The following is a 57671-nucleotide window of genomic DNA, read 5'->3' as shown; positions in this document are numbered from 1 at the left end:
AGCGCCACGTCCGGGGTGTTCAGTTCCTGGATGCGCCGCAGCAGCGGGTCCATCGACAGCCGCATCGCCCCGGCGGCGGCCCGCGCGACGACCACGTGCAGGCCGATGTCGCCGCCCTGGGGCAGCAACGGGATCAGGTTGGCCAACGGGTTCTCGTGCCCGGCGAGCAGTTCGTAGTCGTCGACCAGGACGTACAGCGCGGGGCCGGACCACCAGTCGCGGGCGCGGAGCTGCTCCGGGGTGATGTCGGGGCCGGGAACCCGTGGCCGGAGGCCGGCCAGCGCCTCGGCGGCGGTGTCCCTGGTGCTGTCCGGCGAGACCGAGTAGCCGAGCCGGTATTCGGCCGGTACGTCGTCGAAGAGCTGCCGCCGGTAGTCGACGGCCATGATGCGCGCCTGGGCCGGGGTGTGGCTGGCGACGATCGCGTGGACGATCAGACGCAGCAGGTTCGTCTTGCCGCTCTCGGTGTCGCCCAGCACGGTCAGGTGCGGCATCGCCCGGAAGTCGTGCCACACCGGCGCGAGCTGGTCCTCGTCCACGCCGAGCGCGATGCGGGCGCCCTGCGGCGCCGGCAGCTCGGCCATCGGCAGCGAGGCCGGCAGGGTGCGTACCGCGGCGGCGCGTTCCCCGGCCCAGTTGTCCGCCACCGCGGACACCAGGTGCTCGGTGGCCGCGGCGAGCCCCTCGGCCGACTGGACGCCGTCGATGCGCGGCAGCGCGCCGAGGAAGTGCAGCTTCGCCTCGGTCAGCCCGTGCCCGGGGCGGCGGGGCACCTGGGCCGCCGCACGCAGGTCGATCCCGGACTCCACCGGGTCGCCCAGGCGCAGCTCCAGTCGGGTCCCGATCTTGTCCCGCATCGACATGTGCAGCTCCGACCAGCGCCCCATGGTGATCATCACGTGCACCCCGTAGTTCAGGCCACGGGCCGCGATGTCCCGGGCCATCTCCTCGGCCGGCTCGAACTCCTGACGCAGCACGAACCACCCGTCCACGACCAGGAACACGTCGCCGAAGCGGTCCTCCGGGATGCGCCCGTCGGCCTGCGCCTGCCGGTAGGCGTCCCGGCCGTGGATGCCCAGCTCCGCACAGCGCCGTTCCCGCTCGACGAGGATCGAGCGGACCTCGGCCACCGTCCGGCCCACCCGCTCCGGCTCGTGCCGACCGGCGACCCCGCCGATGTGCGGCAGGCCGGTCAGCCCGGCCAGCGACCCGCCGCCGAAGTCGAGGCAGTAGAACTGCACCTGTCGCGGCGAGTGGGTCAGGGCCAGCCCGCACACCAGCGACCGCAGCAGGGTGCTCTTGCCGCTCTGCGGTCCCCCGGCCACACCCACGTGCCCGCCGACCCCGGCCAGGTCCACCACGAGCAGGTCACGCATCTGCTCGAACGGCTTGTCGATCAGCCCGACCGGCACCCGCAGGTACCCCTGCTGGCCGGCGTCGATCGGACGCAGCCCGTGCTCGGGGTCGGGCAGCAGCGGCGGCAGCACGTCGTCCAGGGTCGGCGCGTCCTCCAGCGGCGACATCCACACCTGGTGTGCCGGCGGACCCTGGTCGACCAGCCGGTCCACCAGCGCGTGCAGCACGGTGGTGCCGGTGTCGGTCGGCTCGTCCGGCGCCGGGTCCGAGGACGGGCGCGGCACCGGGACGGCGGGCGCGGCGGCCCCGGCGGTGAACGCGACCACCTGGCTGGCGATCACCTCGCGGTGCAGCCCGGTGCTGCGCACCCGGTGCGGGCCGGACACGTACGCGGCCCGGAACCGGGTGATGCTGGTGACGCTGGAGCGCAGGTATCCGTTGCCCGGATCACCCGGCAGCTCGTACGCGTCGGGTACGCCGATGACGGCCCGCGACTCCATCGCGGAGAAGGTCCGCAGCCCGATGCGGTACGACAGGTGGCCCTCCAACTGGTGGATTCGCCCGTCCTCCAGGCGCTGCGAGGCCAGCAGCAGGTGCACCGCGAGCGAGCGCCCGAGCCGACCGATCATCACGAACAGTTGGATGAACTCGGGGTTGGCCGCGATCAGCTCGCTGAACTCGTCCACCACCACGAAGAGCGTGGGCAGCGGGTCGAGTTCGGCACCCTGGGCGCGGGCCTTCTCGTAGTCGCGCGCCGAGGTGAAGTTGCCGGCGCTGCGCAGCAGTTCCTGCCGGCGTACCAGTTCCCCCTGGAGGGTGGTCTGCATCCGGTCGACCAGCGCGGCCTCGTCGGCCAGGTTGGTGATGAGCGCGGAGACGTGCGGCAGCCGGTCCAGCCCGACGAAGGTGGCCCCGCCCTTGAAGTCCACCAGCACGAAGTTGAGCGTCTCCGAGGAGTGGGTGGCGGCCAGGGCCAGCACCAGGGTGCGCAGCAGTTCGCTCTTGCCCGACCCGGTGGCGCCGATGAGCATGCCGTGCGGCCCCATCCCGCCCTCGGCGGACTCCTTGATGTCCAGCTCGATCGGGGACCCGTCGGCGGCCACCCCGATGGGCACCCGCAGCCGGTCGGCGGGCGAGCGGGACTCCCACCGCGCGCGCGGGTCGAAGGTGTCCAGGTCGGGGATGTCCAGCAGGTCGGGCAGGTCGAGGACGGCGCTGAGCCCGCTGGCCGGCTGCTCGCCGGTGACCTTGGTGGCGTGCCGGGCCATGATCCGGGCCAGCGTCCGCAGCCGGGGCAGGTCCAGGTGGTCGGGTGCGGCGAGCCGGGTGCGCACCTCCCGGCCCACGTGGTCCTTCTCGATCATGTCCACGTCGGTGCCGGACACCTCCAGGTTGAGCACGTTGTCCCCGTCGGCGAGGCCACTGCCGTCGAAGTCGACGAGGACGGCGTTGCGGTACCCGGAGACGGTCAGCCGGGCGCCCGGCGGGATGACGCCGCCGTCGCAGACCACCACGACGAACGGTTCCTCGCGGGAGGGCTGGGCGTCGTCGTCGTACCGGGAGCGGCCGGCGAACTCCGCGCCCAGCAGCCGCTCCACCTCTTCCAGGGTGGTGCCGAAGAGACGTACCGGCCCGGCCACGTCGACATCGGTGGCGTGCTTGGCGTGCGGCAGCCATTTGGCCCACTCCCACTGCTCGGCCTGCTCGACGCCGACGCACAGGGCCAGCCGCAGCTCGTCCGGGGCGTGGAAGGTGGCCAACTGGGCGAGCATGGCGCGCACCATGCCCCGCGCCACGTCCCGGTCGCCACTGATCCGCACGTGTGCGAAGCCGGGCAGACACAACGCGACGGGCTGGTCGGGCACGGTCGTGTAGGCCTTGATGAACCGCCGCAACGCCTTGGCGCACACCGGTTCCAGGTCCTCCACCGGCTTGGTGTCCAGCGGGGTCATCCGCACCGCGAGCCGCTGGGCGCCGGTGCCGACCCGGATCTCGCCGAAGTCCGGATGCGTCGGCCGGCGCTCCCACAGCCGGCTGGTCATCGCCAGCGACCACAGCGACTCCGGGTCGGGGTGCCGCCAGGCCAGCGCGTCCCGCTGCTCCGCCGCGTACTGGCGGACCTGCCCCCGGGTCTGGGACAGGTAGCGGAAGTAGTCACGCCGGTCGCCGTTGATCTGCTGCTTGCGGTTGCCGCCGTTCATCGTCATCTGGAACACGGCCATGGCCAGCATGCCGCCGCCCATCATGACCAGCATGACCATGCCCATCGGGCCTCTGAGCGAGTTGCTCATCATCATGAACATGAACCCGCCGGTCATCAGCAGGCTCGGCAGGATCATCCCGAGCGAGCGGAACCCGGCGGGCTGGACCTCCGGGACGACCGGGGGCTCCTGCAGGGTGATCTCGCCGTGCGGTAGCTCGGGTCCGTTGCGGCGGGCCGGCCGCCGGAAAGGTCGGGTGCTCACATCCGTTACACGGCTGCGAGCCGGAAAGAGTTGACCGGTACCGGGATCGATACTTTTCGCACCGCGAGAGCCAGGGGACCCCGTCCGCCGGGTGGGGCGGGCCGGGGTCGGCGGCGGTCAGAACGACCGTCTCCGCAGGGGCGTTCCCGCCGGCCCCGGTCGGCGGTACGACCGCAGCCTCTCCTGCGTCGCCTCCGAGCTGTCCATCGCCGGGAGCACCGGCATGTCCGGCAGCTCGTACAGGTCGACGTCGACGGCGTAGGGCACCCCGCCCACGCCCTCCTCCGGGGCACCCGCCGACGCCGGCCGGGTGAGCAGCAGCTTCAGGTCGTCGTGTGCACGGTCACCGGTCCAGAACACGTCCTTCGTCGCGATCAACCGCTGGAACTGGTTGCCGCACCGGACGATGGCACCCGCCTCCACCGAGACGTTCGGCCGCCACACGCCGTCCCCCCGGTGGTGTTCGAACCGCAGCCGCCAGCGCCGCCCACTCGCGGACGCCGACGTCCCGACCTCCAGTTCGAGCATCTTCTGGACGTCGCCGGAGAAGACCAGCCGCTGCGCGAAGAGGGACTCCTTCCCCACCACCGTGACCTGCCACGTACCGCTCATACTCACTGCCGGCATCTCTCGGACTCCTCCTTCTGTGACCGGGGCGGCGGGTCAGGCCCCGACGGCTGCCCGCACGTCGGCGGCGAACAACTGGCGCATGTCGTCGACGGTCGGCGCGGTCGTGCCGCGCAACCGGTTGGCCTGCTTGGTGATGGTGCGTTCGAGCAGCTGACGGGCGTACCGGCCGTTGCCGAAGCTCTCGTCCCGGGTCAGGCTGTCGAAGTGCTGCGACAGCACCGGGAGGCAGTCGTTGCTGAAGTCGAAGCCGCTGTCCCGGGCCAGCGTCTGCACGATGGACACCAGTTCCGAGGCGGTGTACGACTCGAACGGGACCTGCCGGCTGAACCGGGAGGCCAGCCCCACGTTGTTGGCCAGGAACCGCTGCATGTCCCCGGTGTATCCGGCGGCGATCACCACGATGTCGTCCCGGTGGTCCTCCATCAGCTTCACCAGCGTGTCGATGGCCTCCCGACCGAAGTCGTTGCCCTGGCCGGCCAGCGCGTACGCCTCGTCGATGAAGAGCACCCCGCCGCGCGCCCGGTTGAACACGTCGGTGGTCTTGACGGCGGTGTGCCCGACGTACTCGCCGACCAGGTCGGCTCGGGAGACCTCGACGAGCTGCCCGGTGCGCAGCACGCCCATCGCGTTGAGCAGCTGCCCGTACAGCCGGGCCACGCTGGTCTTGCCGGTGCCGGGCGCCCCGGCGAAGACCAGGTGCCGGGAGATCGTCGGAGCGGGCAGGCCGGCCCGGGTCCGGGCCTCGGTGGAGGCGATCAGGTCGATCACGTCGGTCACCTCACGCTTGACCGCGTCCAGGCCGATCATCGCGTTCAGCTTGCCGAGCAGGTCCTGGACGGCCTGCGCCACCCCGGCCGCCGCCGACGGCGCGGCCGCCTGCTCGCCCAGGTCCTCCGGCAGCAGCCGGGCCAGTTCGAGGTCCGAGGCCTGCGGGTTGTTCGACAGCCGGTACGCCTGACGGCCCAGCATGTCCTCGAAGACCTGCCGCGCCACCCGGGCGTTGCCGAAGGTCTCGTTGCGGGGCATGTCGCCGAAGTGGCGCACCAGGGCCTGCCGGGTCTCGTACTCCAGCGCGTAGTGGTGGGCGCGGCAGAGCCGCTCGACGATCTCGGCCAGTTCGTCGTCGGAGTAGCTGTCGAACTGGATGGTGCGGGCGAAGCGGGACTCCAGGCCCGGGTTGGCGGCCAGGAAGGTGCGCATGTTCGGGGTGTAGCCGGCGACCACCACGACCACCTCGTCCCGGTGGTCCTCCATCAGCTTGACCAGCGTGTCGATGGCCTCCCGGCCGAAGTCGTGGCCGCTGCCCCCGCCGGTCGAGAGCGTGTACGCCTCGTCGATGAACAGCACCCCGCCCAGGGCCTCCTCGAACCGGGCCGTGGTCTTCACCGCGGTGCCGCCGACGTGCTCGGCGACCAGGTCGCTGCGGGACACCTCGACCAGTTGCCCGCTGGAGAGCACCCCGAGGGTGGCCAGGATCCGGGCGAAGATGCGGGCCACGGTGGTTTTGCCGGTGCCGGGCGGCCCGGCGAAGACCAGGTGCCGGGACATGGGCGGTACGTGCAGTCCGGCCTCCCGGCGACGCTTGGCGATCTGGTTGAGCCCGACCAGGGTGGCCACCTCGTGCTTGACGCCGGCCAGGCCGACCAGTCCGTCCAGTTCGCGCAGCAGCGCGGCCACCGGCCCGTCCGCCTCCCCGCCGCCCGGCGCGCTGCCCGGCGTGCCGGCACCGGGGCCGCCGGCACCGGGACCACCGCCGACGGGTGCCGCCGGAGCGGGTGACCCGACGTCGGACGGCGCGGGGCCCGGCGGGCGGGCACCGGAGGGCGTCCCGGGCGGGACGCCCGCCCCGGTGCCCCCGGTCGGGGCGGGAGCGGACGTCGGGGCGTCGTCGACGGTCGGTGCTTCCGGCCGCCCGGCCCCCGGCGGCGGAAGGGAGATCGGACGTCCGTTGTGGCCGGTGTCCACCCCGGACAGCTCGACGGCGGCGGTCGGGCTCGGCGCGTCCACGGCGACACCGCCGTTGCCGCGCACCACCCCGCCGTGGAGCCGCACCGGCGCGTCGGTCTCGACCACGACACCCGGGCCCTGGTTGCCCACGATCTCGCAGTCCGTCGCGGTGACGGTGCTGCCGGCACCGGCCCGGATCCCCGGGCCGCGACTGGCGCTGATCCGGCTGCGGGACAGGGTGGCCGCGCTGGGGCCGCCGGTCAGCACGCCCGCCCCGCCCGACTCCTCCACAGCCATCGAGGACAGTGTGGGCCGGGCGTTCCCGGCCACCTCCACACCGACCCGGCAGCCGGTGATCCGGGAGTTGGACAGCACGGTGGTCGCGCTGTCGGCGAGCTTCGCCCCGGCGGTCCGCGCCCCGGTGACCTGGCCGTTGGAGAACCGGCCGGCTCCCCCGGTCGCGTGCAGGCCGTACCGGACGCCCTCGATGGTCAGGCTGTGCAGTTGCGGTTCGGCTTCCTGCTCGATCGCCACGCCGATGGGGACGTCGCGTACCGCGACCCCGTCCAGCCGCGCCCTCGACCGGCCGGTCAGGAACACGCCCGCGTCGGCGCAGTCCGCCACGGCACCGCCGGTGAGGTGCGGCGTCGCCGTGCCGTTGACCACCACCCCGGCCGCGCCGCAGTCGCGCACCTCGCAGTTGGTGAACGTCGGCGCGGAGGTGTCCCGGCAGTCGAGGCCGTGGCCCCGGGCCCGGGTGACGCGCGTGTCGGAGAGCGCGGGCGCCGCCTGCCCCATGGTCACCACGGCGTGCACCCGGGCGTCCAGGATCTCGCAGCGCTCCAGCACCGGGGTCGCCCGGTCGCTGGCGAGCAGCCCGACCTCGCCACCGGACACCGTGGTCCCGACCAGGTACGGACGGGCGGCCTGCTGCGCGACGACGGCGTACTGGCCGACGTCGTCGATGCGGCAGTCCTCCAGGCGCGGGGCGCTGGCGCCCACGGCCAGGAGCGCCGCCTCCGCGACCCCGGTGAACGTGCAGTCCCGGAACACCGGGGCGCTCGACCCGGCCGTCATGATCGCGCACTTGGCGATGCCGTTCATCCGTACGCGGGTGTACTCGCCCGCGCCGGCCTCGTGGACGACACCCGCCCCGCCGGAGTTGCCGATCGCGCCGCCCCGCATCTCCACGGTGCCCCCGCGCACGTGGATCGCGGCGGCCCCCGTGGCGTCGACGGTGCACGCCTCCAGGCGGACCCGGCCGGCCGCCACCTGGAGCAGCGGCATCCGCTCGTCGCCGCCCCGGATGGCGATGTCCTGGATCAGGATCTCGCCCCCGGCGGCCAGGATGGCCCCGCCCGTGGGCACCTCGATGGTGACGGTGCCCGGTCCGTCCTCGGCGACCAGGACGACGTTCCGGCGGAACAGCGGCGCCTCGCGGTACACGCCGGGGCGTACCGCGACGGTGTCGCCGGGCGCCGCCGACTCCAGCGCCCGGGAGATGTCGGTGAGGCATCCGGTGTCCCTGGCCGACACCGACAGCACGCTGGTGGTCACGGGTTCGCTCCTTGCTGACTGTCGCCGCCGGGGGTGTTACCGCCGGGAATGGTGCCGGCGTGGGGCGGGCCGGGCCGAGCCGGGCCGCCGGGGTCGGACCGGAGGAGGCCGGGGACCGTCTCCTCGTACATCACGCGCCGCCCGGTCCGGGTTCGAGCGCGAACGGGCGGTCGCCGGCCGCGAAGCCCAACGGCCAGGGCAGCGGCGCGGGCGCCGCGCGGTGCGGCTGGGCGGCGAGCGCGTCGCGCAGCTTGTCGGCCACCCGCTCGTCGAGCCCGACGTCGCGGTGCCCGGAGACGACCTCCCGCAGCAGTACGTACGGCACGCCGTCCGGCCCCTCGTCGACGCCGAGCACCGCGAACCGGGAGCCGGCGGCGAACATGGCCCGCCCGGCCCGGACACCCGCCCCGTCCGCGATACCCAGTTGGTCCAGCCGGCGCGCGGTGGCCGACCAGATCGCGTACCGGCCCGCATCGCCCTCGGTGCCGCCGTGGCACGACACGGTGGTGAACGCCGGCTCCACCAGCAGTTCCCCGGGGCGGTACCGGGCGACGTCCAGGCCGGCGGGCAGCACGGCGAAGACGGGTCCCCCGACGGCCGGCAGTTGCTCCAGCCCGGCGCAGGCACACCGGGCCAGCAACCGGACGTCCTCGTCGGGCGTGCCCCCATCGCGCAGCGCGCCGTTGACCCGCTCGCCCACCCCGTCGAGCAGAGCCAGCACGGTGACCAGCCCGGCCATCACGTCGTGCGCGCCGACCGCGCTGCGCAGCCCCGGGTGCAGCGACAACGCCCGGGCCACCGTCCGGGAGTGGGCCTGGAACTTCCAGCCCAGCACGGTACGGAGCCGTTCCCGGTCCGCCTCGTCGGTGCGGGCCCGCACCCCGAACCACGCCGCCCCCCGGTTCGCAGGTGGCACCGGCGGTGGACCGACGCCCACGCCGTTCGCCGGAGCGTCGATGGTCACCGGACCGGTCGCCGGAGCCTCCGTGGTCACCGGGCCGACCGTCGGAGCCTCCGTGGTGTCCGGACCTGTCAGAGTGGCCGCAGCCGGGACGGACGCGGTCAGGGTGACCGCAGCCAGGGCGGACGTCGCCGGCTCGGCGGCATCCGGGTCGGCGATCAGCGGCCGGCAGGTGTCCAGCTCCAGCCGGGGCACGTCGAACTCGGTCAACGCCATGCGCTGGACGCTGAGGTCGGGCCGGGGCAGCTCGATCACCGGAAGCGCCAGGCTCTGCACCTCGAACGCCGCCCCCGGGGACAGACCGGTCCCGGATTCCGGTGCCGCAGCGGGCGACGGGGCGTCCGCCGGGTCGACCGGCGACGGGACGGTCCCCGGACCGGTGGTCGCGGGCGACGGCACCGGGGCCGGCGGCTGCCGGTCGCGGCCGGTCGGGGCGGGGCGCAGGCGTACCCGCCCCAGCGGAGGCAGCACGTGGCCCGCCGGCTCCGGTTCGTCCCCGCCGTCCGGACGCCAGCACCAGAACAACCCGTTCGCCGAGGCGCGCCCGAAGGTGAAGCGGATCCCGGCGTCCGAGGCGTAGACCGGCGCCCCCAGGCCGACCGCGAGTTGGTGCAGCACCGGACCGACCCGGTCGGTCGAGGCGGACCGCTGGGTGACCAGCAGCACCGGCCGGCCCCGCCAGCGGGGGCAGTGCCAGATCGCCTGGGCCAGGTCGGCGGCGGCCACCGGCCGGCCGCCCAGCCGGAAACCGGACCGGCCGGCCTCGACCGCGAGCGCGAACCAACCCGCCGGGCCGGGGGTGACCGAGCCCGGTGCCTCCCACGGCCCCGGGTCGAGCACCGGCACCCGTGCACCGGCGTCCGGCAGGATGCGCGCCACGGCGGCGCCCACCGCCTGCGACGCCTGTCGCAGGTACCGCGCCACGTGCTTCCCGACCGGTACGCCCTGGGCCGGCTGCGACACCTTCCAGGACGACGGCAGGGGTGCCCGCTGCCGCAGGGCGAGCAGTTCGGTCACGGCGACACCGGCCGCGTACCGGCGTCCGGTCTCGCCTCGGGCGTCACGTCCGGCAGCTCCGGGCGCGCCGGCGCCGCACCATCGGGCGAGGGGATGTCGGACGAGGCGGCGTCAGCCGGTGCCACCGGGTCGTCGTCGGGGCCGGGGGCCTGCCAGACGACCGCCTCGGCGTCGGGCCGGCACAGGTGCACCAGGGCACGGTGTACGGAGATCTCGTCCAGGGGGTCGGCGGGCCCCTCCCCGGTCAGGTGCGTGACCAACTGCGGATCCGGCGCCAGGCCGTAGTTCTCCAGGTAGTACCCGACCGCCTCGCTCCACAGCCAGGTCCCGTCGGTACGCAGGTGCATCGGCACCACGTCGCCCCGGTCCGGGGCCAGGATGTCGGGCATCTCGGCGCTGCTCCACGCGACGACCACCCCACCGCGTAGCGCGGCGAGCAGGTCGTCGCGTTCCGTGGCGTCGGCGACCACCGGCCGGTTGGTGGCGAACCACGGGCCGCGTTCCGGGTCGACGCCGTCGAAGAGCCGGGCGGTGGCCACCGGCGCGGCCGGTCGCGCCGCCCACAGCAGGGTGCCGGACGCGCGGGCCAGGGTCTGGTAGTACGGCGCGTCCACCCCGGCCCAGCAGACCTCGACCTGGGCCTCGACGTCCCCGGCCTCGACCATCGCCTGTCGTAGCCGGGCGCTGGCGGCGGGAAGGGAGTCCTCGGTGTCGTCGACGCTGACCACGGCCACCCGTACCGGGTCCTGCCAGGGCCGGGCGGTGGACGGCATCCGCCACGCCCGCCACACCGCGCGTACCGTCGGGATCGCCGACGCCGCGGCCAGCAGCGCCCGGTCGACCGGGTCGAGCAGGTCGACCGGGTCGGCGGTGCGGTCCTGCGGGAGCGCCATCGACGCCAGCTCCTCCTGCGTGGTCGGCAGGTCGGACAGGAACTGCCACGGTGCCGGCGGGCGCTCCCCGCGCAACTCCTCCAGCGCCATCCCGAGGTCGAGGTCCCCGCCGCTGAGCGCCAGTTCCTCGCGCATCGCCGCGATCTCGTCGGCGTCCAGTTGCAGCGGCTGGGAGACCGCCTCGAAGGCGACCGCCTGTACGACGTCCAGCCGCCGGCCGTCGGCCAGCGCGTCCCGCGCGTCGGTCAGCACCCGGTCCGGCAGCGAGCCGGCCAACCGCAGCAGCAACGCGTGCATCGACTCGTCACGTTCGGCGTCACGCGCGTCGTCGTGGTCGTCGTCAGGTGTCACCTCCGGTGCCACATCCAGGTCCGTGTCCACCTCCACGGTCACCGCCCTCCTTCGCCGTGTCCAGGGTTCATCTGTGGCACGCCCGGCACGCCGACAGAGTTCACGCCTGCCCGGCCCGGGTTCGCCTACTTGTGCCGCCACCACGACTCGGTGCTGGCCCGGTCCTCCTTACGGAACTCCGTGCTGACCTGGCGGCCGTGCACGACCATTCCCGCGTACCAGGTGCGGGCCACGTAGTTGAACGGACCCATGTCGAGGGGGCCGGCCTCCCGGGCGTTGGTGACGCAGAACTCGAACAGGTCCCGGCAGAACTCCAGCACCGTCTCCCGCCGGCCGCCGATGACGCCGCAGTTGAGCAGCGGGGCACCCCGGTTGTCGGACAGGAACTGCAACAGCTTGGGGCTGCCGCCGTGCTGGTACACCATCCACGGGATGCACAGCGGTGCCGGCTCGTCGCCCACGTACAGCCGGTCCTCCATCTCCGGGAACGGATCGCGCAGCATCTCCACGTCGGTGCCGTCGACGCACCACACCTGCTCGATCTCGGGGTGCTCACGCAGGTAGCGCCAGCAGGACAGCCAGCGGTGGAAGTACGGCGAGCCGCCTTCCCCGCCCGGTGTCACCCGCACGTGCGTGACCAGGTCGGTGTCGGGCTCGTCGTCGAAGCAGTCGTGCAGCACCACCAACCGCTGCCCGTGCCGCTCGACGGAGCGGCGCAACTCGGCCAGGTCGGCGTAGTTCGGCGTCCAGGTGACGCCGCGCTGCGGGTCCGGCTGCGCGGTGAGGTACGTGGTCAGCACCACGTTGCCCGTCGCCGCCGCACCGACCGGGACGGTACGGAACTCGCGGTACTCGGTCGAGGTGTAGCTGGCCTCCGACCGGGTCCTGAGGTTGCGTACCAGGTGAAAGCGCTCGATGTCGGACACGCTGGAGCCGACCCGGGTGCGTTCGTCGCAGCTGAAGATGAGGTCTCCGCTGCCGACCACGTCGGCGAACCGGAACGAGGTCAGCCCGGCGTTGTAGATCCGGTTGGAGAGGTCCAGGTGCTCGTACCCCCACCGGCCGTACCGGGTGTCGTACCCGCCCACCCGGTCCAGCACCCGCCGGTCGAAGTAGAGCATGCAGCCACGCGGATGGGTGTACGCCCGGATCTCCGCGTCCCGGTAGATCTCCACCGCGTCGGTCAGCCGGCCCTGCGGGGTGTCGGTGAACATGTACATCAGATGCGGCTCGGCACTCTCGACGTACGGCCGCTCCCATCCGTCCACGATCGGCCAGCAGTCGTCGTCGAACAGGAACAGGTGCGTACAGCCCTGCTCGACCAGCAGTTCCAGGCACTTGTTCTTGGCCCGGGCGATGCCGACGTTGCGGTCGAAGCGGAACGTCGCCTCCTCCACCGGCTCGTCGCTGGCGTCGTCGACCACGACGATCGCGGCGCCGCTCGGCGCGTACTTGCGGATCGCCTCCAACGCGGTACGGAGCACCGGGCCCCGGTTGTGCGTCGTGATCCCGATGCCCACCGTCGGGAAGTCCGTCTCCATGCCCACCTCTTCGGTCGGGGCGCCACGGCGCCGTCGCTCGGCCGCCCGGCCGTGGTACCGGTCGTCGGGGCGGTGCCGGACGGCCGTCGCCGCCGGCCCGTACCGCCGCCGGGTGCGAGGCGTCCACGTGGGTCACGGCATCAGGGCACCGTCGGGTTCACCGGTCGACCCGCGAACCGTCGCCCGGCGCGGTGTGGGCCGCAGGTCCCGGGCGGGCGTAGGGACAACCCTCTCCGACTCGCGGGTTCGCCCCCGCAGGAGCAGGGATCGCACCATGTCGAGCGACCGGCCTGCGGCGGCACTGTCATCTGCATGGGCGAACGGGCACAGAGCAAGCGACACGGCAGCGCGCTGGAGAGCGACTCCCGCCTGCGCGAACTGATGGACACCTACCAGCAGCCACTGTTGAGGTACGCGCAGCGGCTCACCGACGGCGACACCGGACGCGCCGAGGACGTGGTGCAGGAGGCGTTCCTGCGGGCGTGGCGACACCTGGACCAGCTCACCGCCGACCGTGGGTCGGTGATCGGCTGGCTGCGCCGCGTGGTGCACAACCTGGTGATGGACGGGTACCGCATGAGGAAGGCCCGGCCGACCGAGGTGGACATCGACAACGCCGCCGAGGTGGCCACCGCGGACCCGATGGCCGGCGTGGTGGACTCCCTGCTGGTCGAGCAGGTGCTGGGCGGGCTGTGGCCGGAGCACCGGGCCGCGCTGGTGGAGACGTACCTGAACGGCCGGACCGCAGCCGAGATCAGCGCGACGCTCGGGGTGCCGGTCGGCACGGTCAAGAGCCGGTTGCACTACGCGCTGCGGGCGGCCCGCAAGGCGACGGCGGGCCACCTGCTCTGCGTCGCGTGAGCCGCTGGACGCGGCCGTGGCGGAAGGCCGTCGGAGCCACCGAGCCGGGCCAGCCGACCCGACCGGAGCCGCCTACAGTGGGGGCCATGCGCCGCTCGACGCCGCAAGCCGACCGGCCGTCCCCGGTGCCGGGCCCGCCGGACGACGTGGCCCGGGTGGTCGACGCGGTGCACGGCCTGCCGGGTCGGCCGCTGCCGGGAGTGCAGGCCGAGGCCCTGGCCCGGGCGCTGGGCAGGTGCCTGGGGGCCACCACGGTCACCATCGCGCTGTGGCTTCCCCTGCCGGCGGGCGACGTCGACGCGGCGGTCGACCACACCGTCGAGGAGTACCGCTGGCCCGCCACCGACGCGGAGGCGGCGGCACCCGTCACCGGCGCGACGCCGGTACGGCTGCGCGACGGCGAGCAGGTCCTGGCCGACCTCGTGGTCGAGCCTCCGGCCGCGGCCGAGCGGCTGCGCCGGTGGCCCGAGCTGCACGCGGTGACCCGCCTGCTGGTCAGCGACATCCAGGCCCAGCTGATCACCGCCGCCGCCGAGCGGCTGATCGGGCAGAGCGCCCTCCTGCTGGCCGACACCCGCCTGCGGGCCGCGGGCGAGATGGAGCACCAGCGGTACCAACTGGAGCGCGACCTGCACGACGGCGCCCAGCACCACATGGTCGCGTTGCAGATGTCGCTGGCCATGGTGGAGCACCAGCTCGACGCCGGCGACGCCGCCGAGGCGGGCCGGCACCTCGATCGGCTGCGGGAGCTGCTGGCCAGCACCGAGGAGGTGCTGCACACCACCGCGACCGGCCTGCTGGCGCCGTTGGCCGACCACGGTCTGGTGGCCGCGTTGACGGCCCGGCTGGACGCGCTCGACACGGTCACCCTGGACATCGACCCGGAACTGGTCGGTCACCGGTATCTGCCCGAGGTGGAGGCCGCCGTCTACCTGGCCTGCCTGGAGGCGGTCAGCAACGCCCACAAGCACGCCCCGGGCGCCACGGTCACGTTGACGCTGGCCACCTCCCGCCGGGGCCTGAGCTTCGAGGTCGCCGACACCGGGCCGGGCTTCGACACCGAGGGGCGGATGCCGCTGCGCCAGCTCGCCGCCCGGCTGGCCGCGGTCGACGGCACGCTGACGGTGCGGTCGAGCCCGACCACCGGCACCCGGGTCAGCGGGTTCGTGGCGCTCTGAGCCGTCCCGCCGGTGCCGCCGGGCGACCCGGTCGGGCGGGCCGCCGCACGTGTGGACAGCCCGCTCAGGGACGTCGCCGGTCGCGTTCGCCGTTCCCCGGGCGGCGGCGTCGGTGCGCCGCGCCTAGTCGACGCCGTCGGTGAGCAGCCGCTCGCACGTCCGTACCAGCAGCGCGCACGCGCTGCGGCCGGCCGGTCCGGAGTCCGGCACCATGGTCTGGGCCCGCCAGAACGTCAGCGCCCGGCGCGCGGCCCGGGTCACCTCCTCCGGGTCGGCGTCGCCGGCCAGGTCGAGCCGGGACCGCGAGTCCGGGCCGTGCGCGCCGAGCAGGCGCACCGCCTCGTCGTGTCCGCGCGGCAGCCGGATCCGCCCGCCCTGCAACGCCTGTAGCAGGTCCAGCTCGGGTACCTCGTGTGCGCCCGCGACGGCTGCCTCCACCGCACGGGCGAACCGGTCGTCCAACTGCCCGGCGGCCAGGCCGGCCACCAGCGCGCGCAGCGCCCACCGGGCGGCCAGTACCCCCGTCCGGGCGCGTAGCCGGGTACGCAGCGCCGCCTCGATCTCGGTGCCGCCGTCCGGGGCCGCGCGCCAGTTCACGACCGCGTCGCACATCGACCCCAGTTGCTGCGGCGTTCCGGCCGTCGCGGCGGCGGGCAGCGCGCAGACCACCACCGGGGAGAAACCTTCCCCGTACGGCGACCGCAGGGCGGCCAGGAACTCCGACTCCGCCGCGCTGGCCGGCCCGGACAGCACCAGCACGACCGCGTCGGGGGGCCCGTCGGCAGTTCCCGTCCAGCGGCGCAGCCGGGCCGCGAGGTCGGCGTCGACGTGGTCACGGTGGTGCAGCAGCCGCAGCCCGCGCAGCGCGTCCACGGGGCTCTCGACCAGGATCCGGTCCACCCCGGCCGCCGCGCCCGGCCACGCGGCGCCGGACCAGTCGGGCAGTCGGACCGGCCGCCACGGCGGTGCCCCGCGAGCCGGGTCCAGCGTGATCCGCGGGTACGGCTGGTACTGGTAGCCGGTCGGCGGGGACAACCCGGCCGGTGGCTTCTCCCCCGGCGTGCCGGCCGGCTCGCACAGCGCCGCCACCAGCTCGGACGCCGAGGCTCCGACCACCACCACCCGGGCCCGACCGTCCTGTCGGTCGACCGCGACCCGTAACGGCGGGCTCTCCGTGAGCGCCTCCCGGCTGGTCACGAGCAGGGTCAGCAGGCGACGCACGGGAATACCGGCCAACAGCTCGGGTGCGGCGGTGTCGGCCTCGGCCGATGGCGGCTCGGCGGCACGTGCGGGCTCCGGCCAGTCGCCGCCGAGCCGCTCCGGAAGCAGGATGTCCACCACGGTCGGCGCATCCGGACCGTCCCGTTCCACCCGCAGCCGCCCGCCCAGCGCGGCCAGCCGTCGGGAGTCGTCCCGCAGCGCCGTGGCGACCTCCGCCGGCTCGGTGCCGGCCCGCTGCGCGCGGATCGTCAGCACCCCGCCGGACCGGCCCAGTTCCAGGGTCACCGGCTGCTCGCCGCCGCTGGTGGCCAGCGCCGCCGCCGCGGACGCGCCCGCCTGGTACAGCCCGGACTCGACCTCCCAGCCCTGCCGCCGGCCCAGTTCCCCGCTGAACACCACCGGCACCGGCAGCGTCGCGGTGACCTCCTCCAGCGCCGCGCGCACGCCGGTACTACGCAGTACCTGCGGGTACACCCCACGGACGACGGACCGGAACTGCTCGATCATCTCGCCCAGCCCGGTCCGGATGCCTCCGGCGATCTCCGTCGCCTGCGGTGAACCGGCGCGCAGTGCCCGTTCCAGGTCCGTGGTGCGGTCCAGGATCGCCTGTAGCTGCCGGCCGGGCGTCGCGGTGACCGCGGTGGCGAGCCGGTCGCGCTCCACCGCCTGCACTGTGAGCAGCTCCAACCGGGTCGCGCCGACCCGCTGCACCGCCCGGTCGACCCGGGCCCGCACGGCGGTGCACGCCGCGCGGTGGCGGGCCTGGCGCAGCAGCAGGCCGACGCAGACCGCCGTCTCGCCCAGCGACGCCGCCCCGGCCAGCGCGTACCGGGGATCCTCCGGGTGTGCCAGCACCAGCACCCCGGACCGGGTCCCGCCGTCGGTCACGTCCGCGGTCGCGACCACACCGGGCACGCCCAGCAGCTGGTCCGGGTCGACTGCCGGGATCGGCAGCGCGCCCCGTACCCAGCGCCGGGACCGCCACGCGACGGCGGGCGTCCACGGTGGTGCGCCGGTACCGGTCTCCGTCTCCGCCGGCAGCCACAGCGCCGCGTAACGCACCGCGTGCGCCTGGGCGAGGTCCCGCAGCAGCGTGCGCAGGACCGGCCGGTATCCGCCCAGCGGGTCCTCCGGCCCGCCTGGCGCGGGTAGCGCGCCCGAGGACGCCAGCTGGACCAGGGCGGCGAACGGCCCGGCTGGGCGGGACGGATGCGCCAGCTCGCCGCCGGTGGCCCGCAGCACGGTCCTAGTCCGCCGTCTGGTTCGAACGCAGGTAGGCGAGCACCGCCAGGACCCGCCGGTGGTGCGCTGCCGACTCGGCCGGCAGGTCCAGCTTGGTGAAGATGCTCGCGATCCGCTTCTCGACCGTCTTGACGGACAGGAACAACTCGGCCGCGATCCCGGAGTTCGACCGTCCTTCCGCCATCAGCCGCAGCACGGCGCGCTCCTGCTCGGTGAGATCCGCCAGCAGGCTCCGCACCGGAGGGCTCGGCCGGTCCACCAGGTTGGCGGCCAGCACCGGCTCGATCACGAGCTCACCGGCCGCGATGCGCACCAGCGTGTCGGCGAGCACGGCCACGCCGGCCACCTGGTCCTTGAGCCGGTACCCGATCCGCTCGGTGCCGATCTCCAGCAGCCGGAACAGGTAGTGCGCCTCGGCGTGCTGGGACAGCAGCAGCAACCCGACGTCGGGGTGTCTCGCCCGTACGCGCTGGGCGGTGTCCAGTCCGCCGTCCGCGCCCGGCGGCATCCGGATGTCCATGATGGCCACGTCGACGGGGGTCCGGGCCATCAACTCCAGCAGCCGGTCGCCGTCCTCCACGCAGCCGACCACCGTGTGCCCGGCAGCGGACAGCAGCAGTTGCAGGCCCTCCCGGAACAGCGCGCCGTCGTCAGCCACCGCGACGTCCATGGCTCGCCTCCCCTCGACACCGGCGATCTTGTAATTTCCTCATACAGTGGCGCATCGGCACGGCGTTGTCACGGTCGACCGTGACGTCGCCTGGTGGCGGCGGAACACGTACCCGTGTCATCGTCGTCGGCCACGCTCCCTGCACGCGCCGGGAGCGGGTCACGGTTCACGGCGAGCGCAACCGGGCCGACCACCCGGCCCGCACGGATCGGCGGCAGCGGTCCTCGTCGTCGCCGGCGCCGACGAACAACGCGGTCAGGATGGCGGGCGCGTGGACCATGAGCGCCTCCCGGGGCAGGACCCCGGTGATCACCAGCATGGTCAGGCCGTGACCGGCGGCCCACATCTGCGTGGCGACCGCCTCCGGGTCACCGGCGTCGGCGAAGCGCCCCCGCTCGCGAGCCCGGGCGGCACCGGCGACGAGGACACCGAAGGCCGCCGCTGCGGCCTGCGGATCGTCGAGTTCGGCCACCGCGTCGTACATCGTCCGGTACAGGGCGGGGTTGGACAGCGCGTTGTCGACGTAGGCGGCGCCGAGTGCCGCTAGATCGCGTACCGGGTCGGACGTGGGCCGCACCTGGTCCAGACGCGCGGCCAGGCGGGTGAACCCCTCCTGGCGCACCGCCCGCCACAGTCCGGGCATGCCTCCGAAGTGCGTGTACACCGCCATCGTCGAGGCGCCGGTCCCTTCGACGAGCGCGCGTAGCGTGACCGGCTCGCGGCGGGCGAGCATCTGCGCCGCGCGCTCCACGAGGACCAGGCGGACAGCCGCTGGGGCAGTTCTCGGCACGCGACGAATGATACATAGCACTGCTATGGCACTCGAAGCATAGCGACGTTATGCTTCGGGTCCACGGCACGGCCCGTCCGGGGCCGCGTTCCGGCGGAGGAGGACCCATGCCCGTGCAACTGCTGAACCCCGACGGCCTACCGAAGCCCGACATGTACCGGCAGGTGGCGGTCGCCTCCGGAGCACGGATGGTCTTCCTGGCCGGACAGGTGGCCCGCGACGCCGAGGGCCGACCGGTCGGCACCGGGGATCTCGCCGCCCAGGTCGAGCAGGCGTACCTCAACGTCGCCACGGCGTTGGCGGCGGTGGGTGGCAGCTTCGACGACGTGGTCAAGCTGACCGTGTACGTCGTGGATTGGGACGGCGGGAAGCTGGCAGACCTCGGTGCCGGCGTCCAGCGTGCCACCGCACAGCTCGGCGTCGACCTGGTCAAGCCGATCACCCTGATCGGCGTCGTCAGCCTCGGCGAGCCCGACCTTCTCGTCGAGGTCGAGGCCGTCGCCGTCCTGGACTAGCCGGTCCCGCCGGCGTCCGCGCCGGCGGCCCGGCGGGCCCGGGCCCGCCGCTTCCCCTCGTGCATGGCCTGGACCCGGGCCACCGGGATGGTGTGCCCCTCGGCCACCAGGTCCGGCGGGAGCCGCTGCGGCGCGGGCATCCGCGCCGACCACGGGTCGTCCGCGGCGACCAGCGCCGGCACGGTCCGGAGGGTGAAGTCGGCCGGCGTGACGTCGGCGAGGTCGGCCCAGTCGACCGGGAAGGAGACCGGCACGCCGGGACGCAGCCGGGGACTGTACGCGGCGACCACCGTCGCCCCGCCGGCCCGGGTGGAGTCGACGAAGACGCGGCCGCCCCGGTCCTCGCGGATGAAGGCGGTGGTGGCCAGCGCCGGGTCGATCCGGGCGGCGCGGGCGGCGAGGGCCCGGGTGGCGGCGGCGGTGTCCGCCGGATCGACCCCCGGGTCCACCGGTACGAAGACGTGCAGCCCCTTCGCTCCACTGGTCTTTACCGCGCCGGTGAGACCCGCGTCGGCGAGCGCCTGCCGGACCAGCCCGGCGGCGGCCACGGCCAGCCCGAAGGCGTCCGGATCGGGCGGGTCGAGGTCGAGCACGAGGTGGGTGGGGCGCTGCGGGTCGTCGGCGGTGGCGAGGGTCGGGTGGCACTCCACCGAGCGCTGGTTGGCGAACCAGAGCAGGGTGCGGCGGTCGTCGCAGAGCGCGTACGACACCTCGCGGTGGGACGCCTCCGCCCAGATCGTCACCCGGCGTACCCAGTCGGGGGTGTAGCGGGGCAGGTTCTTCTGCATGAAGGGGGCCTGGCCACGGAGCGCCCGGACCACCGAGAGCGGCCGGTTCCGGAGGGCCGGAAGAAGTCGGTCCCGAACGGCGTCGAGGTAGTCGACCAGGTCCCGCTTGGTGAGGTCGGAGCCGGCGACGAGCGGCTGGTCCAGGTTGGTCAGGGGGACGCCGTCCCGCATCTCGTCCGCAGCCGCCATCAGCCCACCCTCCCGGTCACGTGGTCGCTCCGCAACCCGAACGGCCGACCTGCCGCACGCCACGCGTGAGCTGACCGTATGCCCGGCGGCGGGGTTTCTCAGCCGGTGACCGGGGCGTCCCACTCGACGTGGTGGTCGTAGAGCCAGGAGAGGCGGGCGCCGTCGTCCCGCGCGACCTGACGGGCGACCAGCGGCAGGGCGAGATCCCGGAGCAGCCGCCCCAGCGGGCCGGCCACCTTCGTGCTGCTGGTCCGCCGGCCCTGGGTCACGACCCGCTCGACCCGGTGACGCCGCAACCGCTCGTACGCCCGGAAGGCCGCTGGCACGTCGGGGAGGTCCCGCAGGCAGCGGGCCAGCTCGACGGCGTCCTCGATCGCCTGCGAGGCACCCTGCCCTGAGGAGGGGGTGGCGGTGTGCGCGGCGTCGCCGATGATGACCATCCGGTCGCGGTGCCACCGGCGGACCGGTGGCAGGTCGTAGGTGGCCCAGGCGGGGTCCAGCTCGACCGTGTTCCGGATGATCTCGCGTGCCGGCCCCGCGTCGTCGGCGACCAGTTCGTCGAGGCGGCGACGCCACTGGTCGGAGCCGATCGCGGCGAGTTCCGCCGGGCTCAGCTCGGTGGGCTGCGGCGGGTTGGCGAACCACCAGATCTCGTCGTCGCCGACCTCGATCCAGCAGAAGAAGCAGCGCTTCCCGAAGATCATGTGCATCAGCCCCCGCTCGCCGGGCAGCCGGAGACCCCGGGCGACACCGCCGACGTTGAGCAGCGGCACGTAACGCGGGCCGGGGGCCTGCGGGTCGATGATCGACCGGGTCACCGACCGCAGCCCGTCCGCCCCGATCAGCAGGTCGGCCTCGGCGGTGCGACCGTCGGCGAAGCGGGCTCGTACGCCGGTGCCGGTCGGCTCCGCCGCGACCAGGCGCGCGCCGTGCACGAACGGCACGCCACGGCGCTCCGCCTCGTGACGGAGCACCCGGTAGAGGTCGGCGCGGCGCAGGGTGATGCTGCCGAGGCCCCGGGTGTGCGTACCGCTGGTGCCGAACTCTCCCAGCCGGCGGCCGCGGTGGTTGATCAGCGCCATCCGTGGTGTCGGATGGCCGAGCCCGGTGACCGCGTCCGCGAGGTCGACCGCCCGCAGCGCGTCCACCCCGTTCACCGCCAGGGTGAGGATCGCGCCGACGCCGGTGGCGTCCCGCTCGTACGCCTCGTGGACGACCGCGTCGATGCCGGCGCGGCGCAGGGCCACCGCGGCGACCGGACCGGCGATCCCGCCCCCGACGACCAGAGCTTTAGTCATGATCTGACTATACATAGAATGACTAAGGGTCACCAGTGGCCACCTAGAGTGAAGTCATGTCCGCCCGCTCCCCCCGCCGGTCGCCGCTGGCGATGATGCTGCTCGCGCTCCTCGCCGAAGAGCCCATGCACGCCTACCGGATGCAGCAGGTGATCAGGGAGCGGCACAAGGAGGACGTGGTCAACGTCGCGCAGCGCAGCAGCGTCTACCAGACCCTCGACCGGCTGCTGCGGGAGGAACTGGTCCGGGTCGACCACACCGCCCGCGACGAGCGCCGCCCGGAGCGGACGGTCTACCAGCTCACCGAGGCCGGTCGACGCACCCTCGACGAGTGGCTCAGCGACGCCCTGGCCACCCCGGCACGGGAGTTCCCGGAGTTCCCGGCGGCGCTCTCCTTCCTGCCGATCCTGCCGCCGGAGGAGGCCGCCCGGCAGCTCGCCCGACGGGCCGAGGTGCTCGCCGAACAGATCCGGGACCGTACGGCGATCCTGGCCGGCGCGGAACTGCCCCGCCTCTTCCTCGTCGAGGACGAGTACCGTCTCGCCGCGCTCCGAGCGGAGCTGGCCTGGGTGAACGGCCTCGTCGCCGACCTCGCGGAGAACCGGCTCACCTGGTCCGGGCCGTGGCTGGCCGACTTCTCCGGCGACCGGGTGGAGTGACACTTCACCCCCACCTCCCCCGATCCGGGCGGAATGTGGCGAACGCCACGACCTTCCTCTGACCGATCGGTCAGCTCCTGACCGATCGGTCAGGCATGCTCGATGGTGGGAGGTGGCCAGGTTGGCTCGGTCGGTACCGGAGACCCGGGACGAGATTCTCGCCGCAGCCGCGAAGCGGTTCGCGGTGACCGGTTACAAGGGCACGTCGTTGCAGGACATCGCCCGGGACGTGGGGTGCTCCAAGGCGGCGGTGCTCTACCACTTCGCCAACAAGGAGGCCATCCTCACCGAGCTGATGTCCCCGGCGATCGACATGCTGCTCGCCCTCGACGAACGGCTGCTCGACGCGACCGGGCAGACCGCGCAACGCGACGCCGTCGAGGGCTTCGTCGAGCTGGCGCTGCGCTTCCGCCGGGAGATCGCCCTGTTGCACGGCGAGTTTCCCGAACTGCTCCAGCACCCCGCCTTCGCGTACATCCAGCGCTGCTCCGACCGGCTCCGCGACGCCCTGGCCGGTGGGTCCTCCGGGGCCGAGGCCCGGGTGGGCGCGCTGATCGTGCTCGCCGGGATCGCCGCCGCGTGCGCGGAGTTCCCCGATCTGGACGACGACGAGCTGCGTGCCGCGCTGCTGGCCGTCGCCCGCCGGGCGCTCGGGCCGCTGGACTGACCCGCTCCGCTGCGTCCGTTTCCCATCCACGACCCCGAGGACAGGACTAGAAAACCATCATGGCGACCCTCTTGTACCGGCTCGGCCGGGGCGCGCTACGGCGACGGCGACTCGTCATCACCCTCTGGCTCGTCGCACTCATCGGACTCGGGGGCGCCGCGGCGCTGTTCCGCGGCCCCACGTCGAGCGACTTCACCATGCGCGGCACCGAGTCGCAGGAGGCCCTCGACCTGCTGGCGAAGGAGTTCCCGGCGGCCAGCGGCGCCACCGGCACCATCGCGGTCAAGGCGCCCGCCGACGGGCAGCTCGGCACCCCGCAGGGGCAGGCCGTGATCCGGGAACTGGTGCAGGAGGCGAGCAGCCTGCCCGGCGCGGTCGGCGCAGTCGACCCGTTCCAGGCCGGCGCGGTCTCGCCGAACGCGCGGTACGCCCTGATCCAGGTGCAGTTCTCCGGTGGCGCTGACGAGGTCACCGACGAGCAGCGCGAGGCGTACGAGGAGATCGGCGCGCGGGCCGAGAGCCAGGGTTACCAGGTCGCCCCCGGTGGTGAGGTGCTCAACGCCGAACCGGAGGTCGGCTCGACCGAGGCGATCGGCGTACTGGTGGCCCTGATCGTCCTGGTGGTGACCTTCGGTTCGTTGGTCGCGGCGGGAATGACCATGCTCAACGCGCTGATCGGCGTCGGCGCGGGCATGGCCGGGCTCTTCGCGCTCAGCGCCGTCATCGACCTGACCAGCACCGCCCCGATCCTGGCGCTGATGCTCGGTCTGGCGGTCGGCATCGACTACTCCCTCTTCATCACCTCCCGGTACCGGCAGAACCTGCTCTCCGGGCTCACCCCCGAGGAGGCGGTGGGACGCGCGGTGGGGACCGCCGGCTCGGCCGTGGTCTTCGCCGGGGCGACCGTGGTCATCGCGCTCGCCGGGCTCGCCGTGGTCAACATCCCGTTCCTCACCGTGATGGGTCTCGCCGCCGCCGGCACGGTGACCGTGGCGGTGCTGGTGGCGATCACGCTCCAGCCGGCGCTGCTCGGCTTCGCCGGCCAGCGGGTGCTGCCCCGCAAGCTGCGCGGCACCGCCACGACGAACAGCACTGCCACGACCGACGGCACCACTCCGACCGGCGGCACCACTCCGACCGGCGGCACCACTCCGACCGGCGGCACCACTCCGACCGGCGGCACCACCCCGGCCGGCGCGGACGTCGCCGAGGACCGCTCCGGCTTCGGCTTCCGCTGGGCCCGTTGGGTCACCCGGCTGCGGATCCCGGTCATCCTGGCCGGCCTGCTCGGGCTGGGGCTGCTCGCCGTCCCCGCCACCGACATGCGGCTGGCCCTGCCGGACGCCGGCACCGCCCCGGTCGGGTCGCCGGCCCGGACCTCCAACGACCTGATCACCGAGGGCTTCGGGCCGGGCTTCACCGGTCGCCTGGTGGTGGTGGTCTCCGGTGACTCCGCTGAGCAGACCACCGCCGCGCTGCCCCGGGTCACCCAGGAGATCCAGGGCACCGAGGGAGTGCTCGCGGTCGCCCCGCCGCAGCTCGCCCAGGACGGCCGCACCGCCCTGCTGGCGGTCATCCCGGAGACCGGGCCGACCGACCAGGCCACGGAGACCATGGTCCACGACATCCGCCGCGCGGTCGACGGGACCGACGGGGTCGACGTGCTGCTCACCGGCGTCACCGCGATCGGCATCGACGTGTCGGAGAAGCTCGCCGACGCGCTCCCGGTCTACCTGCTGCTCGTCGTCGGACTCTCCGTCCTGCTGCTGATGCTGGTGTTCCGGTCGATCCTGGTGCCGGTCAAGGCGGCCCTGGGCTTCCTGCTGACCGTCGCGGCGACCTTCGGCATCACCGTCGCGATCTTCCAGCAGGGCACGCTCGCCGACCTGGTCGGGCTGGACACCCCCGGTCCGCTGGTCAGCTTCCTGCCGATCCTGCTCATCGGCATCCTGTTCGGGCTGGCCATGGACTACGAGGTCTTCCTGGTCTCCCGGATGCGGGAGGACTTCGTGCACGGGGACACCGCCGCCCAGGCCACCATCAACGGCATGGGGCACGGCGCCCGGGTGGTCACCGCCGCCGCGCTGATCATGATCTCGGTCTTCGGCGGCTTCGTCTTCCTCGACGACCCGATCATCAAGTCGATGGGCTTCGCGCTCGCGATCGGCGTCGCCATCGACGCCTTCGTGGTGCGGATGACCATCGTCCCGGCGGTGATGTCGCTCCTCGGCGACAAGGCGTGGTGGCTGCCCCGCTGGTTGCAGCGGGCCCTGCCGAACGTCGACATCGAGGGCGAGGGGCTGCGCGCCCACCTCGACGAGAAGGCCGCAGCCGGCGTCCGCTGATCCACCCCACCCCACCCCACCCCGGCACCGCTCGCCGGACTGCGCGCCCGGCTGCGCGCCCGGGGTGGGGTGGTAGCAGGGGTCCCCTGCACCGCAAAAAGCGGTAGCAGGGGGCCCCTGCAAACACCCCAGCCGGATGCGGTGCGGCTCGCGAGCCGGGCGCGGTTCACATGCCGGCCGGGTAGGTCTCCAGCTCGCCGGGGGTGGTCAGGGCGGGCAGCGGGTGCAGGGCGGTGGTCTCGTCGCACCAGACGAAGGCGTCGTAACGCTCGCCCAGTCGGGTCGGCACGTAGTTGGACCGCGCCTCCCGGGACGGGTCGTAGACCACGCCGATCGCCCGGTGGTCGACCGTGCCGGTGACCCAGTCCGGCTGGTCCGCGCCGTCGAAGACCAGCACCGCCCGTTCCGGCAGCAGTTCGTGCAGCCGGTGCTCCAGCGAGCCCGGGCGGGCCGGCGGGCTGGTCATCGCCTCGGCTGCCGACCCCCAGCGCGGCGCGGCCACCACACCGCCCCGGTAGCTGCCGAACCCGACCAGCACCACCGCCGCGTCGCCGTGCCGTTCCCGGGCGAGCTGGCCGATGTTGACCAGGCCGCCCCCGGCCATGTCGGTGGCCCGGGCGTCACCGACATGGGTGTTGTGCGCCCAGACCACCCCCCGGGCGTCCGGGCCGTACCGGTCCAGCAGGCGGTCCAGGGTGTCCGCCATGTGGGTGTCCCGCACGTTCCAGGAGTCGTCCCCGCCGTTCACCATGGTCCGGTAGTACCGCTCCGCGCCGGCCACCACCTCCGCGTTCTGCCAGGCCGAGAAGCGGTCCGCGCCGTCGGCGGCGGCCTGTTCCCGGGTACGCGCCAACAGGCGCACCACCTCCTCCTCGCACCGCGCCGAGACGAACCGGCTGGCCAGCCCGTACTCCTCGGGTCGTTTGCCGTACGGCTCGAAGCAGCGGTACGCGTCCTGTGCGGCCTCCAGCGACGAAGGGTCCTCCTCGCCCAGGTAGTCGAAGATGGCCTGCATCGACTCCCAGAGGCTGTAGACGTCCAGGCCGTGGAAGCCGGCGCGGGCCGCCTGCGGCCGGTCCAGGTTCCAGGCGCGCAGCCAGCGGCAGAAGCGGGCCACCTCGGCGTTCGCCCACATCCAGGTCGGCCAGCGTTCGAAGCGTTCCAGCGCGGCCAGCGGGTCGGCCGCACCGCGCGGGACGGCGGTGACGGAGCGGTTCACCCGGTCGCAGTCCGGCCAGTCCCCCTCCACCGCCACGAAGGAGAAGCCGCACTCGGCGATCAGCCGACGGGTGAGCTGTTCCCGTAGCCGGTAGTAGTCGTAGGTGCCGTGCGTCGCCTCGCCGAGCATGACGATCCGGGCATCGGCGACACGGGCCAGCAACGGGTCGAAGTCGCTCGGTGCGCCGAGCCGCTGGACCAGCATGTCCGCGGCTACCCGGGGCGGGTCGGGGCAAACCACGGGTGTGCGTCGACCGCCAGCGGGTAGCCGACGTCCATGACGGTCACCGACGGACAGTGGTGGGAGTACCTGGCCGGACTGGACTACCCGGTGTCCCGGGAGGACCTGGTGCGCCGGGCCCAGGAGGTCGGCGCGGGCACCGGCGTGCTCCAGGCCCTCCGGTCGCTGCCGGTCGAGGAGTTCGCCTCCGCCGACGAGCTGACCGACGCCCTGGCCACCATCGCCTGACAACCGAACCGCCTGCCCGACGCCACGCCTACCGCCCGCGCCCCCGCCCCGCCCGCGTCCACGTGCGTGCAGGGGTCCCCTGTTACCGCTTTTTGACGTGCAGGGGGCCCCTGCTACCACCCGGGCGGTGGGCGCGGGAAGCGGGTGTGGTGTGGGAACGGGGTCAGGGACGGAGTGGGGCGGGGCCGGGCGGTCAGGAAACGGCGTGGGAGCGGGAGTCGGTGCGGGACCGCTCGGCAGCGGCGAGGACGGCGACCACCTCCCGGCCGAACCGGACGTCGCAGTGGTGGTCCCGGGTGCCCGCGTCGATCTCCTCCAGCAGCTGGTCGACGGCGAGGCCGAAGGCGCTGACCGGCCGGCCGTCCCCGGGTGGCACGGCCGCGACGCCGTTCTCGCCGAAGAAGACGACGTCACGGGTCAGCGCCTCGGGCGGCGCGTCCAGGGTGAGGGAGAGTGAACTGGTGGCCCCGCTCTCGTGGGTGAGCAGCAGGTGCACCAGCCCGCGCGGCCCGTCGGTGGCGGACACCCGGCTCACCGGGCCGAGCACCGGCAGGACCATCGACAGCGCGTGCGGGCCGATGTCCCAGAGCGCGCCGTGCTCCCGTCGCCAGGTCGAGTCCGCGTACGGGGTCTCCGGCTGGAAGATCGAGGAGAACAGGGTGACCCGGGCGTGGTGCCAGCCGCCCGCCGCGGCGGTCGCCCCGAGGAAGCCCACCGCGTTCGGGTGGAAGCGCTGGGTGAAGAAGACCACCGAGGCCACCCCGGACTGTTCGGCGGCGGCGACCACCCGGTCGGCGGCGGCCAGGTCCAGCGCCAACGGCTTGTCCAGCAGCAGGTGCCGGCCGGCGGTGGCGGCCCGGACCGCGATCTCCGCCTGCACGTCCGGCGGCAGCGCGACGGCGACGGCGTCCACCGCCTCGATCAACGCGTCGGCCTCGTCGTAGGCGGGTACGCCATGTCGCCGCGCCAGCGTGGCGGCCTTCTCCGGATTACGTCCCCAGACCCCGGCCAGCTCGGCGCGTGGATGCGCGGACAGCGCCGCCGCATGCGTCTCCGCCGCCCAGTGACCGGTGCCGAACAGTCCGAACCTCAGCAAGCCCGCACCCCCATCGTCGATCGGTCCTGGCCAGCCGCCCGGTCCGCGCTCCCACGCTAGTCCGCCGGACGCGCCGACGCAGCAGGCAGCAGGTCGTCCCGGAGGCCGACGGGACGCTGAGTACGCTGTCCGGGTGACCGAGGTAGGGACGGGGTGGCCCCGATGACCAGCGCCGCCGCAGCCGGCTCACCGGTGGACGGAATCCTCGCGACCGTCACGATCGTGCTGTCGCTCGTACTCGCGGCGTGGAGCCTGCTGACGGCGGCGCGCAACCGGCCCCCGGACCGCACCCACCTGCTGGGCCTCGCCGTGCTGGAGGTCGCGCTGCTGGCGCTGGCCGTGGTCGCCCTGGTGGCGCTCGGCGGGGGCGACCGGCCGGGCGAGCCGGGGGCGTTCGCCGGCTATCTGGTGACGCTGGTCTTCCTGCCGCCGTTGGCGGGGGTGCTGGCGAGGATGGAACCCACCCGCTGGGGCGCGGCGATCATCGGGGTGGTGTGCCTGGTCCTCCCGGTGGTCGTGGTCCGGCTCCAGCAGACCTGGGAGGTCGTCGGTGGCTGACCGACCGGAGACGCCCTCGTCGACCGACCGACCGGGGACCTCAGCGGCCGAGCGGCCGGGGATGCCTGCGGCTGCCGAGCCGCCAGAAACCTCGGCGGCCGACCGGCCCGGGGCCTCGGCGGTGAGCCCGCCCGGGGCATCCGCACGCGCCACCGGTCAGGGACCGGGACGGCTGCTGATCGCCGTCTACCTGCTCTTCGCCATCGCGGCGACCTCGCGGGCCGGGCTTCAGATCGTCACCAGGTTCGACGAGGCCCCGCTGGCGTACCTGCTCTCCGCGCTGGCCGCGGTGATCTACATCGTGGCGACCGTCGGACTGGCCCGGGGCGGACGCTCGGGTCGCCGCATCGCCCTGGTCTGCTGCACGATCGAGCTGGTCGGGGTGCTCGGGGTGGGTGCGCTCAGCCTGGTCGACCCGGCGCTCTTCCCGGACGACACGGTCTGGTCCGGGTTCGGCAGCGGCTACGGCTACGTCCCGCTGGTGCTCCCGGTGCTCGGTCTGGTCTGGCTCTACCGAACCCGGCACGAGCGGGCCTGACCCCGGTCCCGTCGTACGGGCCGCCTGACGCCCGGGTCGCGCGGGCCCGGTGGACCAGCCACCGGGCCACGGACCGGGCTCGACGGGCGGTGGTCAGTCGCGGGGACCACCGGCGACGTAGACGACCTGGCCGGAGACGAAACCGGCCCCCTCGCTGGCCAGGAACGAGATGGTGTGCGCCACGTCCTCCGGACGACCGACCCGGCGGACGGGGATCTCGGCGGTGGCGTGCTTCTGGAGGTCCTCGAAGTCCACCTTCATCCGGGCGGCGGTCGCCGCGGTCATGTCGGTGACGATGAAGCCGGGCGCGACCGCGTTGACGGTCACCCCGAACGGGCCGAGTTCGATCGCCAGCGTCTTGGTGAAGCCCTGGAGACCGGCCTTGGCGGCGGCGTAGTTCGCCTGCCCCCGGTTGCCCAGCGCGGAGGTGCTGGAGAGGTTGACGATCCGCCCCCACTTCTGGTCCACCATGTGCTTCTGGGCGGCCTGGCTGAACAGGAACGCCCCGCGCAGGTGCACCCCCATGACCGTGTCCCAGTCGGTGTCGGTCATCTTGAACAGCAGGTTGTCGCGGAGCACCCCGGCGTTGTTGACCAGGACGGTCGGCGGCCCCAGTTCGGCGGCGACGCGCTCCACCGCCGCCGCCACCTGACTCCGGTCGGACACGTCCGCGCCGACGCCGAGCGCCCGGCCGCCGGCCGCGCCGATCGCCGCGACGGTCTCCTCCGTCGCCGACTCCTCGATGTCGACCACGGCGACCGCCAGACCGTCGGCGGCCAACCGGCGGGCGGTGGCCGCGCCGATCCCCCGCGCGCCTCCCGTGACGATCGCGACCCGCTGCCCTCCGGCCATACCTACCTCCCAGTAACAAGGCGACCCCCGCACCCTACCCCCCCGGGCCCGCACCACGCGGACCCGCGCGGGAAGGACGGTGCGGGCCGCACGCCAAGGCGGTTACGCCGCTCGGGGTGAGGTGCCTGCAGGGGACCCCTGCTCCCCAAAAAGCGGTAACAAGGGGCCCCTGCAGTGCAACGGCAGGCGCACAGAGAAGCAGAGCACGGACCGCGCGGCGGCAGGGCGCGGCGGCCGTACGGAGTCAGGCGGACCAGGCGCGGCGCAGCCGGATCCAGCGGTAGCCGTAACCGGCGATCCGGAGTTCGTCGAGCTTGCCGACGCCGCCGTAGTCCCGGTCGGTGAGGACGTCGATCGGCAGGTCGGCCTCCTGCTGGAGCATGCTGAGGTCCACCACGGCGTCCTGCGTGCCGAGGTTGTGCAGGAAGAGCATCGTGCCGGTCGCGCCGTCGGCCCGGTGGGCGAGCACGCCCGGCGGCATCGGCACGTCGATGTGGGTGGTGGAACCGGAGCCGATCTCGGGGGCCTCGCGCAGCGTCCGGATCATGCGCTCGAACCAGGCCAGCAGGGAGTTGCGGTCCCGACGCTGGTCGGTGACGTTGACCTTCTCGTACCCGAACTCCCCCTTCTCGACGACCGGGCGGACCAGCTTCTCCGGGTCCGCGGTGGAGAAGCCGGCGTTCGGCTGGTACGACCACTGCATCGGGGTACGGATCGCGTGCCGGCCGGGCAGGGAGAGGTCCTCCCCCATCCCGATCTCCTCGCCGTAGCGGAGCACCGGCGTGCCGCGCAGGGAGAACTGGAGGGCGTACGCCAGCTCGATGCGACGACGGTCGTTGCCGAGCATCGGGGCGAACCGGCGGCGGATGCCCCGGTCGTAGATGCGCATGTCCTTCTCCGGGCCGAACTGCGCGTACACCTGCTCGCGCTGTTCGGCGGTGAGCCGGGACAGGTCGATCTCGTCGTGGTTGCGCAGGAAGGTGGCCCACTGCGCGCCGTGCGGCAGCGCCGGGGTGTCCCGCAGCGCCTCGATGACCGGCTCCGGGTCCTGCCGGGCGAGGGCGAGCATCAGCCGCCCGTTGAGCATGAAGTCGAAGAGCATGTGTACCCGGTTGGCCGAGCCGGCGGCGTCGCCGAAGAACTGCGGCAGGTCGTCCGGCTCCACGTTGGCCTCGGCGAGCAGGACCGCGTCGCCCCGGCGCCACTGCACGTGCTGGCGCAGTTCGGTGAGGAACTCGAAGTCCTTGGGCGCGTTGGCGTTGCCGGGCTCGGTCAGCTCGATGATGAACGGCACGGCGTCCATCCGGAACCCGGAGACGCCCAGCTGAAGCCAGAACGACATGATCTTCTTGATCTCGTTCCGGACCTCGGGGTTGGTCATGTTCAGGTCCGGTTGGTACTTGTAGAACCGGTGGTAGTACCAGGACTTCGCGGTCCGGTCGTAGGTCCAGGTCTCGTGCTGTTCGCCCGGGAAGACCATGCCCTGGTAGCGGTCCGCGGGCGCGTGCTCGGACCAGACGTACCAGTCGCGGTACGGCGAGTCCGGCGAGGACCGGGCCGACTGGAACCAGGGGTGCTCGTCGGAGGTGTGGTTCACCACCAGGTCGATGATCACCCGGATGCCCCGGTTCGCCGCCTGGTGCAGCAGTTCGGCGAAGTCGCCGAGGGTGCCGAAGCGCGGGTCCACGTTGTAGAAGTCGGTCACGTCGTAGCCGTCGTCCTTGTTCGGCGACGGGTGGATCGGATGCAGCCAGAGGCAGGTCACACCGAGGCGGGCCAGGTAGTCGAGCCGGCCGATGAGGCCCCGGATGTCACCGACGCCGTCGCCGTCGGAGTCCGCGTACGTGTCGATGTCGAGGCAGTAGACGACGGCCTCGGAGTACCACCTGTCACCCATGCCGCCATACCTTCTCCCGTGGGTCGTCCCGGCAAACACGAGCGCGCCTCGGTGCCGCCGACGCAGACCCGCCGGGGCCGGTAGCCTGCCGGACATGAAGCACGAGGACGGCCCGCAGCCGGTCGACTGGACCGAGGGGAACTGGTCACGCCAGCCGGTGCGCGTCGAGGCGACCCCGACCGGTGACCTCCTCGTCGAACCCGCCGCGACCAGCGACCTCTGGCGGCACACCAGCTACGGGTTCGTGCACGACGACGCCCCGGCCCTGCTCGCCCCGTTCGCCGCCGGGAGCGCGGTCGAGGTGAGCTTCCGGCTGGACTACACGGAGCAGTTCGACCAGGCCGGCGTGCTGGTCCGGGTGGACGAGGAGCAGTGGATCAAGGCCGGCGTCGAGGTCTCCGACGGCCAGCCGCAGGTCGGGGCCGTGGTCACCCGGGGCGTCTCGGACTGGTCGGTCGCCCCGGTGCCGGAGTGGGTCGGCCGGGAGGTGACGGTGCGGGCGAGCCGGGCCGGCGACGCGCTGACCGTCCGCGCCCGGGTCGACGGTGAGCCGTGGCGACTGGTCCGCCTCGCCCCGCTGGCCCCGACGGCGGTGGCCACCGCCGGTCCGTTCTGCTGTTCACCGACGCGCGGCGGACTCACCGTACGCTTCACCGGCTGGCGTCGCGGCCCGGCCGACGCCGCCCTGCACGACTGAGCCGACCGGATGCCGCGCCTGCGGTGTCTTTCGGGTGGCGGGCGCCACGACGAGGTGTGACCGCCCCGGAATCGGGTAGCACCATCCGATCGATGGGCTTCCGGCGGAAGGACACGCATGGCACTCGCCGACAACGTCGACCCGGCACAACTCGGCGGGCTGACCGGTTGGGTGGCCGGCGTCATCGAGGCGATGGGCGCGCCCGGGGTGGCCCTGCTGGTCGCCCTGGAGAGCATCATCCCGCCGATTCCCAGCGAGATCGTCCTGGCGATGGCCGGCTACCTGGCCGGCGAGGACCGGTTCAACGTGGTGGTGGTCTGGGTGGCCGCCACCGTCGGTTCGCTGGTCGGCGCGCTCGCGCTCTACTGGCTCGGCGCGGGGCTCGGCGAGGACCGGCTCAAGCGCTGGCTGGACCGGCTCCCCCTGGTGGACACCGACGACCTGGAACGCGCCGACCGCTGGTTCGAGCGGCACGGCCGTTGGGCGGTGCTGTTCGGCCGGATGGCGCCGGTGGTGCGCAGCCTGGTGTCGATCCCGGCCGGGGCGAACCGGATGCCGCTGGTGGAGTTCAGCCTGCTGACCACGCTGGGCAGTGGCGTCTGGAATGCGATCTTCGTCGGCCTCGGGTACGCCCTCGGGTCGCGCTGGGAGGAGATCGACAAGTACAGCAGCTGGTTCGACTACGGCATCCTCGCCATCTTCGCCCTGATGATCGCGAGTTGGGCGGTGAAGAAGGTGCGCCGCCGCCGGGCCCGGCGCGACCGGCAGTCGGTGACCACCGGTCGCTGACCACCGGCGACGGCCGACCCACCCGTGCCAGACCACCCGCGATCATGGAGTTTGGGTGCCAGACAATCTATACAAAAACCGCTGATCGGGCGCCACAACTCCATGATCGACGGGCCGAGTGGGGCAGGGCGGAGGTCTGGCGGGGCGGCCCGAACGTCGCGTGCACTGCGCGACGTCCGGGCCGAGCAGGATCAGGGCAGCGTCGCCAGGTGCGGCTTCACGGTACGGGCGAAGCCGTTGCCGTTGCTGACGTCCCAGTTGACCGACCAGGTCATCGCGCCGCGCAGGCCCGGGTAGGTGCGCGGCGGCCGGAAGCTGCCGCAGTTGGTGCCCTTCGCCAGGCAGTCCAGCGCGGCGTTGACCACGCTGGGCGGGACGATGCCGCCACCGGCCGCGCCCGGACCGGCGGGCAGCCCGAGCGCCACCTGGTCGGGGCGGAGCCCGGCCTCCAGCTGGATACAGGTGAGCGCCACGATGAAGTTCACCGTGCCCTGCGGGTACGCGGCGTTCCGGTCACAGCCGAGCATCGCCCCGGAGTTGTAGTACTGGGTGTGCACGACGGTGAGGATGTCCCGGATGTCCAGGGCGAGCTTGAAGTAGCTGGTCTGGGGCGACTGCATGTCGATGGTCTGCGGGGCCATCGTGATGATCAGGCCGGACCCGACCTTCGCCCGCAGCGACCGCAGCGCCTGGCCCATGTAGGTCGGGTTCAGGCCGTTCTCCAGGTCGATGTCGACCCCGTCGAAGCCGTACCGCCCGATGAGCGCGTGCACGCTGTCGGCGAAGGCGACCGCGCTGGCCGCGTCGTTGACCGCCACCCGCCCGGTCTCGCCGCCGACCGAGATGATCACCTTCTTGCCCCGGGAGCGGAGCGTCTGCACGTCCGCCCGGAAGTCGGCGTCGGTGTAGCCGCCCAGCGACGCGGACAGGCCCGGGTCGACCGTGAAGGACACCGCGCCGGGCGTGGCCGTGGCGTCGGCGAAGGCGACCGCGACCACGTCGTACTCGTTCGGCACGTCACGGAGCCGCAGCTCGACCGCCGGGTTGTCGAAGTTGTGCCAGTACCCGGTGAGCACGTGCTTCGGCAGGCCGGTGGTGGGCGGCGGCGTGGTCGGGGGCGGTGTGGTGGGCGGCGGGGTCGTCGGGGGCGGGGTGGTGGGCGGCGGGGTGGTCGGCGGGGTGCCGCCCCCGCAGGCGGCACCGTTGAGGGTGCAGTTGCGCGGCGCGCCGGAGCCGGTGGCGAGGAAGCCGAACGACACCGACGCGCCCGGGGCGATGCTGCCGTTCCAGGAGCGGTTGGTGAAGGTGTGCCGCTGACCGGAGGACGTGAGCAGGGCGTCCCAGTAGGAGCCGAGGGTGGTGCCGGCGGGGAGCTCGAAGGTGAGGTTCCAGCCGTTGATGGTGCTGCCACCGCCGTTGGTGATGGTGTACTTCCCCTCCCAACCGGTGCCCCAGTCGGCGGTCTTGACGAAGGTCGCGGTGGCTCCGGCGGCGAAGGCGGGCATCGCCACCCAGGCCGCGCCGACGGTCGCCACGACGGCCGCGACCAGGGAGAGGACAAGAGATCGGGAACGTTTCACAGGACCCTCCAGGCCCGAGCGGGCATCCATGGATGTCGACAGGTCCGGTAATTATCAAGAAAGTTAACTGTTTCTGTCCAGAGTTGGTCGCGAGGTCCGTCGCTCGCGACGCAGCACGGTGTGCTCCAGGGCGGTGAAGGCGGTGGTGGTGACCAGGTAGAGCACGCCCGCCAACGGCACCACCAGCGCGACCGGCACCGTCGCGTACGGCAGCAGCGGCAGGATCCGACCGACCGCCGCCCCGACGTCCCCGGCCACCCCACCGGCCCCCGCCACCTCCCGGGACGACGCCGACCCGCCCGACGCCTTCGGACCGCTCGACGGCCCCGCCCCGCCGGACGACGCCGCGTTGGCGGCCATGGTCCGGCGCATCCGCCGTGACGCCAGCCACGCCAGGCCGAGCAGCGCCGCCAGGAGCACGCCCCAGACCGGTCCGGCCGCTCCGGCGAGCCCGTCGGCCAGGTGGCGCCCCAACGGCACCCCGGCCAGTTCCCCGGCCAGCGGCACCGGGTCACCGGCGGTGAAGAGGCGGTACATGATCAGGAAGAACGGGGCCTGGAGCAGGGCCGGCAGGCAGCCCGCCAGCGGACTCGCCCCGGCGGTGCCGTACAGGTCGAGCAGTTCCCGCTGCAACCGGGCCGGGTCGCCGCCGTACCGGCGACGCAGCTCGGCGACCTGCGGGGCGAGAGCCGTGCGACGCCGCTCCCCGCGCACCTGGGCGACGGTGAGCGGTACGACCAGCAACCGGACGGCGACGGTGAACGCGACGATGGCGACGGCGGTCGCGGCCCCACCGGCCAGGGGCGCGACCGCGTCGGCGAGCGTGGAGACGGCATGGGAGGCGACGCCGACGGCGGCGTCGAGTGGCGCGAAGGCGAGCATGGGTGTACCCCTTGGTGCGATTCCGGTCGAATGTCCGAGATGGACGGAGGACGGGCGGAATCGACCGCGTGCGCGGAGTCGACGGCGCGGTCCGGCCGGCCCGACGATGCGGGCCAGTGGTTGGCGGGTCGGCAGATGGCAGTGCCGGAGGTGCCCGGCGACGCGTCACGCGGCCGCGGGGCGTACCCCCGGCGCGCGGGGGCGGGGCCGACCCGGCGCGTCCGGGTCGAGCTGCCGGGGCACCCGACGGCGACGGGCGCGTTCGCGCAGGGAGCGGGCCCGTCGGACGGCCTGCGGGCCGGCGGCGCCGACCGCCGTGACCAGGACGGCCACCATCGTGGCGAGCAGCAGCGCCGCGCCGACCGCCACCCCGGCGAGCGCCTCGACCGGCCGGTCGGCGAGCACGACGAACTGACCCAGCGCGTACGCCCAGGCCCAGATCACCACCGACAGCGGAGCCAGCACGGGCACAGCCTAGGACCCGCTGTCACGTTCCCGACCCCGGCGAGCCGACCCGACACGCCGGGACAACGTTTTCCGGCCGCGTACGGCTGGGTAGCCCTAAGTCCATCTCCCGCGAGTGACGCGGACCGGAAGAAGGTGGTGAAGGCCGTGGCCGGCCAGGTGGCGATCCAGGACGTGACGAGCACGCCGGACGGTTCCGATCTGCTCACCGTCGGCGTCGAGGAGGAGTTCCTCCTCGTCGACCCGCACACCGGCGTGGCCGTGCCCGCCGTCGACCTCGTGATGGAACAGGTGCCCCCCGAGCTGGGCGGCCAGGTGGAGCGGGAGTTCCAGACCAGCCAGATCGAGATCGGCAGCCCGCCCGGACTGGACCTCAGGGCGATCCGGCACTCCCTCGGGCTGCTGCGCGCCGGGCTCGCCGACGCCGCCGACCGGGCCGGCGTCCGGCTGCTCGCCATCGGCACCGGCCCGGTCGACGGGCCGGTGCCGCCGGTGGTGGACAAGCCGCGCTTCGACCGGATGGTCGAGCGGTTCCGGCTGCTCGCCCCCGGACCGGGCAACAACGGCATGCACGTGCACGTCGGGATCCCCGACCCGGACACCGGCGTGCAGGTGCTCAACCACGTCCGGCCCTGGCTGCCGATCCTGCACGCGCTCACCACCAACTCCCCGTTCTCCGCCGGCGAGGACACCGGGTACGCGAGCTGGCGCTCGATCGAGTGGGAACGCTGGCCCTCGGTGGCCCCGACGCCCTGGCTCGACTCGCACGGCCACTACCAGCGGCTGATCCGGCAGCTCATCGACAGCGGCGTGATGCTGGACGAGGGGATGCTCTACTGGTACGCGCGGCTGTCGGCGAAGTACCCGACGGTGGAGATCCGCATCGGGGATGTCTGCCCGTCGCTGGACGACACGATCCTGGTGGCCGCGCTGGTCCGGGGTCTGGTCGGCACGGCGCTGGCGGAGATCGCCGCTGGCCGTCCGGCCCCCCGGGTCGACCACCATCTGCTGGTCGGGGCGCACTGGCGGGCCGCCCACGACGGCCTGACCGGCAAGGCCGTCGACCCGCACACCGGCGAGGTCGGTCCGGCGTGGGAGCTGCTGGACCGCCTGGTCGACCGGGTCCGCCCGGAACTCGACCGGCACGGCGACACCGACCAGGTCGACGACCTGCTCGCCGGGGTGCGCCGGCACGGCACCGGGGCCGAGCGGCAGCGCGCGGTGCACGCCCGCACCGGTCGCCTCGTCGACGTGGTCGAGGACGTGGCGCGACAGACGCGCGGCGGGACGCCGACGGTGGAAGACTGAACCGGTGGCGGAACGGTTGATCGTGGTGGGCGCCGACGCCGGCGGCATGGCGGCGGCGTCCCAGGCCCGGCGGCGGCGCGGTCCGGAGGACCTGGAGATCGTGGCGTTCGACCGGGGGCGCTTCACCTCCTACTCGGCCTGTGGCATCCCGTACTGGATCAGCGGGCTGGTCGACGAGCGGGACGACCTCGTCGCCCGGGACCCGGCCACCTTCCGGGACGAGTACCACGTGGACGTCCGGCTCCGGCACGAGGTCACCGCCATCGACCTCGACCGGCGTGAGGTCGTCGCCCGGGACCTGGCCGGCGGCGGCGAGGTCCGCGAACGGTTCGACACCCTGATGTACGCCACCGGCGCGACCCCGGTGCACCCACCGTGGGCCCGGGTCGACGCGGACGGAGTCTTCGGGGTGCAGACCCTCGACGACGGCGACGCGCTGCGCGAATGGCTGGAAAGCGACCCGGCTCCCCGGCGCGCGGTGGTCGTCGGCGGTGGCTACATCGGCGTGGAGATGGCCGAGGCGCTGATCGTGCGAGGGCTGGAGGTGACCCTCGTCGAGCAGGCCGACCAGCCGATGTCCACCGTGGACCCGGACATGGCCGGGCTGGTGGCCGACGCGATGCGCGGGCTCGGCATCGACATCCGTACCGGAGTGACGGTCACCGGGCTGGAGACCCACGACGGCCGGGTCACCGGAGTCCGCACGGACGCCGGCGAGTTCCCCGCCGACGTCGTCGTCCTCGGTCTCGGGGTGCGCCCGAACACCGCGCTCGGCGAGGCCGCCGGCCTGCCCGTCGGGCCGTCCGGCGGGATCCGGGTGGACCGCCGGATGCGGGTGATCGGGATGGACGGCGTGTGGGCGGCCGGGGACTGCGTGGAGACGCTGCACCGGGTCAGCGGACAGCCGGTCAACATCCCCCTCGGCACGCACGCCAACAAGCAGGGCCGGGTCGCCGGGATCAACATCGGTGGCGGCTACGCGACCTTCCCCGGCGTGATCGGCACGGCGGTGACCAAGGTCTGCGACCTGGAGGTGGGACGGACCGGCCTACGCGAGTCCGACGCCGCCGCCGCCGGCTTCGAGTTCGTCTCGGTGGTCACCGAGTCGACCAACCGGGCCGGCTACTACCCGGGAGCCCGCACGATGACGGTCAAGCTGATCGCCGAGAAGCCCGGTGGCCGGCTGCTCGGCGCGCAGATCGTCGGCTGGTCCGAGGCGGCCAAACGGATCGACACGCTGGCCGTGGCGCTGTGGAACGGCATGACGGTGGACGCGATGACCGGCCTCGACCTCGGCTACGCGCCGCCGTACGCCCCGGTCTGGGACCCGGTGCTCATCGCCGCCCGCAAAGCGGTCGACGCGCTCCAGGGTTGACCGGCTCCGGCCGGAAACGGTTGTACGGTCGGGCCGGACCGGCCCGAGGATGGTCCGATGGAACTGGAGATCCCTCGGCGGCTGGACTGGATGCGGCGGGTGCCCGCCGGACGCGACTGGCTGGCGGTGCTGCCGGAACGGCTCGCCGCCTGCGTGGACCGGTGGTCGCTGCGGCTCGGCCCGGCGTACCCGGGGTCGCTGGTGTCGCTGGCCCTCCCCACCGACCTGCCGGACGGGACACCGGCCGTGCTCAAGCTCCAGTATCCCGACCGGGACAGCGAGCACGAGGCGACGGCGCTGGCGCGGTGGGACGGCGACGGCGCGGTCCGGTTGCTGGCGCACGAGCCGGCGTGGCGAGCCCTGCTGATCGAGCGGTGCGTCCCCGGGGATCCGCTCTCCCACCGCCCGCCGGAGGAAGCGCTCGGGGTGGTCGTCGACCTGCTCCCCCGCCTGTGGCGACCGGCGAATGCCCCCTTCACGTCGCTGGCCGAGGAGGCTGCCGGCTGGGTGGAACGGCTGCCGGGCAACTGGGAGCGGGCCGGCCGGCCGTACGAGCGACGGCTGCTCGACGCCGCCCGCGACCTGCTCACCGGCCTGGCCCCGAACCAGGGCGAACAGGTGCTGGTCAACCAGGACCTGCACGCCGGGAACGTGCTGCGCGCCGGCCGCGAGCCCTGGCTGGTGATCGACCCGAAGCCGCTGGTGGGCGAGCGTGAGTTCAGCGTGGTGCCGATGGTGCGTGGCGCGGAGCTGGGCCACTCGCCGGCGGCGGTGCGGCACCGGTTGGACCGGCTCACCGGCGAGCTGGGGCTGGACCGGGAGCGGGTGCGGGGCTGGGCGGTCGGCCAGACGCTGGCCTGGAGCATCGGCGAGGGGCAGGTCTTCCCGCAGCAGGTCGAGGTGGTCCGCTGGCTGCTCGGCGACGACTGAGCCGCAGGTCAGCCCTCGTTCGGTGGCCTTGTCGGGGGCGCGGGTTACGGTGTGCGGGCTGTCGACGTACCGGTCGGACCGCCACCGGTCGCCCGCCCCCGGAGGATTTTCCCATGGCACAGGAGACGACGTACCTCGAACTGTCCGAAGCGGATGGTGGGGCGCACAAGTTCTACGAGACCGTCGTGGACGGCTGCGACCTGACCGTCCGCTACGGCCGGATCGGTGACCAGGGGCAGGTCAAGACCAGCAGCTTCGCGGACAACGCGAAGGCCCGCGCCGCCGCCGCGAAGAAGATCGGGGAGAAGGTCCGCAAGGGGTACGCCCCGGCGGTGCGCGGCGTACGGCAGAAGCGCGCGGTGAGCCGTCGCCAGATCGTCAGCACCCGCTCCACTGCCCGCACCGCCCCGGTGCTCTGGCGGTACCACTCGGGCGCCCCGGCGTTCGGCATCTTCGTCGACGGCCAGCACTGCATGGTGGGCAACGAGCACGGGGTGATCACCACCCTCGGCCACGACGCCCAGGTGCTCAGCCAGGTCCGGCTGCCCGACGGGGTGAAGTGCATCGTCGCCGACGACGCCTGGATCTACGCCGGCTGCGACGACGGCAACGTCTACGACCTCTCCGGCAAGGTGCCCCGGGTGGCGTACACCATCGCACCGGAGATCGACATCTACTGGCTGGACATCCACGACGGAGTGCTCGGCGTCTCCGACGCGGGCGGCGGGATCTCCGCCGTCGACCACGAGGACGAGTTCCTCTGGCGGCGGCCGGGGCGCGGCACGTCGGCGTGGATGGTGCGCTGCGACGACGACGCGATCTACCACGGCCACTCGGCGGGGGTGACCGGCTACGACTGGCGCACCGGCCAGGAGCTGTGGAACACCCGCACCGGCTCGGTCCTCTTCGGCTGGCAGGAGCGCGACCACGTCTTCGCCGGCACCGGCACCCGCCAGGTCGTCCGGCTGACCAAGCGCGGCCGGGCCGACCTGACGTACCACTGCGACGCGCCGGTCTTCTCCTGCGCCGCCACCGAGAACGGCCGGTACGTCTTCGCCGGGGACAACCACTCCTCGATCTACTGCTTCGACGAGGCCGGCAACCGGCTCTGGAAGCTCGGCACCGGCTGCGGTTCGGCGTACTCCATGCAGTACCACGAGGACCGCCTCTACGTGGTCACCACCGGCGGGTACCTGGCCTGCATCGACGCCAGCGAGCCGGCGATCCGGGCGGCCGAGGGCGGCAGCGTCCCGCAGGTGGTGGACGTCAAGGCACCGCCCCGGATGGCCGCCACCGCTCCGTCCACCACGGTCGAGGTGGTCCACCACGCCGAGGGCGGGGTGGTCGTGCAGTGCGTCGAGGAGCGCGGCCGGCTGCGCATCCAGGTGCTCTCCGACGGCTACCACCGGGACTGGTCGGTGCAGTTCCCCAAGGGCATCCGCGAACGGGGAGCCCGCTACCTGGTCCCCGAGGTCCGCGAGTCCGGCCGGGGCGGCTTCTACCGCGCGTACGGCGACATCCGCCGGCTGGTCTGAGCGCGGTGGTCGGGCCGGCGGTGCGGGCCGGCCCGACCACCGCGCCAGCTGCCGCCCATAGCGAGTAGAGGCGTCCGGGTATAGCTTTCGCTATACTCTTTCGCGTGGGGACCGACGAGTGGGATATCTACCTCGTCCACGAGGTAGAAGAGTGGATCGACAGCCTCGATGCACTCACCCACACCCGTGTCGTGCAAGCCATCGACCTGCTCGCCCAGGCCGGACCAGGGCTCGGCCGGCCGCTGGTCGACACGATCCACGGTTCATCGATCGCCAACCTCAAAGAGCTGCGCCCCGGCACCGTCCGCATCCTGTTCGCCTTCGACCCGTGGCGCTCCAGCATCCTGCTCGTCGCCGGAGACAAGGCCGGACGTTGGCAGCAGTGGTACACCGAAGCGATCCCCCTGGCCGAGCAACGCTACGAGATATACCTGAAGGAACGCGCTGAGGAGGGCCGACAGCCATGAGCAGCTACGTAAGCTGGCGTGACATCCGCAGCGCCCACATCGAGCGCGCCGGCGGCGAGCAGGTCGTCGAAGCAGGCAAACAGGAACTGCTCACCACCATCGTCGGACACCGCCTCGCCGAGGTACGCCGCGCCCGCGGTCTGACTCAGAAGCAGGTCGCCGAACGCATGGGCGTCACCAAGGGCCGTGTCTCCCAGATCGAACAGGGCAAGATCTCTGGCCAGGACGTCGTCGCCCGCTACGCCGCCGCTCTCGGCGGACGCCTCCACCAGGCGATCTACTTCGACGACGGCGACATCGCCGCCATCGCTTAGCCCGTCCCACGACCCACCCCGCCAAGATCGGCGGCTTCTACCGCGCGTACGGCGACATCCGCCGGCTGGTCTGAGCGCGGTGGTCGGGCCGGCGGTGCGGGCCGGCCCGACCACCGGACCGGCCCACGAGCGGCCGACCCGGCCTGAGCCGCAGGGCAACGGGCGGGTCAGCCGGCCTGGCAGGCGGCGCACCAGTAGAGGTTGCGCCCGCCCAGCTCACCCCGGCTGACCGCCGAGCCGCAGACGTGGCAGGGGTCGCCGTTGCGGCGGTAGACGTACACCTCGCCGCCGTGCCGGTCGACGCGCGGCGCACGCCCCATCGCCTCGGGCAGGTGCGCCGGGCGGACGGTGTCGATCCGCCCCCGCTCGACCGCGAGGGTCATCAGCTCGACCAGGTCGGCCCAGAGCGCCTGCCAGCCGGCCGGGGTCAGGTTCCGGCCGGGCAGCAGCGGCGGCAGTCCGGCCCGGAACAGCGCCTCGGTCACGAAGATCAGCCCGGTGCCGGCCACCACCGACTGGTCGAGCAGGAGCGCGGCGAGCGGCGTCGGGCTACGGGAGATCCGGGCGTACGCCCGCGCCGGGTCGGCGTCGGTCCGCAGCGGATCCGGGCCGAGCCGGGCGCGCAGCGTCTCGACCTCACCCGGGGTGAGCAGCTCGCAGGCGGTGGGGCCGCGTAGGTCCAACCAGTGGCGGTCGCCGACCATCCGCAGTCGCACCTGCCCGACCGGCGCGGGCGGCTCCCCCGACCCGTCGGTGAACTTGCCGTAGAGCCCGAGGTGGATATGGAGGGTCACCTCGGCGGCGTAGTGGTGCAGCAGGTGCTTGCCGTACGCCTCGGTACTCTCCAGCAGGGTGCCGGAGATCAACGCCGCCCCTTCGGCGAAGCGACCCTGAGGGCTGCTGACCTGCGGCTTCTCCCCGGCGAACAACTCGGCGTGCCGGGCCGCCAGGCGGTGGATGCTATGTCCCTCGGGCACGACCACCAAGCGTAGTCAGCGACCGTCACGCCCCTCCGTCAGGGCGGCCCGCACGACTTCGGCAATGTGGGGGTCACACCCGGCCGGGACACCCCGACCTCGCCGAACCGGAGTCGATCGTGGGCATCTCTGTCGGCAGTCGGAGGTGGATCGGGCGTGCCGCCAGGCGGGATCCGCTCGCTCGTCGGGCGTGGAGGAGGGGACAGCTGCACCTCGACCCGCGCGGCTACTCCTTGCCAGCTACGTACACACCTCGTCCCGGCTGTCCCACGACCAGGTCCCGATCGTGCAGGAGCGAGACGGCACGGTACGCGGTGGCCACGCTGACGGCGAACTGATCAGCCAGCTCGCTCGTGCTGGGCAACTTCGTCCCCGGCCCGAGCTCGCCGCTCTTGATCTTCGCAGTCAGTTCGTCGGCGATGCGTCGGTATTCGGCAGGTGCAGAGGGCATGACTTTGATCCCCTTGGTTCGGCCCTGCCATCTGACCACGCGCCAACCTTCGTCAGCAAGTGATGCAGGAAAACCACGCCGTGTGCTTTACCTACGTCAGATAGTGACGTAGTTTGCTTATGGCTTCCCTTGGTTCGGCAAACCTGTAGGCAAGCCCCGTCAGGGCGGCGCGGATCCCGTCGCCCTGACGGCTAACAGCGAATTCACCAAGCTGCGGAGAGCACTGATGAACGGGATCCGCCCCGACGACCACCCACCAGCCGCCCCACCGACGCACCCCGTTCGACACGGGCCCGTCTGGAGCTGGCGGCGCTGGCGCAGGCTGTGCCGCTGCGGGGCGGAACTACCCTGCCGCGCCCGCCGTCGCCTCACGATCAACCCGAGGGCACTGGCCCCCGGAGGAGCCGTGACCCCGGTACGCCGCGAGGTGCCGTTCCTGGTGCAGTCGGCCTGGTACTGCCTGGACCACCACCGCCACAGCCGTTGCCCAAGGTGCACGGAGACGGGGTTCTGCCCGACGGTGGAAGCTGCCCGCGCCCGGATCAGGATGTGGCGCCGGCACCGCGCTGTCTTCGGCTGGCGATGACCACTCCCCGGCCCGGGGCCGGCGACCTGGTCCTGGTGACCCGCGCGGCCAGCGTCCAGTTCGTCACGCCGATCATGTTCCGGGTCATCCGGGTGCTCGACCGGGTCACCTTCGACGGGTGGATCTGGCTGGACGGCTACCAGCTCGACAGGAAGGGCGACGCGGTCGCCCGGCGGTCGATCTTCGTACAGCCCGCCGGGCTACGGGTGCAGCAACGGGCGGCCACACCCCGAAGACCGACGACCCTGCCGACCGTACGCCAGAACTGCGGACCGGCCGGGCTGCCACCGGCCACCCCGCAGCGCCAGCCAGCGCAGGCACGGCGTACCGCTGGACACGGCTGACTGACCGGGTAAGGCAGAACTGACAGGGGTCGCCACGTCCCCCCAAAGCGCCCACCAGCCAACCGGGGTCCGGGTCTCCTGTTCGCGCCGGGTCACGGGTGTGGCCGACGAAGGTCAGCGCCCGTCGCGGACGGCGGCGACGGCCTCGACCTCGACAAGCTGGTCGTCGTACCCGAGCACGGCGACCCCGAGCAGCGTGCTCGGCGGGTCGTGGTCTCCGAACGCGTCCCGGACGACCCTCCAAACGGCCACCAGGTCGGCCCGGCGGGACGACGCCACGTAGACGGTGGTCTTGACGACGTCGGTGAGCCGGGCACCCGCCGCCGCGAGGGCGGTCTCCAGGTTGGCCATCACCTGTCGGGCCTGGCCGACCGGGTCACCCGGCGCGACGGTCCGCCCCTCCGCGTCGAGCGGGCAGGAGCCGGCGGTGAAGACGAGCCGGGCCGGCGGCTCGACCGTGGCCGCGTACGCGTACTCGGCCACGTCGGACAGGGCGGGCACGCGAATCAGTCGGTTCGGTGAGGTCACTGCGGCGACGCTACTGCCGGATCCCGAGCGGGCTCAAAGGATATTCGCCGACCGTCATGGTCGACGTCGCCCAGTCCCGAGACACGGCGACCAACCGTCAGGAGGTAACGCAGGAAGGCAGGGCTGGCGCTCCACCCATCCCACCGGGTCCTCAGTCAGCCAACCCACCCGCGAACGGCATGGACCGCCACTGCTCGACGAGCGGCCGGGTGGCGTCGGCCAGCATGGGCAGTTGCGGGGCGAGCGCGAGGCAGGCGACACCCCGCAGCATTCCCACCGCGTTGACGAAGCCCAGCACGTCCTTGTTCAACTCCCGCAGGCCCCTGCGCCGCGCTTCGCGGTCGTACGCGGCCTCGCAGTCGGGGCCGAGGCCGGCGAGGTCCCACTCCACCGGCCCGGACATGACCATCTCGAAGTCGGCGTACAGGTGCCCGCGCACCTCGGGGACGATGTTCACCGCCGGACAGTCGCCGTGGATGGGCTGGAGGTCGACGCCGGGAAACCTGCGCTCGAACGCCTCGCGGGACCGCACGAGGGGTTCCAGGATCTGCCACTCGCGGCGGGCCCGGTCCAGGTCGGCCGGGTCGAGCAGGTCGGGGTGGTCCGCAAGGAGCGCGAGGCTGTCCTCGATGAACCGAGGTTCCGCATTCGACAGGAACGACAGGTCACCCGGGTAGTCGCGCATCGCGACGTGCAGGTCGGCGACGAGGCCGGCATTCGCCACGTAGTCGGGCTCGGCGTCCGGATCCACGTCGACGAGCTGCCAGAACGTCATCGAGAACCCGTCGCGTTGCACCGGCTCCGGGGGCACGAGCGGGCTGGGCGGGATGACCGGGACGCCCCGGTCGGCGAGCCACCGGGTCACGTCCAGTTCCGCCCGCTGCCGGCCCGCCTGGCTGTCGAGGTCGGCGTAGTGCGGCAGCACCGTGAGCACCCGGGCCACCACCGGCGACGGCGCGAGGTGGACGACCACCGAGAACACCTCGTACAGCACCTTCGGGTCGGTCACGGTGAGCCCGAGACCGCGTCCGGCGTGGACAGCCGCGTCGACGGCACGTGCGGTCCGGTCAGCGATCTGTTCCGGGGACAGGAACACGGTCATGGCGTGATCGTGCCATCCCCGTGCGGAAGCAGAAACGTATAAACCCGGTCGAGCACCTCGGCCTGGGCCGGCCAGGACCACGACTCCAGCAGCCCCGGCGCGTCGTAGGCGGCCCGGTGGCGGGTCGGATCGGTGAGCACCGTCTGCACCGCGCGGACCAGGTCGGCGACGTCCCCGGCGCGGAACACCTCACCCTGGCCGGTACGCCGGACCGTCTCCGCCATGGTCCGTACGTCGCTGACCACGATCGGCAGCCGGGCGTGCGAGTACTCGAAGAACTTCGTGATCAGGGCGATCTCGTGGTTCGGCCAGTGCTCGATCGGGATCACCCCGACGTCCGCCCCGGCGAGCAGCGACACCACCTCGTCGGCGGCGACGTACCCACCGACGTGCAGCCGGTCGGCCACGCCGAGTTCCGTCGCCCGCGCGACCAGACCCTGGACGTAGTCGCCGTCCGGCCGGTTCACCACGAACGCGAGGTGCGTACCGGGCAGCCGGGGCAGCGCCTCCACCAGCACGCCCAGCCCGCGTTGCGGGGCCGCCGCCCCGCTGTAGACCAGCAGCGGCACCTCCGGTCCGATCCCGCACCGCTGGCGCAGGGACTCCGTCGGGGTCACCCCGTCGGGCAGGTCGGGGGCGTTGAGCACCACCGCCGGCCGCTCGGCGAGGCCGTGTTCGGCCTGCAACAGCCGGGCCAGTTCGTCGGAGACGGTGACCACCGCGTCGGCGTACGGGGCGTACTCCCGTTCGTGCGCCCGGTGGGCGGGCAGCCAGCGGACGTTGTCCCGCCACGGCTTGATGCCGGGCAGGAACTCGTGCGCGTCCCAGAGCAGCCGGACGTTCCGGCCCCGTTCCGAGGCCCGCAGTTTGGCCCGCGCGCCCACTCCGAGCATCCGGAAGTCGTGGGCGTGGATCAGGTCCGGGTCGAGGGCGTCCACCACCGGCCCGTACGCCCGCTCGTACTGCCACAGGGACGGTTCGAGCCGCCGCCAGGCGCGCTCCCGCATGGCCACCGACCAGAACCGGGTGTAAGCCCGTTCCACCGGCCTGCGCAGACCGCCGAGCGCCGCCACCGCCCGCCGCCGGCGCGCCTGCGCTCCGGTGGTCGGGCCGCCCATCGGCAGCAGCCGGACCTCGGCGCGGCCGAGCAGCCACCGGTGCGGCGCGCCGTCCGGCGAGCGCCCGAGCAGCGTCACGTCCCAGCCGGCGGCGGCAGCCGAGCGGGCCGCCTTCTGCACCCGTGAGTCGCCGTGCACCGCGTTGTCGACCAGCATCACCACCCGGCCCCGGGCACCTGGAACACGCTCGTCGTCTCTGCCCGCACCGGTCACGGCTCGGGATCCTACGGCCGCTCCGGCCTCCGCCACGGCACGAAACGAACCGGTCCACCCCTCGTTCACCTGCAATTCCGGTTGGGGCCCCGGAGGGGACAGGTGTGCCGGAAGAGGGCCGGGGGTACGTCAGGGGTACCACCGCGTGGCAGCCGGCGGCGCGTCCGAGGTCTCCACGCACCGACCAGGAGGTGTACGTCGTGAGGATTCCCCTGCTGTCGAGCCGGAACGAACCGGCCACCCGGGACGGGAACGAAGCCGCCCCGGAGACCGTCCACGCCACCGACCGGGACGCGTCGACCGTGTCGTCCACCGGTCGGGTCGCCGAGCCGATGGGCACCGACCGGGGCGGCGACCGGACGACGTACCGCAGCGCCGCCGCAACCGTCGACGGCCGTGACCAGCGGACGGACCTACCGCCGGCGGACGGCCGGGTCCGGGACCCCCGGGACGCCGACGCGGAGCGACGGGCTGCGGCCCGGGCGGCGACCGCGCGGGCCGCCACCCGACCGGCGGAGGCGGACCCGGACCGGGACCACGTCCGGTCTGGCCCCGAGCCGACCGCCGGCACCGCGACCACCAGCACCATGGAGCGGACCATCGACCTGGACCGGGCGACGCAGGAGCGTACGGTCGACCGCCACCCGGACCTCGAACCCGTCGTCGCGGACCGGCGTGCCCCGGAGCCGGCGGTGGTGGCCGGGAAGAAGCCCCGGGCCAGCCTGCTCGCCACCGTGGGTCTGGTCGTCGGCGTGGCCGGTCTGATGTTCGTGCTCACCGGCACCCTCGCCGGGTACGGCATCGCGATCGGCGCGGTCGGCGCGGTGCTCGCCGTCCTCGGCCTGATCGCCACCCGTCGCCGGCACGTCGCCGGCAAGACCGACGCGCTGCTCGGCATCCTGGCCGGCCTCGCCGCCGTGGTGCTCGGCGTGCTCGCGATGACCGGCCAGTTCGACTGGCCGACCACTGACGGCGACCTTGTCAATCGCTTCCGGGAGTGGCTTGACTCACAGTTTGTCGACCGGCTCTGACGGGCACTGTTGGCGGCACCGGTGGTGCACCGGTCGAGCCCGGTCAAACTGGTGGTTCACCAGCGGGGGCGACATCTCTTTCAGGGGCGGCGGTTCGCCGCCCCTGAAGCATGTCCGGGGTCGGATGCCGGGCGGGTGAGCCGCCGGGCACTCGCCGGCCTGGTCCGCGTAGCCACCCGCGGCTGAATCTCCACGTCCCGCAGCCTGCCGACGCGCATCATCGGGCGGTGGGCCCGGATGACCTGCTCCGGGAGGACGGCGGCGCCCTGACCGGCCGTCCGACGCCGCTCCGGCGCGCAACGAATCGCACGCCCAATGCCATACAGACGCAATGAACGTGCGCTTCACGCAATCCTCACGGGTGGTTACCGCCGCTGCCGGACGCATAGCGTTGGAGTAACGGCGCCAGCCCGCAGGCCGCGAGTGGCCGGGCGCGCCCGACCCTCGGGAGCAGGACAATGACGATGGACGCCACCAGCCAGCGCTTCCTCATGTGCCGGCCGACGTACTTCGCCGTCGACTACGCGATCAACCCCTGGATGGACCCCACCGCGCCGGTCGACGCCGACCTGGCGATCCGGCAGTGGGAGCAGCTGCGGCAGACGTACCGCGAACTCGGCCACACCGTCGAGGAGATCAACCCGGTGCCCGGTCTGCCCGACATGGTCTTCGCCGCCAACGGCGGCACCGTGATCGACGACCGGGCGATGGCCGTGCAGTTCCGCGACCCGCAGCGGGCCGACGAGGCCCCCGCCTACCGGGCCTGGTTCGAGGCCGCCGGCTTCGAGATGCACGACCCGAAGCACGTCAACGAGGGCGAGGGCGACATCCTGCTCGCCGGTGACCTGCTGCTCGCCGGCACCGGGTTCCGCACCGCGCACGCCTCGCACGCCCAGTTGCAGGAGGTCTTCGGTTATCCGGTGATCACCCTCCAGCTGGTCGACCCCCGCTTCTACCACCTGGACACCGCGCTCACCGTGCTCGACGAGCGGACCGTGGCGTATCTTCCCGAGGCGTTCTCGCCGGGCAGCCGCGCCGCGCTGCGTCGACTCTTCCCCGACGCCGTGCACGCGACCATGGCCGACGCCGAGGTGCTGGGGCTGAACGCGGTCAGCGACGGCCGGCACGTGGTGCTGCCCGCCCAGGCCACCGCCCTCGCCGCGCAGCTGCGCGACCGGGGCTACGAGACCATCGGTGTCGACCTGTCCGAGCTGCGCAAGGCCGGCGGTGGCCCGAAGTGCTGCACGTTGCGACTCCGTCAGGGAAAGGCAGGCAAGTGATCGTCGACGACATGCTGCGGACGCCGGACGCGGTTCGGGACGCCGAACGGTGGACCGCGCACAACTACCACCCGCTACCGGTGGTGATCTCGTCCGCCGAGGGCGCCTGGCTCACCGACGTGGACGGGCGGCGCTACCTCGACTGCCTGGCCGGCTACTCCGCGCTCAACTTCGGCCACCGGCACCCGCAGCTGATCGCCGCCGCGCACGACCAGCTCGACCGGCTGACCCTGACCAGCCGGGCGTTCATCCACGACCAGTTCGCCGTCTTCTGCCGCGAGCTGGCCCAGCTCTGCGACAAGGAGCTGGTGCTGCCGATGAACACCGGCGCGGAGGCGGTGGAGACCGCGATCAAGGTCGCCCGCAAGTGGGGTTACCAGGTCAAGGGCGTGCCGGCCGGGCAGGCGAACATCGTCGTCGCCGAGGGCAACTTCCACGGCCGGACGACCACCATCGTCAGCTTCTCCACCGACGCGGACGCCCGGGACGACTTCGGTCCGTACACCCCCGGGTTCACCGTGGTCCCGTACGGCGACCTGGACGCGCTGACCGCCGCGATCGACGACCACACGGTCGCGGTGCTGATCGAGCCCATCCAGGGCGAGCAGGGCGTGGTCGTCCCGCCGGAGGGCTACCTGCCGGGCGTACGCCGGGTCTGCACCGAGCGCAACGTGCTCTTCCTCGCCGACGAGATCCAGTCCGGCCTGGGCCGCACCGGGGAGACCTTCGCCTGCGCCCACGAGGGCGTCGTACCGGACATGTACCTGCTCGGCAAGGCGCTCGGCGGCGGCATCGTGCCGGTCTCGGCGGTCGCCGCGAACGCCGACGTGCTGGGCGTGCTCAAGCCCGGCCAGCACGGCTCCACGTTCGGCGGCAACCCGCTGGCCTGCGCGGTCGCCACCGAGGTGGTCCGGCTGCTGGCCACCGGCGAGTTCCAGCGGCGCTCCGCCGAGCTGGGCGAGCGGCTGCACGCCGGACTGCGGGAGCTGCTCGGCCGGGGCCTGGTCGCCGTCCGGGGCCGGGGTCTCTGGGCCGGCCTGGACATCGACCCGGCGCTGATGACCGGCCGGCAGGCGTGCGAGCGGCTGATGGAGCGGGGCGTCCTCGCCAAGGACACCCACGGCTCCACGATCCGACTGGCCCCGCCCCTGGTCATCACCGCCGAGGAGATCGACCACGCGCTGGCCCAGCTCGCCGCCGTCCTCGACCCCGCCGCCTCCGCCTAGGGGCGGGGCAGGCGCATCGCCATGGTGGGGGCTTCGGCCATCACCGAGGTGGGGGTGTAGGGGGCACCGGCGGGCAACTCGCCCGGACGACCGATCTGCACCCCCGGGTACAGCTCCACCATGTCCCCCGGGTCCATCACCCGGGACTGCTGCGGTGCCAGCGGGATCCGCTCGGCCTCGGCCATCGAGCCGCCGGGACGGATCCCGCTGCCGTTGGTGCTCACGTCGGTGACCACCACCGTGCCGGCCCGCAGCTCGAACTTGAGGTGACTGCGGCTGATCCAGCGCCGGGCCTCGTCGTTGAGCCACTGCCCGAGCACGATCCCGCTGGACTGGTCCGGTGCCCGGCCGACCAGCACCGGCTCCTCGGACGTGAGCACGAACCGACGCCGGACCAGACCACCGATCCGAACCGCGAGGACCTCGGTCCGGGGCCGGGCCCCGCCGTCACCGAGTCGGGTGTTGTGCCGGGGACAGGTCGGCGCGCCGGTCCGCAGCGTCGGCGGCGGCTGGGCGGCCGGACTCCGCTCCGAGCGGGGGGACAGATCCGCGAAGGCACCACCGCCGCCCCCGGAACCGAAGAGCGCGCAGCCCGGTTCGGGGCAGCGCCACAGGCGGGAGAGCAGTTTCGTCCCGACCGGCGACGGCTCCCCGGCGACCGGGGTCGTACCCGGGCCGACGTGCGCGACGAAGGCCGGACCGCCCTGTCCCGGCACCGGAGCGACCACCCGGCCCGGCTGCTCGACCACCCACGGGTAGCGTCCGCGCAGCCCGTCGAAGCGGGCCCGGCTGAGCACCGGCAGGCCGAGCAGGTCGGCCACCTCCAGGATCCGGTCACCCGGCTGGTCCAGCACCTCGACCAGGCCGTCGTCGGCCCAGCGGCGGACCACCATCCGCTCGTTCGAGGTCAGGTCGGCGTCGGAGAGCAGCGCCCGGTGCACGACCGCGTAGACCGGGACGCTGTCCTCCTCCAGCTGCCGGGCCAGCGCGTCGATCACCATGCCGAGCCGCAGCATGCTCGCCGGTCGGCCGGCGTCCAGGTCCTGGTAGCGGATCACCTCGGCCAGGTCGACGACCGCGCGGGCCAGGGAGGGGTCGGTGCAGACGCGTCCCTCGATCGCGTCCAGCACCTTGCTGATCTCGAATCTCATCGCGTGCTCCGGACGATCTCGTCGATCCGCCGGGCCAGATCGATGTCACGTTCGGTGACACCGCCGGCGGAGTGGGTGGTGCAGCGGAACGTCAGCGTCCGCCACCGGATGTCGATGTCGGGGTGATGGTCCCGCTCCTCGGCCACCTCGGCGACCCGACCGACGACCGCGATCGCCTCGGGGAAGCTGCCGAGCTGGACGGTGCGACTGATGCCGGCAGGGTCGCCCGTCCAGTCCGCCAACGCGGCCAGTCTGTCGCGTACCGCCTCTGCGGTGAGCACCTCTGCCATGGTCAGCACCCTACCGGGGCGGTGCCGCCCACCGCCGGACCCGAACGTCACCCAGCGGCAACCGTCACTCCCCCGCTCCCGCCGGTCACGGCGGGTGCCCCCGGTGTGGTTGGTAGCAGGGGACCCCTGTTACTCGTTTTTGTCGTGCAGGGGTCCCCTGCTACCACCGCCACCACAGCAGCACCGCCGCCGCCACCGCCGACACAGCAGCACCAGCAGCACCAGCAGCACCAGCAGCAGCGGGACGGTGCCGGTGCGACGGTCAGCTCCGTACCGGGCGGCCAGCCTCGTGCAGGTGCGCCAGCGCCTGCCGGTACGAGTCGAACAGCCCGGTCTCGGCGTACGGGATGCCCTGTTCGGCGCAGTACGCGCGGACGATCGGCCGGGCCCGGCGCAGGTTGCCCCGGGGCATGTTCGGGAAGAGGTGGTGTTCGATCTGGTAGTTGAGGCCGCCCAGCGCGACGTCGACCAGGCGGTTGCCCCGTACGTTGCGTGAGGTGAGCACCTGCTTACGCAGGAAGTCGAGGTCGTCCTCGGCGGTCGGCATCTCCATGCCCTTGTGGTTGGGGGCGAACGAACAGCCCATGTAGAGCCCCCAGAGCCCCTGGTGGACGGCGACGAACGCCACCGCCCGCCCCGGCGACAGGACGGCGCCCACCAGCACGAGGTAGCCGACGAGGTGCGCGGCGAGGAGCAGCCCCTCCACCGTCCGGTGCCGCATCGGCGTCCGGAATCCGCCGTCCGGGTTCCGCCCGACGACGGCACGCACGCTGGACACGTGCAACGCGAGCCCCTCCAACAGCAGCATCGGGAAGAACAGCCACGCCTGCCACCGGGCCAGCCACCGCCCGAAACCCCGGGTCGCCGCCGCCTGCTCGTGGGTCCAGACCAGCGCTCCCGCGCCGACGTCGGGGTCCTCCCCCTCGTGGTTGGGGTTGGCGTGGTGCCGGTTGTGCTTGTCCACCCACCAGCCGTAGCTGAGCCCGACCGCCAGGTTGCCGGCGAGCAGCCCGACCACCTCGCTGGGACCGCGTCGACGGAACATCTGCCGGTGTCCCGCGTCGTGTCCGAGGAAGGCGACCTGGGTGGTGGCGACGGCGAGCAGCACGGCGACGCCGAGTTGGGCCCAACTGTCACCGACCGCGACGAACAACGCCCAGCCGCCGACGAAGAGGGCCACCGTCAGCGCTCCGCTCGCCACGTACCAGCCGGGTCGCCGCCTTAGCAGACCGGCCTCGCTGATCCGCCGGGACAACCGCGCGTAGTCACTGCCCCGCCGCAGCGGCGGGTCGGCCACCGAACCGAGCGTCATCTGTGCCCCCGTCTCCTCGGGTGGTCGGGCCGCCGGCCGGCGGCCCGACTCCAGTCTCCGAACGACGGTTGCGCTGGGTAATCCTGCGACCCCCCGAACAGCCGGTAGGGCAGGCCCTACCCCATCCTGCCCACCACGGAACGCAGCCGGGCCAGATCCCGCCGACGACGCTCGTAGGTGGTCGCGAGTCCGATCAGCGCGAGACCGCCGACGGCGAGGAAGATCCACCGGGGCACCAGGTCCCAGCTGCGGACGACCTCGTGCAGGGCGAGCGGGACGAGGCAGGCCCCGCCGAGCACGACCGGGGCCTGCCACCGCCGGACCGCGCCGAACAACACCACGCCGAGCGCACCGGCTCCGAGCAGCAGCCGCCGCCACGGTTGCGGGTCCGCGCCCACCAGGACCGACGCCAGGCTCGGCAGCAGCGCCGCGGCGAGCCCGGGGCCGAGGGCGGTCCAGCTCGTCAACCCCGGTCGGGTACGCAGCGCGACCAGCCCGGCGAGCAGCGCCAGCCCGGCCGCCGGCAGGGTGTACGCCTCCAGCAGCGTGACCTCGGCGACGGTGAGCAGCAGCCACGCCCCGAGCAGTTCGCTGCCCCCGGCGACGGCCGCGAAGGTCCACCGCCGACCGACCGGCTCCCCCGGTCGCAGCGCCCGCAGCGCGACAGCCGTGCCCCAGAGCACACAGACCAGGGCGGCCTGCCGGCGTGACCCGACGGTGAGCAGGAGCGCCGTCAGGGCGACTCCCTGGGCGGCGGCGTCCAGCACCAGTCCCTCCCCCGGACGCCGACGGGCCAGCAGGGCGGCGGTGCCCAGCACGAGCACGGCCACCGCGAGCACGGCCGACCCGGCGGTACGCAGCGGCAGGTCGGCGGCGACCGTGGCGGTGACCGCGAAGGCGGTGGCGGTGAGGGCCGCGCCCGCCCAGCCGACCGGCCGGACCGCGTCGACCCGACCGGCGACCCCGACCACGACCGCGACCACCAGCGCCAGGCCCAACCCGGCGAGGGTGCCGGCACGGGTCGGCAGCAGGCCGGCCAACCCGGCGCCGGCCAGGGTCAGCCCGGTGCCCGCCAGCACCGGCAGCACGGCCCGACGCGGGGTCGACGTGCTGGCGAGCGTGGCGGACAGCAGGCCCGCCGCGCCGAGCAGCAGGGACGCCGCCGGCAGCACCGGCCAGGGTGCACCGACCCCGCCGAGGAGCACCGGCACGGCCACCGCGCCGACCGGTACGGCGATCGGCACCGCCCGGCCCCGGCCGAGCGGGGTGGACCGGGCGGCCACCGCCAGGGCCAGGAGCAGCACGAGGAACGCCACCCCGGCGGAGAGCCGCGAAGGGGCCACCCCGGGTGCCAGCCCGACCCCGTCCGGCGCACCGGACCAGACCGACCCGAGCCAGCCGTACGGGGCGACCAGCACCCGGAACACGGCGGGGACGAGCACCGCGCCGGCCGCCACCGCCAGCACGACGCCGACCACCCGCAGGCCACCGTCCGGGCGGAGCACGGCGGCCCCCACCACCGTCACCAGCACCGCCACCGCCAGGTAGACCGGCACCGACTCCCCGGCCGGCACGACCACCGGCGCGAGGCCGGCCAGCGGGAGCGCCCCGGCCAGCGCGGTGCCGGCGTACCGCTGGAGGTCGGGCCAGTGCCGACGGACCGCGACCAGCGCGACGGGCAGCAGCCCGACGGCGATGGCCGGCCCGCGCAGCCGCCACGGCAGCGACGACGCCAGCTCGACCTGCGTCACCACCACCAGGGCCGGTACGGCGAGCAGCGCCACGGTCAGCGCCGGGCCGGCCAGCCACCGGACCGGTCCACCGAGCCGTCGGGCCCGGCCGGCCACCACCAGACCGACGGCCAGCATCCCGGCCAGGACCGCGCCGGCTCCCACCGGCGCGGCGAGGCCGACGAGCAGCGCGTGCCCGGTCAGGACCACGCCGGCGACGGCGGTGAGCACCGGCTGGTACGCCCGGCCGCCCGACCGGAACACCGCCACGAGCAGCAGGGCCGCCCCGACGACCAGCCCGAGCGCCACCACCACCGGCCAGGGCGTGGGCCGGACGGCCGGCACGGCGAGCACCGCGACCACACCGCCGCCGAGGGCGACCGGGAACCGGGCGGCCCGGGGCAGCAGGAGCAGACCCGCCCCGACGGTCAGCAGCACCGCGACCGGAAGCTGCCAGCCCCAGTGCAGGTCCGGGCCGGCGGTCGCGCCCTGCCACGGCGGGACGGAACGGAGCACCCCGGCGGCGGCCAGCCCACCGGTCGGCACCAGGACCACGTGGGCCATCACCCCGGCCACGACGAGCGCACCGGCCCGGGAGCCGCTGCGCAGCCCGGCGGGCATCGCCCGGACGGCGGCGGCCAACGCGAGCACCACCACCGCCGAGGTGACGAGCAGCACCGAGGGGCGCAGCTCGGCCACCGGGCGGAGCACCGCCGGAGCCGAGACGACCACCAGCAGCGCGACGGCGACCGGCCGGAGGACCGAGCCGGCGGCGACCAGCGCGGTCCCGGCCAGGACCACCGCCACCACCAGCAGCGGCAGACCGGCCGCGAGCGGCGTGTCGAAGGCCTCCCCCGCCAGCAGGGCGGCCACCGCGCAGACCACTGCCGGGACCAGTGCCAGGGCGTGACCGGTCCAGGCGGTGACCCGGCCCGCGACGACCAACGACCCACCCGCCCCGGCCCGGCCCGACGGCACGGGCACCACGGTCCGGTCCGACGGCACGGGCACCCCGGTCCGGTCCGACGACGCAGGCAGCGCGGCCCGGCCCGACAGCGCGCGCACCACGGCCAGGTCGACCAGGGCGACCCCGGCGAACACCAGCGCCCATCCCGCGACGCCCGGTCGCGTCTCGGCGGCGAGCAGCGGCAGCACCGGCTGTGCGACGAGCAACGCCCCGAACCAGGGCACCGCCAGCCGGGTGAGCAGCGCATAACCGGCGGCGATCGCCGCGCTGGCCCCCCCGACCAGCGCGGCGTACCGGGTCACCGGCCAACCGGTGACGCCGACCAGGTCGACCGCCCACGCGGCGTACCCGTCGAGGAGCACCAGCAGCAGCCCGACGGCGGCGATGGTCTCCGCGGTGCCGCGCAGTCCCCTCCGTACCACGACCGCCGGCACGGCCAGCGCGAGCGCGGTGACCGCCGCCAGGATCGCCGCCCGGCCCACCACGCCCACCGCCGCCCAGGCGACCGCGGTGAAGACGATCGCCGCGGTGCCGAGCAGCAGGCCACCGAGGACGAAGAGCACCCCCTGCACGGTCCGGGTGGAGGTCTCCCGCTGCCCGGCGGCGGTGCCCCCCACCGCCGCCGGGCCGACCGGAACCGGGCCGACGGCGACCGGCCGGACCAGACCCGGACCGGCGGCGGCCGGCCGGACCGGAGCCGGACCGGACGGGACCGGGCCCGTGGACACCGGACCGGACGGGACCGGACCGGTGAGGGCCGGCGCCGACGGGGTCGGGGCCACCGCCGGCCGGGGCGGACGCACCGTGGCACCGGTCGGGGCCGCCGTGGCCTGCGCGGGCATCGTCCGGGTCGCCCGGACCCGCGCCGCCAGGTCGGCCCGGTGCCGCTGGGCCGTGTCCAGGGCCGCGCCGAGGTCCAGGTACGCCCGTCGCGCCTGCTCCACCCGCCCGGCGAGGACGGTGATCTCGGCGTCGAGCCGGATCACCTCGGCGGCGGTCGGGTCGGGTCCCCGGCCGCAGGACCGGCAACCGACGGTCAGGTCGGCCGGTGCCGCGCACGCGGGACAGGGGTAGCCGCTGGTCTGCACGCGGTCATCCTGCCCTGGCCGGACATCGTCGGCCCAGAGTGCCCGTACTCAGGGCCGGGTCTGCTCGTGCACCCAGGCCGAGTACTCCGGGTTGCCGCTCCCCACCCGGGTGACCAGGATCTCCGGCACCTCGTACGGGTGGCTGGCCCGGATCTGGTCGACGAGG

The 57671-nt window shown here is 73.6% G+C and carries 49 protein-coding genes (2 of these 49 running past the window's edge); 21 read left to right on the top strand and 28 right to left on the bottom strand.

Going from position 1 to position 57671, the window contains the following annotated elements:
- From eccCa to QSK20_RS13980, 6 genes are all read right to left on the bottom strand, one after another.
- On the bottom strand, window positions 1–3821 hold the 5' portion of the coding sequence (eccCa, locus tag QSK20_RS14005) for a type VII secretion protein EccCa (RefSeq protein WP_285789045.1). 154 nt of this gene lie to the left of the window's left edge; 3821 of the gene's 3975 nt are visible here — the first part of the coding sequence; the start codon lies at window positions 3819–3821; the stop codon falls past the left edge of the window.
- A 117-nt stretch (window positions 3822–3938) separates the two neighbouring features.
- Window positions 3939–4448, bottom strand: a complete 510-nt coding sequence (locus QSK20_RS14000; protein ID WP_285789044.1) for a hypothetical protein — start codon at window positions 4446–4448, stop codon at window positions 3939–3941.
- Window positions 4449–4484: 36 nt separating this feature from the next.
- A complete protein-coding gene (locus QSK20_RS13995) occupies window positions 4485–7955 on the bottom strand; it encodes a right-handed parallel beta-helix repeat-containing protein (protein ID WP_285789043.1) in 3471 nt (1156 codons plus the stop codon).
- 130 nt (window positions 7956–8085) lie between these two features.
- The gene (locus QSK20_RS13990) at window positions 8086–9933 is read right to left on the bottom strand and encodes a hypothetical protein (RefSeq protein WP_285789042.1); all 1848 of its coding nucleotides are present in this window, start codon (window positions 9931–9933) and stop codon (window positions 8086–8088) included.
- Window positions 9930–11219, bottom strand: coding sequence for a hypothetical protein (locus QSK20_RS13985; protein ID WP_285789041.1), 1290 nt, complete (start codon window positions 11217–11219; stop codon window positions 9930–9932). Before QSK20_RS13985 ends, QSK20_RS13990 begins: the two co-directional genes overlap by 4 nt.
- An 83-nt stretch (window positions 11220–11302) precedes the next feature.
- Window positions 11303–12718, bottom strand: a complete 1416-nt coding sequence (locus QSK20_RS13980) for a glycosyltransferase family 2 protein (protein WP_285789040.1) — start codon at window positions 12716–12718, stop codon at window positions 11303–11305.
- A gap of 312 nt (window positions 12719–13030) precedes the next feature.
- Between QSK20_RS13980 and QSK20_RS13975 the strand changes: the two genes are divergently transcribed.
- Window positions 13031–13579, top strand: a complete 549-nt coding sequence (locus tag QSK20_RS13975) for a sigma-70 family RNA polymerase sigma factor (protein ID WP_285789039.1) — start codon at window positions 13031–13033, stop codon at window positions 13577–13579.
- An 86-nt stretch (window positions 13580–13665) separates the two neighbouring features.
- The gene (locus QSK20_RS13970) at window positions 13666–14757 is read left to right on the top strand and encodes a sensor histidine kinase (RefSeq protein WP_285789038.1); all 1092 of its coding nucleotides are present in this window, start codon (window positions 13666–13668) and stop codon (window positions 14755–14757) included.
- A gap of 123 nt (window positions 14758–14880) precedes the next feature.
- Here QSK20_RS13970 and QSK20_RS13965 read toward each other — a convergent pair whose 3' ends face one another.
- The 3 genes from QSK20_RS13965 to QSK20_RS13955 all read right to left on the bottom strand — a co-directional run bounded on the left by QSK20_RS13965 (window position 14881) and on the right by QSK20_RS13955 (window position 18680).
- Complete coding sequence (locus tag QSK20_RS13965; RefSeq protein WP_285789037.1) at window positions 14881–17220, bottom strand: sensor histidine kinase; 2340 nt, start codon at window positions 17218–17220, stop codon at window positions 14881–14883.
- A 4-nt stretch (window positions 17221–17224) separates the two neighbouring features.
- Entirely contained in the window at window positions 17225–17890 is a 666-nt protein-coding gene (locus QSK20_RS13960) for a response regulator (RefSeq protein WP_285789036.1), read from the bottom strand.
- Window positions 17891–18056: 166 nt separating this feature from the next.
- Window positions 18057–18680, bottom strand: a complete 624-nt coding sequence (locus tag QSK20_RS13955) for a TetR/AcrR family transcriptional regulator (protein WP_285789035.1) — start codon at window positions 18678–18680, stop codon at window positions 18057–18059.
- 107 nt (window positions 18681–18787) lie between these two features.
- Between QSK20_RS13955 and QSK20_RS13950 the strand changes: the two genes are divergently transcribed.
- Window positions 18788–19195, top strand: coding sequence for a RidA family protein (locus QSK20_RS13950; RefSeq protein WP_285789034.1), 408 nt, complete (start codon window positions 18788–18790; stop codon window positions 19193–19195).
- Here QSK20_RS13950 and QSK20_RS13945 read toward each other — a convergent pair.
- Both QSK20_RS13945 and QSK20_RS13940 read right to left on the bottom strand, forming a co-directional pair.
- Window positions 19192–20172: a DNA polymerase domain-containing protein gene (locus QSK20_RS13945; RefSeq protein WP_285789033.1), complete on the bottom strand. Its 981-nt coding sequence runs from the start codon at window positions 20170–20172 to the stop codon at window positions 19192–19194. The two genes, QSK20_RS13950 and QSK20_RS13945, sit on opposite strands and share 4 nt — an antisense overlap.
- A gap of 98 nt (window positions 20173–20270) precedes the next feature.
- Window positions 20271–21470: an FAD-dependent oxidoreductase gene (locus QSK20_RS13940; protein WP_285789032.1), complete on the bottom strand. Its 1200-nt coding sequence runs from the start codon at window positions 21468–21470 to the stop codon at window positions 20271–20273.
- A gap of 56 nt (window positions 21471–21526) precedes the next feature.
- Between QSK20_RS13940 and QSK20_RS13935 the strand changes: the two genes are divergently transcribed.
- From QSK20_RS13935 to QSK20_RS13925, 3 genes are all read left to right on the top strand, one after another.
- On the top strand, window positions 21527–22129 hold the full coding sequence (locus tag QSK20_RS13935; RefSeq protein WP_285789031.1) for a PadR family transcriptional regulator: 603 nt from the start codon (window positions 21527–21529) through the stop codon (window positions 22127–22129).
- Between the two features lie 121 nt (window positions 22130–22250).
- Window positions 22251–22796, top strand: a complete 546-nt coding sequence (locus QSK20_RS13930; RefSeq protein WP_285789030.1) for a TetR/AcrR family transcriptional regulator — start codon at window positions 22251–22253, stop codon at window positions 22794–22796.
- A gap of 59 nt (window positions 22797–22855) precedes the next feature.
- A complete protein-coding gene (locus QSK20_RS13925; protein WP_285789029.1) occupies window positions 22856–25141 on the top strand; it encodes an MMPL family transporter in 2286 nt (761 codons plus the stop codon).
- 166 nt (window positions 25142–25307) lie between these two features.
- Here the strand turns inward: QSK20_RS13925 and QSK20_RS13920 are convergent, their stop codons facing one another.
- Complete coding sequence (locus QSK20_RS13920; RefSeq protein WP_285789028.1) at window positions 25308–26564, bottom strand: erythromycin esterase family protein; 1257 nt, start codon at window positions 26562–26564, stop codon at window positions 25308–25310.
- A 72-nt stretch (window positions 26565–26636) separates the two neighbouring features.
- On the opposite strand from QSK20_RS13920, the gene QSK20_RS13915 reads away from it, so the two are divergent.
- A complete protein-coding gene (locus tag QSK20_RS13915) occupies window positions 26637–26828 on the top strand; it encodes a DUF2795 domain-containing protein (RefSeq protein WP_285789027.1) in 192 nt (63 codons plus the stop codon).
- 193 nt (window positions 26829–27021) lie between these two features.
- On the opposite strand, the gene QSK20_RS13910 is transcribed toward QSK20_RS13915, so the two are convergent.
- Window positions 27022–27921 carry a Gfo/Idh/MocA family protein gene (locus QSK20_RS13910; protein WP_285789109.1) on the bottom strand — a complete coding sequence of 300 codons (900 nt, stop codon included), beginning with the start codon at window positions 27919–27921 and terminating at the stop codon, window positions 27022–27024.
- A gap of 165 nt (window positions 27922–28086) precedes the next feature.
- Here QSK20_RS13910 and QSK20_RS13905 point away from each other — a divergent pair, with 165 nt between their 5' ends.
- Window positions 28087–28482 carry a hypothetical protein gene (locus QSK20_RS13905; protein ID WP_285789026.1) on the top strand — a complete coding sequence of 132 codons (396 nt, stop codon included), beginning with the start codon at window positions 28087–28089 and terminating at the stop codon, window positions 28480–28482.
- A gap of 61 nt (window positions 28483–28543) precedes the next feature.
- Complete coding sequence (locus tag QSK20_RS13900; RefSeq protein ID WP_285789025.1) at window positions 28544–29020, top strand: hypothetical protein; 477 nt, start codon at window positions 28544–28546, stop codon at window positions 29018–29020.
- Between the two features lie 93 nt (window positions 29021–29113).
- Here the strand turns inward: QSK20_RS13900 and fabG are convergent, their stop codons facing one another.
- Together fabG and QSK20_RS13890 are read right to left on the bottom strand one after the other, a co-directional pair.
- On the bottom strand, window positions 29114–29872 hold the full coding sequence (gene fabG / locus QSK20_RS13895; protein WP_285789024.1) for a 3-oxoacyl-ACP reductase FabG: 759 nt from the start codon (window positions 29870–29872) through the stop codon (window positions 29114–29116).
- Window positions 29873–30116: 244 nt separating this feature from the next.
- The gene (locus QSK20_RS13890; RefSeq protein ID WP_285789023.1) at window positions 30117–31769 is read right to left on the bottom strand and encodes an alpha-amylase family protein; all 1653 of its coding nucleotides are present in this window, start codon (window positions 31767–31769) and stop codon (window positions 30117–30119) included.
- 94 nt (window positions 31770–31863) lie between these two features.
- On the opposite strand from QSK20_RS13890, the gene QSK20_RS13885 reads away from it, so the two are divergent.
- Together QSK20_RS13885 and QSK20_RS13880 are read left to right on the top strand one after the other, a co-directional pair.
- A complete protein-coding gene (locus QSK20_RS13885) occupies window positions 31864–32466 on the top strand; it encodes a DUF1349 domain-containing protein (protein WP_285789022.1) in 603 nt (200 codons plus the stop codon).
- Window positions 32467–32583: 117 nt separating this feature from the next.
- Window positions 32584–33255, top strand: a complete 672-nt coding sequence (locus QSK20_RS13880; RefSeq protein ID WP_285789021.1) for a DedA family protein — start codon at window positions 32584–32586, stop codon at window positions 33253–33255.
- Window positions 33256–33446: 191 nt separating this feature from the next.
- Here QSK20_RS13880 and QSK20_RS13875 read toward each other — a convergent pair whose 3' ends face one another.
- From QSK20_RS13875 to QSK20_RS13865, 3 genes are all read right to left on the bottom strand, one after another.
- Window positions 33447–34835, bottom strand: coding sequence for a chitinase (locus tag QSK20_RS13875; protein ID WP_285789020.1), 1389 nt, complete (start codon window positions 34833–34835; stop codon window positions 33447–33449).
- Window positions 34836–34898: 63 nt separating this feature from the next.
- Window positions 34899–35717: a YidC/Oxa1 family membrane protein insertase gene (locus tag QSK20_RS13870; RefSeq protein ID WP_285789019.1), complete on the bottom strand. Its 819-nt coding sequence runs from the start codon at window positions 35715–35717 to the stop codon at window positions 34899–34901.
- Window positions 35718–35882: 165 nt separating this feature from the next.
- Complete coding sequence (locus tag QSK20_RS13865) at window positions 35883–36182, bottom strand: DUF6412 domain-containing protein (protein WP_285789018.1); 300 nt, start codon at window positions 36180–36182, stop codon at window positions 35883–35885.
- A 147-nt stretch (window positions 36183–36329) separates the two neighbouring features.
- Here QSK20_RS13865 and QSK20_RS13860 point away from each other — a divergent pair, with 147 nt between their 5' ends.
- The 6 genes from QSK20_RS13860 to QSK20_RS13835 all read left to right on the top strand — a co-directional run bounded on the left by QSK20_RS13860 (window position 36330) and on the right by QSK20_RS13835 (window position 42111).
- Window positions 36330–37490, top strand: a complete 1161-nt coding sequence (locus QSK20_RS13860) for a carboxylate-amine ligase (protein WP_502888895.1) — start codon at window positions 36330–36332, stop codon at window positions 37488–37490.
- Window positions 37491–37494: 4 nt separating this feature from the next.
- Window positions 37495–38865, top strand: a complete 1371-nt coding sequence (locus tag QSK20_RS13855) for an FAD-dependent oxidoreductase (protein WP_285789016.1) — start codon at window positions 37495–37497, stop codon at window positions 38863–38865.
- A 57-nt stretch (window positions 38866–38922) separates the two neighbouring features.
- On the top strand, window positions 38923–39795 hold the full coding sequence (locus QSK20_RS13850; protein ID WP_285789015.1) for an aminoglycoside phosphotransferase family protein: 873 nt from the start codon (window positions 38923–38925) through the stop codon (window positions 39793–39795).
- 113 nt (window positions 39796–39908) lie between these two features.
- A complete protein-coding gene (locus QSK20_RS13845; protein WP_285789014.1) occupies window positions 39909–41330 on the top strand; it encodes a WGR domain-containing protein in 1422 nt (473 codons plus the stop codon).
- A gap of 104 nt (window positions 41331–41434) precedes the next feature.
- The gene (locus tag QSK20_RS13840) at window positions 41435–41797 is read left to right on the top strand and encodes a type II toxin-antitoxin system RelE/ParE family toxin (RefSeq protein WP_285789013.1); all 363 of its coding nucleotides are present in this window, start codon (window positions 41435–41437) and stop codon (window positions 41795–41797) included.
- Complete coding sequence (locus tag QSK20_RS13835; protein WP_285789012.1) at window positions 41794–42111, top strand: helix-turn-helix domain-containing protein; 318 nt, start codon at window positions 41794–41796, stop codon at window positions 42109–42111. The genes QSK20_RS13840 and QSK20_RS13835 overlap by 4 nt, the downstream gene beginning before the upstream one ends.
- Window positions 42112–42278: 167 nt before the next feature.
- On the opposite strand, the gene QSK20_RS13830 is transcribed toward QSK20_RS13835, so the two are convergent.
- Together QSK20_RS13830 and QSK20_RS13825 are read right to left on the bottom strand one after the other, a co-directional pair.
- Window positions 42279–43088, bottom strand: a complete 810-nt coding sequence (locus QSK20_RS13830) for an Fpg/Nei family DNA glycosylase (RefSeq protein ID WP_285789011.1) — start codon at window positions 43086–43088, stop codon at window positions 42279–42281.
- A gap of 226 nt (window positions 43089–43314) precedes the next feature.
- Window positions 43315–43539 (bottom strand): GntR family transcriptional regulator, encoded by a 225-nt coding sequence (locus QSK20_RS13825; RefSeq protein WP_145837355.1) that lies wholly within the window; start codon window positions 43537–43539, stop codon window positions 43315–43317.
- A 582-nt stretch (window positions 43540–44121) separates the two neighbouring features.
- On the opposite strand from QSK20_RS13825, the gene QSK20_RS13820 reads away from it, so the two are divergent.
- Window positions 44122–44469: a hypothetical protein gene (locus tag QSK20_RS13820; protein WP_285789010.1), complete on the top strand. Its 348-nt coding sequence runs from the start codon at window positions 44122–44124 to the stop codon at window positions 44467–44469.
- A gap of 114 nt (window positions 44470–44583) precedes the next feature.
- Here QSK20_RS13820 and QSK20_RS13815 read toward each other — a convergent pair whose 3' ends face one another.
- The 3 genes from QSK20_RS13815 to QSK20_RS13805 form a co-directional block, all read right to left on the bottom strand.
- Window positions 44584–44997: a RidA family protein gene (locus QSK20_RS13815; protein ID WP_285789009.1), complete on the bottom strand. Its 414-nt coding sequence runs from the start codon at window positions 44995–44997 to the stop codon at window positions 44584–44586.
- A 151-nt stretch (window positions 44998–45148) separates the two neighbouring features.
- Complete coding sequence (locus QSK20_RS13810) at window positions 45149–46099, bottom strand: phosphotransferase (protein ID WP_285789008.1); 951 nt, start codon at window positions 46097–46099, stop codon at window positions 45149–45151.
- Window positions 46096–47373: a glycosyltransferase family 4 protein gene (locus QSK20_RS13805; RefSeq protein WP_285789108.1), complete on the bottom strand. Its 1278-nt coding sequence runs from the start codon at window positions 47371–47373 to the stop codon at window positions 46096–46098. Before QSK20_RS13805 ends, QSK20_RS13810 begins: the two co-directional genes overlap by 4 nt.
- A 257-nt stretch (window positions 47374–47630) precedes the next feature.
- On the opposite strand from QSK20_RS13805, the gene QSK20_RS13800 reads away from it, so the two are divergent.
- From QSK20_RS13800 to rocD, 3 genes are all read left to right on the top strand, one after another.
- Window positions 47631–48461, top strand: coding sequence for a DUF308 domain-containing protein (locus QSK20_RS13800; protein ID WP_285789007.1), 831 nt, complete (start codon window positions 47631–47633; stop codon window positions 48459–48461).
- 464 nt (window positions 48462–48925) lie between these two features.
- Window positions 48926–49741 carry a dimethylargininase gene (gene ddaH, locus QSK20_RS13795; RefSeq protein ID WP_285789107.1) on the top strand — a complete coding sequence of 272 codons (816 nt, stop codon included), beginning with the start codon at window positions 48926–48928 and terminating at the stop codon, window positions 49739–49741.
- Window positions 49741–50967, top strand: a complete 1227-nt coding sequence (rocD, locus tag QSK20_RS13790; protein WP_285789106.1) for an ornithine--oxo-acid transaminase — start codon at window positions 49741–49743, stop codon at window positions 50965–50967. The genes ddaH and rocD overlap by 1 nt, the downstream gene beginning before the upstream one ends.
- On the opposite strand, the gene QSK20_RS13785 is transcribed toward rocD, so the two are convergent.
- The 5 genes from QSK20_RS13785 to cutA all read right to left on the bottom strand — a co-directional run.
- On the bottom strand, window positions 50964–52118 hold the full coding sequence (locus QSK20_RS13785) for an FHA domain-containing protein (protein WP_285789006.1): 1155 nt from the start codon (window positions 52116–52118) through the stop codon (window positions 50964–50966). The genes rocD and QSK20_RS13785 overlap by 4 nt on opposite strands.
- Window positions 52115–52408 carry a 4a-hydroxytetrahydrobiopterin dehydratase gene (locus QSK20_RS13780; protein ID WP_285789005.1) on the bottom strand — a complete coding sequence of 98 codons (294 nt, stop codon included), beginning with the start codon at window positions 52406–52408 and terminating at the stop codon, window positions 52115–52117. The genes QSK20_RS13785 and QSK20_RS13780 overlap by 4 nt, the downstream gene beginning before the upstream one ends.
- Before the next feature lie 262 nt (window positions 52409–52670).
- Window positions 52671–53720 carry a fatty acid desaturase family protein gene (locus tag QSK20_RS13775; protein ID WP_285789004.1) on the bottom strand — a complete coding sequence of 350 codons (1050 nt, stop codon included), beginning with the start codon at window positions 53718–53720 and terminating at the stop codon, window positions 52671–52673.
- Between the two features lie 116 nt (window positions 53721–53836).
- Window positions 53837–57505, bottom strand: coding sequence for an SCO7613 C-terminal domain-containing membrane protein (locus tag QSK20_RS13770; protein WP_285789003.1), 3669 nt, complete (start codon window positions 57503–57505; stop codon window positions 53837–53839).
- 48 nt (window positions 57506–57553) lie between these two features.
- Window positions 57554–57671, bottom strand: partial view of a divalent-cation tolerance protein CutA gene (gene cutA, locus QSK20_RS13765; RefSeq protein WP_285789002.1) — the 3' portion only. 203 nt of this gene lie beyond the right edge of the window; only the last 118 of its 321 coding nucleotides appear in the window; the start codon falls outside the window, past its right edge; the stop codon is at window positions 57554–57556.

This window comes from Micromonospora sp. NBRC 101691, assembly GCF_030269285.1.
GTDB classification, from domain to species: domain Bacteria; phylum Actinomycetota; class Actinomycetes; order Mycobacteriales; family Micromonosporaceae; genus Micromonospora; species Micromonospora echinospora.
This window is presented reverse-complemented; position numbering and strand designations above follow the sequence as displayed.

Bases quoted from the DNA above. Each gene is read 5' to 3' on its own strand.
- QSK20_RS13905 (WP_285789026.1), top strand. From the start codon at position 28,087: ATGACCAGCGCCGCCGCAGCCGGCTCACCGGTGGACGGAATCCTCGCG.
- QSK20_RS13900 (WP_285789025.1), top strand. From the start codon at position 28,544: ATGCCTGCGGCTGCCGAGCCGCCAGAAACCTCGGCGGCCGACCGGCCC.
- QSK20_RS13915 (WP_285789027.1), top strand. From the start codon at position 26,637: ATGACGGTCACCGACGGACAGTGGTGGGAGTACCTGGCCGGACTGGAC.
- QSK20_RS13890 (WP_285789023.1), bottom strand. From the start codon at position 31,769: ATGGGTGACAGGTGGTACTCCGAGGCCGTCGTCTACTGCCTCGACATC.
- QSK20_RS13785 (WP_285789006.1), bottom strand. From the start codon at position 52,118: ATGAGATTCGAGATCAGCAAGGTGCTGGACGCGATCGAGGGACGCGTC.
- QSK20_RS14000 (WP_285789044.1), bottom strand. From the start codon at position 4,448: ATGCCGGCAGTGAGTATGAGCGGTACGTGGCAGGTCACGGTGGTGGGG.
- QSK20_RS13805 (WP_285789108.1), bottom strand. From the start codon at position 47,373: ATGCTGGTCGACAACGCGGTGCACGGCGACTCACGGGTGCAGAAGGCG.
- QSK20_RS13940 (WP_285789032.1), bottom strand. From the start codon at position 21,470: ATGACTAAAGCTCTGGTCGTCGGGGGCGGGATCGCCGGTCCGGTCGCC.
- QSK20_RS13870 (WP_285789019.1), bottom strand. From the start codon at position 35,717: ATGCTCGCCTTCGCGCCACTCGACGCCGCCGTCGGCGTCGCCTCCCAT.
- QSK20_RS13835 (WP_285789012.1), top strand. From the start codon at position 41,794: ATGAGCAGCTACGTAAGCTGGCGTGACATCCGCAGCGCCCACATCGAG.
- QSK20_RS13920 (WP_285789028.1), bottom strand. From the start codon at position 26,564: ATGCTGGTCCAGCGGCTCGGCGCACCGAGCGACTTCGACCCGTTGCTG.
- QSK20_RS13925 (WP_285789029.1), top strand. From the start codon at position 22,856: ATGGCGACCCTCTTGTACCGGCTCGGCCGGGGCGCGCTACGGCGACGG.
- QSK20_RS13825 (WP_145837355.1), bottom strand. From the start codon at position 43,539: ATGCCCTCTGCACCTGCCGAATACCGACGCATCGCCGACGAACTGACT.
- QSK20_RS13970 (WP_285789038.1), top strand. From the start codon at position 13,666: ATGCGCCGCTCGACGCCGCAAGCCGACCGGCCGTCCCCGGTGCCGGGC.
- QSK20_RS13880 (WP_285789021.1), top strand. From the start codon at position 32,584: ATGGCACTCGCCGACAACGTCGACCCGGCACAACTCGGCGGGCTGACC.
- QSK20_RS13780 (WP_285789005.1), bottom strand. From the start codon at position 52,408: ATGGCAGAGGTGCTCACCGCAGAGGCGGTACGCGACAGACTGGCCGCG.
- QSK20_RS13960 (WP_285789036.1), bottom strand. From the start codon at position 17,890: ATGGACGTCGCGGTGGCTGACGACGGCGCGCTGTTCCGGGAGGGCCTG.
- QSK20_RS13945 (WP_285789033.1), bottom strand. From the start codon at position 20,172: ATGGCGGCTGCGGACGAGATGCGGGACGGCGTCCCCCTGACCAACCTG.
- QSK20_RS13885 (WP_285789022.1), top strand. From the start codon at position 31,864: ATGAAGCACGAGGACGGCCCGCAGCCGGTCGACTGGACCGAGGGGAAC.
- QSK20_RS13845 (WP_285789014.1), top strand. From the start codon at position 39,909: ATGGCACAGGAGACGACGTACCTCGAACTGTCCGAAGCGGATGGTGGG.
- QSK20_RS13810 (WP_285789008.1), bottom strand. From the start codon at position 46,099: ATGACCGTGTTCCTGTCCCCGGAACAGATCGCTGACCGGACCGCACGT.
- QSK20_RS13950 (WP_285789034.1), top strand. From the start codon at position 18,788: ATGCCCGTGCAACTGCTGAACCCCGACGGCCTACCGAAGCCCGACATG.
- QSK20_RS13775 (WP_285789004.1), bottom strand. From the start codon at position 53,720: ATGACGCTCGGTTCGGTGGCCGACCCGCCGCTGCGGCGGGGCAGTGAC.
- ddaH (WP_285789107.1), top strand. From the start codon at position 48,926: ATGGACGCCACCAGCCAGCGCTTCCTCATGTGCCGGCCGACGTACTTC.
- fabG (WP_285789024.1), bottom strand. From the start codon at position 29,872: ATGGCCGGAGGGCAGCGGGTCGCGATCGTCACGGGAGGCGCGCGGGGG.
- QSK20_RS13820 (WP_285789010.1), top strand. From the start codon at position 44,122: ATGACCACTCCCCGGCCCGGGGCCGGCGACCTGGTCCTGGTGACCCGC.
- QSK20_RS13850 (WP_285789015.1), top strand. From the start codon at position 38,923: ATGGAACTGGAGATCCCTCGGCGGCTGGACTGGATGCGGCGGGTGCCC.
- QSK20_RS13975 (WP_285789039.1), top strand. From the start codon at position 13,031: ATGGGCGAACGGGCACAGAGCAAGCGACACGGCAGCGCGCTGGAGAGC.
- QSK20_RS13980 (WP_285789040.1), bottom strand. From the start codon at position 12,718: ATGGAGACGGACTTCCCGACGGTGGGCATCGGGATCACGACGCACAAC.
- QSK20_RS13935 (WP_285789031.1), top strand. From the start codon at position 21,527: ATGTCCGCCCGCTCCCCCCGCCGGTCGCCGCTGGCGATGATGCTGCTC.